Consider the following 57,671-nt stretch of genomic DNA (forward strand, 5'->3'; position numbering starts at 1 on the left):
GATGAATTTCTCGGTGAGAACGAAGGCCTTGTCGTCGCCGAGATTGAGTTGCCGGCCATCGACGCGTCATTTCCGCATCCGGTATGGCTCGGTGCGGAAGTGAGCGCGCTAAAGCGCTACTACAACGTCAACCTGATCGCCCATCCGTACCGGCAGTGGTCGCCGGTCGAACGCGCTGCCGAGGACGCCACATGCTGATGATTGGTGTCGCCGGCTTGGAGCTGGCCGAACACGAAAAGCCCTGGCTGACGGCACGGGGTGTCGTCGGCGTGCTGCTGTTTGCGCGCAACTATGCCAGTCGCGAACAGCTGGTCGCGCTCTGCGATGCGATCCGTGAGACCGGCGGTGACGAGTTATTGATCGCGGTCGATCAGGAGGGCGGCCCGGTGCAGCGCTTCCGCGACGGTTTCAGCCGCTTGCCCGCGTTGGCGAGCATTGGAGAGGTCTACGATCGCGATCCCGTGGAGGCGGTACGACTGGCCGAGGAACATGCCTGGGTGATGGCCAGCGAGTTACGTGCGAGTGGTGTGGATTTCAGTTTTGCGCCGGTGGTCGACTTGGCGCGCGGCAACGCAGCGATCGGTTTGCGCGCGTTCCACGCCGATCCGGTCATTACCGCCGAGCTAGCACAGGCTTATGTACGTGGCATGCATCTAGGAGGCATGGCGGCCGTGCTCAAACATTTCCCCGGGCACGGCTCAGTCGCCGCCGATACGCACAAGGCGCAAGCGATCGATCCGCGCGACCTGGATACGATTCGTCGCGACGATCTGCTGCCGTTCGCCGAATGCATCGAGGCCAAAGTCGAGGCGGTGATGATGGCCCACGTCACCTATCCAGCCGTGGATGCACAGCCCGCCGGCTATTCGCGCGTGTGGATTGAGCAGATCCTGCGCGGTGAGCTGGGTTTTGCCGGCGCGGTAATCAGCGACGACATCAGCATGGCGGCTGCCGGTGCGGCTGGCAGCGTGGGTGAGCGCGTACAAGCCCATCTCGATGCCGGCTGCGACCTGGTGCTGGCCTGTTTCCCCCATGTGGTGGAGCAGGCGATTGCCGCAGTGCAGAACCAAATAACTTTACCCGCGGCCGCTGCATCGATGCCGCCACAGCTCGCGGCCTTGCGCGGTGCCATCGGCGCCAGCTGGGCTGGCCTTCTCAACAATCCGCAGCGCGATCGTTTCGTCGCGCGCATCACGGCGCTGAACGCCGATCGGGGAAATGCATGAATACGCCCACACCATCGCTCGCTGACGCCCTGGTCGGCGCTGACCTGCTGCACGACCGCAGCGAGATCGACGCTGTCATCGCCGAGATGGGGCATCGGATCGATGTCGCCTTGAATGGCGAACGTGCCGTGTTTCTCACTGTCATGCACGGAGCTCTGATCTTCGCTGGACAGCTGGCGTTAGCTATCCGCACCGATCTCGAATTCGACTACGTGCACGCGACTCGCTACCGCGGTGAAACCACCGGCAGCGAGCTGCACTGGCTGCGTGAGCCGCAGGTATCCCTGGTCGATCGCGTGGTGTTGCTGGTCGACGACATTCTTGACGAAGGCCATACGCTGAAGGCCGTGCGTGACGACTGTTACCAGCGGGGTGCCAAACGTGTGCTTATCGTCAGCCTCTGCACCAAACGGCATGATCGCCTGGCTGAAGGCATCACCGCGGACTTCCATGGCATCGAATTGCCCGACCGCTACGTATTCGGTTTCGGCATGGATTACCACGAACAAGGGCGCAACTTGCCGGCCATCTATGCATTGAAGGAGGGCTAAGCATGAGCGCAATCGATCTCGCTGTCATCGGCGGCAGTGGCTTGTACAACTTTCCGGGCCTGGAAAACACCGAGCGCCATTCGGTGGACACGCCTTATGGTCCGGCGTCGGGTGACGTGGTGATCGGCGATTTCGCCGGCAAGCGTGTCGCGTTTCTTGCGCGTCACGGCGAGAGCCACAGTCTGCCGCCGCATCGGGTGAATTACCGTGCCAACCTATGGGCATTGCATAGCCTCGGCGCGCGTCAGGTCATTGGCGTGAACGCGGTGGGTGGCATCCGTGTGGACATGGGGCCGCGCGTGATCGTGGTGCCTGACCAGATCATCGATTACACGCACGGGCGTTACACCAGCTTCTGCGATGTCGAGGGCGCTGAGGTGAAGCACATCGATTTCAGTGAGCCGTATACGGAGTCGCTGCGTCAGACTTTGCTGGCAGCGGCCGGCAAGGCCGGTATCGCGGTGATCGCCAGCGGCTGCTACGGCGCCACGCAAGGACCACGGCTGGAAACTCGTGCCGAGATCGCCCGCATGAAGCGCGACGGCTGCGATCTGGTGGGCATGACCGGCATGCCAGAGGCGTCGCTGGCACGCGAGCTGTCGCTTGAGTACGCATGCCTGGCGCTGGTGGCCAATTTTGCGGCCGGATGCGGTGACGAGGCGGAAATCAGTATCGATGAAATCTTTGCACATCTGGCTGCTGCCACGGCGGAGGTGCCGCGCATCCTCGCAGCGCTGCTGCAAACTGAGGGTGCCGTCACGACCTAGAAGCTTGTCGGACTTTAGCTGGCCGCACTGCAAATCCGACCGTGCGGTCCATATTTCCGTCGACTCTTGGCCCATAGCACCACTATGCGCCGGCGAATCGCCAAAAATCTGTCCTCGCACGGCCGAATTTTCGCCTCGACCGCCAAAGCCCGACAGGCTCCTAGGGTATTTTCCTAGTCGCTGGATATTGCGTTGATGCCGGTCATGTTGATATTTTTCGACCTGTCGGGGCGGCGAACCAGGGGAGATATGGTGGTTCAGCGCGCACCTGGCGCACCCAATCCATGATCCAGAGGTTCACGCAATGCGTTTCGGTACGGTCAAGTGGTTTAACGACGCCAAAGGTTTCGGTTTCATCGCGCCTGAGGACGGTGGGGATGACGTTTTCGTCCATTTTTCGGCCATCAATACCAAGGGCTTTCGCAGCCTGCAGGAAGGCCAACGCGTGCAGTTCGAAGTGACCCAAGGTCCGAAGGGTGCCCAGGCTTCTGCTGTCGAGGCGGCAGCCTGATCTGACGTCTGTGTTGTGACGCATAAAAGAACCCCGCACACTACGCGGGGTTTTTTTATTTTCCGTTGATGGAGCTTTGCATGACCGGTCGCAGAAACTTCCTGAAGGCGTCGCTGCTTGGCGTATCGGCTTCGGCGCTTGCGTGGGGCAGCAAGCTGGCGGCGAACCAGGCCGCTGCAGCACAGCCGTTTTCCGGCGCACGCGTGGTGTCGACCTGGGATTTCGGTGTGACGGCGAATCAGGCGGCATGGACGGTGCTTGGTAAGGGCGGTCATGCACTGGATGCGGTCGAAACTGGCGTGCAGGTGCCAGAGTCCGATTTGAAGAACCACAGCGTCGGCAAGGCCGGCTATCCGGATCGCGATGGCCACGTCACCCTCGATGCGAGCATCATGGATGCCGATGGTAACTGTGGCGCAGTCGCTGCGATCGAACATATCGAACATCCCATTTGCGTGGCGCGGATGGTGATGGAGCGCACGCCGCATGTGCTGCTGGTGGGTGAGGGCGCGCTGCAGTTTGCGCTGGAGCAGGGTTTCAAAAAGCAGGAGCTGCTGACACCGGAATCCGAAAAGGCTTGGCACGAATGGCTGAAGACGGCGCGTTACAAACCATCGATCAACAGCGAGGTGCAGGACTACGGCCGCACCGGTAATAACAGCAAAACGGGCATGCCCGGCGGCGCCGGTAACCACGACACCATCGGCATGCTCGCCATCGACGCGCAGGGCCGGCTGGCCGGTGCCTGCACCACCAGTGGCATGGCATGGAAACTGCGCGGCCGCGTCGGCGACAGTCCGATCATCGGCGCCGGCCTGTACGTGGATGGTGAGGTCGGCGCAGCGACCTCCACCGGCGTCGGCGAGGAAGTGATTCGCAATGCTGGCAGTTTCCTCGTCGTTGAACTGATGCGTCAGGGACGCTCGCCGCAGGACGCCTGCCGCGAGGCAGTGATGCGCATCATCCGCCGTCGGCCGACCATGACGAAGGATCTGCAGGTCGGCTTTCTGGCCATGAACAAGCATGGCCAGGTCGGCGCCTGGGCAATCCAGCACGGCTTCTCCTACGCCGTGTGCGATGCCAAGAAGCAGGACGGCCTGATTCCGTCGCAAAGCGTCTACACGACGAGCAATTCATGATACTGGAGATCGCTGCGAACTCCGTCGCCTCCGCGCTGGCAGCGCAGGAGGGTGGAGCAGGGCGCATTGAGCTTTGCACGGCGCTGGAGCTGGGCGGCCTTACGCCATCGTCGGCGCAGATTACATTGGCACGCGAACAGCTCACGATCCCGCTATATGTGCTGATCCGCCCGCGTGCTGGCGATTTTCTCTACAGCGATCTTGAATGCGAAACCATGTTGCGCGACATCGAAGCCTGCGTCAGGGCGGGTTGCGATGGTGTTGTACTCGGTGTGCTCGATGCCGGCGGTCAAGTCGACATGCCGCGCTGTCGTTCGCTGATTTCAGCAGCAGGCGACTCGGGCGTGACCTTCCATCGGGCGTTCGACCTCACGCGCGATCCGCTATCGGCATTGGAGGACGTGATCGCACTCGGCTGCGAGCGTGTACTGACTTCGGGCGCACAGGCCAGTGCGATCGAGGGAGCGACGTTGATTCGTCAACTGGTCGAGTTATCGGCTGCTCGCATTGCCGTGATGCCAGGCGCTGGGGTGAGTGCCCGGAATATCGGCGAGCTGCTGGCGGTCACCGGTGCCCGCGAATTTCATGCGTCGGCTAAATGCCAGCACCCCTCCGCCATGCAATGGCAACCGCCGTTGCTGACCGATATGCAGGATGGTGAGTGGCGCAGCGATGTCGAGCAGATACGCACCATCGTTGCGGCGCTGGGCAGCGCGTTTGAAGCGCGCAGCAGGGCGTCCGCAGTTTGAAGACGCCGTTTCGCCGTGAAATAATTAGCCGCTGATTTCATGCGTGCCGATATTCTGGTGAACATATCCGGCATCATTGGAGCATCTGTAAAAGGATAGGCGCAATGAAAGGAATTCGTTTACTTGCGATCACCGTGGCATGGGCGCTCGCGTTAATGGTTGCATCGACACCCTTTAAATGAATCTCCGTCAACCCATCGCGCGTTCAGTTTGCTAATGCATCGTCAGAGGCAGATACCACGTCAATCAAAGTAGCTGCGAGACGAACACAGCAGTTACGCCATGAATAAGTGGCAATCCGAACCATAAGAGCTTGATAGCCATTCCTACATCCCCACATGCCCATGTGGGCGCACCTTCGGGTTGTAAAGAGACATCGCTATCGGTGGTCTCGACCCCAGATTGGTTGTTCAGCTCGTTCAATTCGTTCGACCCGCGTGCCTGCTGTGATCTCTCCATGACGTTTGTGGGCATCAAAATTGAAATGACTCACGCAATGTCGAGTCGGATCAGCTGCCATCGCCATCGGCACTGGTGCCGATTGTGGTCAGCGAGATCGTTACCAGTGCTGCTGTTTCACACCGCCGGTCAGAGCAAGAGGACATGCGAGCCATAGGCGCCATGGCATCGGCCTCCTTAGCAAGTTTTAACTCGGTTGCCCGCGAAGGCCTTTCATCCGGTCCTGCTTTCGGAATATTTCTCCGGCAAGCCGGACTTGCTTATCTATGAGTTAGCGTGCTTGGTATGCCTAAAAGGTTAACGACGTGAGTGCATTAAGTCTTGTGCACCAACTACCGTTTAGCGCCGTGCGACATAAAAAAGCCCCGCATTGCGGGGCTTTTTTGTTCTTGCTACAGCAACATCACCCGCCGCTTTTCTTCAACCATGCATCGATGGCCGGTAGGCGCTTTTCGCGAATCATCATGCGATAACGGATGCCGGCGACGACGGTGTCGGCGACGCGGCGCGAGCCGATAGCGATGTGTGCTTTTGCATACGCCTCGATCTTGCCGATCATCGCTGGATCGATCGATGCGCCGCCCAGGCCCGGGTAGTAGCGGCTGCTGGAGGTGGAGTCGACCAGTTTGTCGACCTGGGTGCGATGGGCCACAGCGAAGTCAAAGGCCAGGTCCGGGTGGTGGCGTGAGACGCCGGAGATCATGCCTGCGCTGGTGGTGGCGCCAGGTTCGGGCGTGAGGGCGAGATCCAGGGCGCGCTTGGCCAGGGTTTCGTCCTCACTGGTCGATAGCAGACTGTAGAGTTCGTCCTTGATCAGCGGCGTGGTCTCGGCCTTGGCCTGGGTGTGCAGCTTGTCCCAGGTGGTGGCATCGGCGTGACTGGCCACGACGTAGAGGATGGACTTGCGCAGCTCCGCCGGCATGGTGTCCGGATGGGCGTAGTAGTCACGTGCCTTGGCAATCACGTCCGGGTCGCCCAGCTGCGACAGCGTGCTGATGAGTTCGGTGCGCAGGATCTTGGTCGGACCGCTTTCGCCAGCCTTCAAGGTCCAGCCGACGCGGGCAAACTCCGGTGACAAGCGTGCAATGGCGAACTTGCGCAACACAGCCTGACGCGCGTCATCGCCCTTGTAGTAGTTATCCAGTCCCGACAACACGCCGGCGACTTCTTCCCACATTTCCGGGCTGGCATCAGCGGGTACGCGCTGGGCGAGATCAAGTACGTCGGAGGCTGGCTGCAGACCCGCCATGCCCAGCGCCCAGGTGTCACTCATCAAGCCCAGCTCGTCGATCTCAGGCAACTTGGTGAAGGACTGGCTCAGCGCACTGAACGCTGTCGGTGAATAGAGCGTTCGGTAATAACCGCTTTGGCCGGCATTGACCACCACTGGACCACAGCCGGGGACCTTGAGGTTGCCGTGACCGTCCACTACCAGAGTTGTCACCGATGTGCGGCCAATGGACTGGGCGATCACCGGGACGTGCCAGCGCAGGGGCTTCTTGTCGGGGCGGTCGCGGGTGAATTCGCCCTGGCTCAGGGATAGCGTGGTGTCGCCGCCCTGGCAGCTCTCGGCATCGATGGCGATCAGCGGAATGCCCGGCTGCAGGGTGAAGTCGTGCGCAATGGCGGTGATTGGCTTGTCGCCGGTGGCATCGATGGCCCTCCACAAATCATCGGACACCGTGTTTCCATAGGCGTGGGCCTTGATATAGCGCTGCACACCGGCGCGCCAGGCGTCTTCGCCCACGTAGCCTTCGAGCATGGTGATGACTGCTTCACCCTTGGAGTAGGTGATGGTGTCGAAGGCCTGACTAGCCTGCTCGACGGTCGCGATGTGCTGCACGATGGGATGCGTAGTGGCGATTGCGTCGCGCAACATCGCGCTTTCCCGCACGTCGACGGCATCCAGCTTGGTGTTCCATTCGGGATGTAGCTTTTCGGTGGTGCGGCTGGCCATCCACGAGGCAAAGCCCTCGTTGAGCCACAGGTCGTCCCACCAGCGCATGGTCACCAGATCGCCAAACCACTGGTGTGCCATCTCGTGCGCCGCGGTACCAAACACTTCCTGTTTGTCCGATTGCGTGGCGATGGCCGGATCCAGCAGCAGGCTGTACTCGAAGGTGAAGATGGCGCCCCAGTTTTCCATCGCGCTGAAGAACTGGCTTTGGCCCGGTGCGGCGATGTTATCCAGCTTGGGTAGTGGAAACGGCACGCCGAAATACTGGTTGTATTCGTGCAGCACGTCCTTCGCCGACTTGAGCGCGAAGTCGGCCTGGCCGACGGCGCCTTTCTGCGCGATCACGCCGATCTCGGTGCCGTCGGAGGAAGTGGTTGCGCGATCAAACTGGCCAAGACCGAAGAACAGTAGGTAGGTGGACATCTTCGGTGACGGCTGGAAAGTGACGCGGCTCATGCCGTTGGCCAGCTTGGTGGTCGATGCGGCGGGCATATTGCTCACCGCCATCTCGTCGGACGGCACGGTGACATCGAGGTTGAAGGTGGCCTTGTAGGCTGGCTCATCCCACGACGGAATGAAGCGGCGCGCATCGGAGTTCTCGAACTGCGTGTACAGCGCGCGCTGCTTGCCGGCCTTGGTGTCATAGTCCAGCGCGAACAGGCCGTTGGCCTGGGTGCCGATTTTGCCGGTGTAAGTCATCGCCAGCTTGTAGCTGCCCGCGGCCACCGGCTTGGCGAAGGTAAAAGTCGCCGTCTGCGTCTGGGCGTCCACCGTTACCTTCGGTGTGGCCACCGGCTTGTCGTCGACCGAGCTCAGAGTCGCCTTGGAGAACGCCATGTCGATGGCATTGAGGGTGATGCTGGGCGTCGGCTTCTGCACATTGACGGTGATGGTGACCTGGCCATCGAAGTTCATCGAAGCCGCATGCGGCACGATGGACACGTCGTAATGGCTTGGCACCACGCCGCGCGGCAGCTGGGTTGGCGCCAGAGCGTTGGCCGTCGTCGTTGGAGCCGCCATGCCGCCAAGGCTGGTGCCAGCCAATGCCAGCGCAATACCCGATACCAGTAACCGTCGCATATAAGGTCTTTCCATGACTATCTCCCGTGTAAACCAATCATGTTGGAGGGGATATGACCCGCCTGACACTGCCGGAAGTCACGGCTAGAAATGGGTCGGGTTCATTTATTTCAAGGTAGAAGGGTCGGTGATAAATAAACCGACCCCTTTTTTGATCATGGCTTAGTCATGACTTCAAGACCGGGCTTTTCGAGGTCCTTCAGGCCACAAACTGCAGTCGCGCCAGCTCAGCGTACAGCCCGCCTTCGGCGAGCAGATTTTCGTGGGTGCCTTGCGCCACGATGCGGCCACCATCCATCACCACGATACGGTCGGCGCGTTTGACGGTAGCAAGGCGATGGGCGATGACCAGCGTGGTGCGGCCTTTTTCCAGCCGTTCCAGCGCCTGCTGGATAGCCGCCTCGGATTGCGCATCGAGTGCCGAGGTTGCTTCGTCCAGCAACAGCAGCGGTGCGTCGCGCAGGATGGCGCGGGCGATCGCAATGCGCTGGCGCTGTCCGCCGGACAGGCGCACACCGCGTTCACCCAAGGCGGCATCGTAGCCATCGCCGATCGCACTGATGAACTCATGCGCTTCGGCTGCACGCGCCGCTTCGCGCACCTCGGTATCACTGGCCGTCTGGCGGCCGAAGCGGATGTTGTCCGCGGCACTGCCGCCGAAAATCACCGTTTCCTGCGGCACTAATGCGATAGCGCCGCGCAGTTCAGGCAGTGCCAGTTGTCGCAGGTCTATGCCGTCCAGCGTGATACGGCCGGACTGCGGATCGTAGAAACGCAGCAGTAGCGCCAGCACGGTGCTTTTGCCGGCGCCGGACGGGCCAACCAGAGCTACCGTTTCACCGGGCTGGATGGTCAGATCAAAGTCGTGCAGTGCAGGGGCATCGGGGCGCGTGGGGTAGTTAAATGCCACATGCTCGAACCGCAGCGCAGCGCGAATCGGGCGGGGCAGGTTGATCGGTTGTGCCGGGCTGGCGACGTCTGCCTTTTCATTGAACAGCTCACCAATGCGTCCCATGGCGCCGGCGGCGCGCAGCACGTCGCCCCAGACCTCGCTGAGGCCTGCGACCGCCCCAGCGGCTAAAATCGCGTAGACCACAAATTGGCCGAGCACACCGGGATCGAGAGTTTTAGCCATCACTTCGCGCGCGCCCACCCACAGCACCAAAGTGATCGCGCCAAATATCAACACAATCACCGCGGCGGTGAGTAATGAACGCATGCCGATGCGCTCGCGTGCAGTGCTCAACGCACGCCGAATCGCGCTGCTGTAGCGCTCGCTCTCGATGTCTTCACGTGAATACGCTTTTACCGCTGGTGCGGCGTTGAGCGTCTCATTGGCAATGGCGGCGGCATCAGCGAGACGGTCCTGGCTGGCACGTGAGAGCTTTTGCACGCGCCGGCCGAAGATAAGAATCGGTAGCATTACTGCGGGAATAACCAAGGCTGTAAGGCCGGCAAGCTTCGGGCTGGTCCATGTCATCGCGACGATGCAGCCCACCAGCATGACAGCGCTGCGCAAAGAAACCGAGATACCCGAACCGATCAGTGCTTGCACTACTTCAGTATCTGTACCCAATCGCGAGATCAGTTCGCCGACGCGGCTGCGCTCAAAAAAGCCGACGTCCAGTCGGATGACATGGGTGTAGAGTTTCTCGCGTAGCGAAGCCAGCGCCCGCTCGCCGAGCAGAGCGATGCAGAAATAACGTGCTGCAGTGGCCACGGCCAGCACGAGGGACACGCCGAACAAGCCAAGGAAAGTGGCATTGATGACGACCATGCTTGAGTTGCCGAAACCCCGATCGATCATCTGCCGCAGTGCCATCGGCAATACCAGCGTCGCACCTGAAGACAACCCCAGAAACACCAGCCAGCCGATCGCCAGTGCGCGATGCGGTTTGAGGAATGGCCAGAGCAGGCGCAATGCGCCGATTTGGCGAACGGAGCGGGGTTTGTCGTTGGCGGAATCGCTCATGAGTTCTCGCAGAGTGGATCGATGATGCGCGGCGCGGTCTCGCCAGGCAGCGAAACTTTGTACCGAACGTGGACATTGCCATTGAAGGTGGGGCGTCTGGTCGCCGATTCAATCCAGTCGCCTGGCCGCGCTTCGCTCGTGGCTGATGTCGACGATGCGCGCCTGCACCTCGGCAACTCGGTTTTCTGGCAATTGCTGTTGCAGCTGGACGCCATCGGCGTCAAAACTTTCCGCTGTCGATATCTGCTTGCCACTCCTTTCCGCGTGCTTTGAACAACGTCAATTCGGCGAAATCGTAGTGCACGCCTAATTGCTGGCTCATCGCGACAATCGGCGGTCGCAGGCATTCCGCCCCTGTGTCGCCATAGGCGCGCACCAAACTGCCCGCGCTCAGCTTGATGGCTGCATACCCGTAAATGAATTAGGCATATGTCCATGCCAGAGGGGAAGCTCAAGTAGCTGAATGGGAAAGTGAAATTTTGTGAAAATAGTCACATTCTTCAATACTTGATTTATAGTAGTGGCTGGGGGTCCGCGGTCCACGGCTATACAAGCAAATGCTGGAAAACGCTTGAGCCATTGATGGAGTTAGGAGCCCATCTGATGTCCATACAAGGGGAATTCCATCATGAATCATGTCTATCGCCTGTGCTGGAATCGATCCAGCGCACAGTGGGTTCCGGCGTGTGAGTTTGCTCGCAGCACCTCGCCCGCGCCTTCCCGTGCAAAGCTAATGGGTCCTCGTACGGCATGGTTTTCGGTACTGGCGATGTACTTGGGTATGACCGGGCTGGCGTGCGCCAGCGCAACGGGTGGGCAGATCACGGCAGGCTCGGGCCAGATCACCCAGAGCGGAAACACCACGACGATCCAGCAGAGCAGCCAGAACCTTTCGCTGAACTGGCAAAGCTTCAACATCGGATCCAATCAGACTGTTGATTTTGTGCAGCCGGGTTCGAGTTCGATTGCGGTCAATCGCATTCTTGGCAGTACGGGCAGCACGATCCTCGGGCATCTCAATGCCAATGGTCAGGTCTGGCTGATCAATCCGAATGGCATCATCTTCGGGAAGGGCGCGCAGGTGAATGTCGGCGGCTTGGTCGCTTCCACGCTGGACGTCAACGATAGCGACCTCGGCTCCAACACACGTACCTTCAGCGGTAACGGCAAGGGCAGCGTGGTCAACCAGGGCACGCTGAACGCGGCCGACGGCGGTTACATCGCGCTGCTGGGCAACCAGGTATCCAACCAGGGGGTGGTCAGTGCGCGGCTCGGTACGGTCGCGCTCGGTGCCGGCTCGGCCGAAACACTCACCTTCCAGGGCAACCAGCTACTGCACCTGCAGGTGGACCAGAGCACGCTGGACAACCTGGCCGAAAACCGCCAGATCATCCAGGCAGATGGTGGCCAGGTGATCATGACCGCCGGCGCCAAAGATGCGCTGTTGGCCAGCCTGGTCAACAACACCGGCGTGGTGCGCGCGCAGACGGTGGAAAACCACAACGGCACCATCACCCTGCTCGGCGGCATGGCTTCGGGCACCGTGAATGTCGGTGGCACGCTCGACGCCAGCGCGCCGAACGGCGGCAACGGCGGCTCGATTGAAACCTCGGCGGCCAACTTCAAGTTGGCCAGCAGTGCATTGATCACGGCCGGTGCGAAAGCCGGCAAAGCGGGCACCTGGCTGGTCGATCCCACCGACCTCGATATCAACCCCGGCGATGAGACTGCGCTCGATGCCGCACTGAACGGCGGGACTAGCGTCACGCTCACCACCTCGGCTACCGGTGCGCCAACAGGCGGCTTCGGTACGCCGGTGACCAGCGGGACCACCGCCGGCGATATCAACGTCAATACGGATATCGCCTGGACCAATGCGGCTGCCAGCCTGACGCTGTCGGCGTATCACGGCATCGCGGTCAATGACACCATCACCGGCGCTGGCGGCTTGAACCTGACCGCTGCCACGGGCCCGATCAGCATCAACGCTGCCACCCAGGCGGACACGGGCGTAACGATGAACACGGCGGCGGGTGCGATCAACGTCGGCGCCGCGGTGAACAGCGCGGCCACGGTGGCGATGCATGCGATCGGCGGCAACCTCGCCATCGCCGCGGGCGGATCGGTCACCGGCGGCACGGGCGCCACGCTCGGCACCAGCGCGAACTTCACCAACGCGGCGGGCGCCGCGGCGGTGACGACGACGGCCGGCAACTGGTTGATCTATTCGACCAATCCCACACTGGATACGGCCGGTGGCCTCACACCCAGCTTCGTCCAGTACAACGCGCCATTCGGCACGGCCGCGCTGGGCACTGGCAATGGCTTTCTGTACAGCCTCGCGCCGACCATCACGATTACCGGCCTGACCGGTAATGTCGCCAAGACCTACGACGGCACCACCGCCGCTACGCTTGCCCTCGGCAATGTCACCACCAGCGGCCTGGTCAACGGCGATGCGCTCAATGCCCTGGCATTGTCGGGCACCTACGCCTCATCGAATGCGGCCACGGGCATCAGCGTGACCAGTGCGGCCAGCCCGACGTCATTCAGTGTCACCACGACGGGCGGCCTTACCGCTTACGGCTACCAGTTCGCCGCAGGCGCCAAGAGCGCGAATATCGGCACCATCAACCCGTTGCAACTGATCGGCACCATTGTCGGCAATCCAACCAAGGTCTACGACGGCACCACCACGGCGACGTTAAATTCATCGAACTACAGCTTCAATTTCGTGGCCGGGCAGGGCGCGACGGTAAGCCAGCCCAGCTCGGTCGCCTATGCCGGTGTCGATGCGGGCCCTGAGACCATCACGGCCACGCTCCGACCGACCAACTTCACCGCCAACGCCGGCACCAATTTCGCCAACTACATCCTGCCGACCACCGCGACCGGTCCGGGCACCATCACGCAGGCGCCGCTGAATATCCTCAATCTGCTGGCAACCGACAAGGTTTACGACGGCACGACCACCGACGCGCTCAACACGACCAATGCAGCGCTGAGCGGCGTGATTCCCGTCGATAACGGCAACGTCACGTTGAATGCTGCCGGTGCTACGGGAGATTTCAGCCAGGCCAATGTCGGCAACAATCTCACCGTCATCGCCAACCTCGCCACCTTCAGCATTGGCGGTAGCGCGGCAAACAACTACATGTTGCTCGCCCCACAAGGCCTGAGCGCGGACATTACGCCGAAGGCGCTGACGGTGATCGATGCCACCGCCGCCAACAAGATCTACGACGGCACCACCACCGCGGCCCTCGACGTGAGCGGGGCAACTCTGTCGGGCTTGGTCGCCGGCGACACCACGGTAACGCTGGCCGATGGCAGCGCCGCCGGCAGCTTCAGCCAGTCCGACGTCGGCAACGCCCTGACCGTTACCACCTCCGGTTTCAACCTCGCCGGCACAGGCACAGGCAACTACACCCTTTCGCAGCTTGTGCTGACCGCCAACATCACGCCGAAGATGCTGACGATCGCCCTCGATTCCGCCAACGCACCTACCAAGATCTACGACGGTACCGATGCCGCCAACCTGACTACCGGCAACTTTGACGTTAGCGGATTTATCGCCGGCCAGAGCGTCTCCGTTGCGCAGGCGTCGGGCACGTACAACAGCCAGAATGTGCTGGATGCGACGACGGTCACGACCGCGTTGCAGGCGTCCGACTTTGCGGTTGGCTCAGGCACGAAGCTTTCCAACTACAGCTTCCCCGCGACCGTTAGCGGCGCCGGCTCGATCACCCCGGCACCGCTGGACACGGCCATCGTCAACAATCCGACCAAGACCTACGACGGCAACAACACGGCCACGCTGACGCAGAACAACCTGGGCTTGAGTGGCGCGATCGGTAGCGAACAGATCACCGTCAATAACGGGACGTATTCCGGTGCTTACGCCACGGTCAACGTCGGCACGCAAAACGTAACAGCCACGCTCACTGCCGGTAATCTGACGTTCGCCAACGGTGCCATAGCATCGAACTACATCCTGCCGCTGGTATTCAACGGCCTCGGCACCATCGTTCCGGCGCCCCTCGGCATTTCCGCAAGCATCAATGGCGCGACCAAGGTCTACGACGGCACCACCGATATCACCCTGTTGCCGGGCAATTTTGTTCTGTCCGGCTTTGTGAACGGCGACAGCGCCGTGATCAACCAGAATATCGACGGCACGTTCGCCAACAAGAATGCCGGCACGGGCATCGCGCTCACTGCCACCCTGGCGGAGGCCGACTTCAATTTTGCCCCGGGCAGCGATCCGGGCGACTACACCTATCCGGTGATCGCTTATGGCACGGGCTCGATCACGCAACGGCCGCTGACCGTCACACTCGGCAGCATCACCAAGGTCTATGACGGCACCAGTAGCGCGCAACTGAACTCGGCCAATTTCACCGTCGCTACCGGCGTGGCCGGCGAAAGCTTCACCATCACGCCGACGGCAGCGTTCAACTACAACACGCCCAACGTCAGCGCCACGACGGTGAGCGGCACGCTCACCGGCAACAACTACACCGGCACGGGTGGCGCACTGAAGTCCAACTACGTTCTGGATTACGCGCCGACCGGCTCCGGCACGATCACCCCGGCGCCGCTGTTCATCACCGGCGTCTACGGCACCGACAAGGTGTACGACACCACCAACGCCGATCCTTTGAATGTCACCAACGCTGCGCTGGCGGGGCTGGTCGATACCGATGCGGGCGACGTGACCCTGTCGACTTCCGGTAATTCGGGCCAGTTCGGGCAAGTGAATGTCGGCACAGGCCTGACCGTGACCGCGAGCGGCTTCACGATCAGCGGCACGCAGGCCGGCAACTACAACCTGATGCAGCCGACCGGCCTGTTCGCCAACATCACGGCCAAGTCCATCACGGTTACTGGCGTCACCGCCGAAAACAAGCCCTACGACGCGACCAACACCGCCACGCTGGATACCGCTGCGGCCGCGCTGAGCGGCGTGTTTGCCCAGGATACGGCGAACGTCGATCTGTCGACGATCGGTACCGGCGTGTTCAACAACGTCAACGCCGGCAATCGACTGGTCAACACCAGTGGCTTTGCCATCGGCGGCACAGCTTCGGGTAATTACACACTGGTGCAGCCGGGCCCACTGGCTGCCACGATCACTCCGCGGCAGCTGACCGCAAACATCACCGGCACGCCGACCAAGGCTTACGACGGCAGCAACTCGGCCACGTTGACTGCCGCTGATTACACGCTTGGCGGCTTCGTTGCCGGCCAGGGCGCGACCGTCCCGCAATCGGCGACCGCCAACTATGCGTCGCCCAATGCCGGCAACAATCTGGAGGTCGATTCGACCCTGGTTTCATCGGACTTCCTGGCGAACTCGGGTACCAACCTGGCCAACTACGTCCTGCCGACCAGCGGCCAGGGCTTCAATGGCGTGATTACGCCGTACGTGCTCAACCTCAGCGGCACCCGCGTGTACGACGCCCTGACCGACGCCAACGGCAATCTGTTCGGCACGCTCACCGGCCTCAACGGTGACACCTTGACCGTCGATGGGTCCGGCGTGACCGGCAGCAAGAACGTAGGCACCTATACCGCCGCGTCTGCCGCGCCCGCCAATTTCCAGCTGGGCAGTCTGGGGCTGGTCTCGGCCGGGAACGGAGCAATCGCCACCAACTACACCTTGGTGGGGGGAACCGACAAATTCGTCATCACCAAGGCCACGTTGACCGTGATCGACGGCTCCGCCGCGAACAAGATCTACGACGGCACCACCGCCGCCGTCATCAGCGGTGCCCAGCTCAGCGGCGTGCTGCTCAGCGATGTCGTGACGCTCACCAATCCGACCAAGGGCACGTTCAATAGCAAAAACGTGAACGCGACCAGCGTGACGACCGCCGCTGGCATCAGTGGCACGGATTCCGGCAATTACAACCTGGTGCAGCAGAGCGGCATCCCCGCGACGATCTCGCCGCTGGCCATCACCATCATTGCCACCGGTGCCAACAAGATCTATGACGGCACCACGGCGGATCCCGGCCTGACCGTGGGTCTGTCGCCATCGACGCCGCTGGCAACGGGTGACACGTTGACCTACACCTTCGGCTCGGTGGCCTTCGCCGATCCGAATGTCAACAACGGCATCCTCATCAACGTCGCCAACACCGCTGCCCACGGCGCTGCGGTCACCGCCGGCGACTACACCTTCAACACCAGCGCAGTGACCGCGGCGAACATCACGCCGCGCCCGATCACGCTGAACTCGACCCGTCTTTATGACGGCACAACCGATGCCGATGCCAGCCTGTTCACCGTGAACACCGGCGTCGCGGGCCAGGCACTGACGCTCACCGGCAGCGGTGTGCTGGACGGCAAGGATGTCGGCACGCAGGCTTTCAATAGTCTCGGTACGCTGGCGCTGGTCAGTGGTACCGGATCGGCCAGCAATTACACGCTGTCGCCATTTACTTCCGACAGCGTGACGATCAACCCGTTGATCATCAATCTTGATGGCACCCGCGTATACGACGGTATGACCGATGCCAACGGCGCCGATTTCGGCACGATCAATACCGGCATCGGTAGCGAGTCCCTGACCGTTGGCGGCACCGGCACCACGGGCAGCAAAAACGTCGGCACCTATACCGCGGCGGGCACCGCGCCAAATACCCTGGCGCTGGGCACGCTCGGCCTGGTCGGCGGCGCCGGCACCGATGCCAACGACTACACGCTGGTCGGCGGTACTGACGCGTATCACATCACCCCGTTGGCGATTTCGTTGGCCACGACCGCACCGAACAAGACCTACGACGGCACCGATACCGCGACCGTGACCTTCACCGATACCGGTGTGCTGCCGGGCGACACGATCAACTTCAGCGGTGGCCCGTCGACCTTCGCGACGCCTAACGCCGGCAACGGCATCACCGTGACGACCGACAACATCGTCGCCAGCGGTGCCGATGCAAGCAATTACAGCTTCAGCAATACCTCGACCACCACGGCCGACATTCTGCCGAAGTTGATCACGCTGAACTCGACGCGGCCCTACGACGGCACCACAGGCGCCGACGCCAGCCTGTTTACCACCGGCGGCACACTCGCCACCGGCGTCATGGGCCAGACCTTGACGTTGACCGGCAGCGGCGTGCTGGACAGCAAGAACGCGGGCCTGGAGGACTTCGCCAACTTGGGTTCGCTGACGTTGGGTGGCAACAACGGCAGTCTTGCCAGCAACTACACGCTGGGGACCGGTGCGGGCGATACGGTCGACGTTACGCCGCTGAATATCACCGTCAGCGCGGCAGCGGCGAACAAGGTTTACGACGGCACCAGCACCGCGGCGGTCACGCTGACCGGCAACGGTGTGATCGCGGGCGATAATCTGAGCTTCACCGACAGCTCGGCGAATTTCGTCAATCCGAACGTCGTGGGCAACGAAACCGTCAACGTGCTCGGCATCGCCGGCAGCGGTACGGACCTGGCCAACTACAACATCCTCAACACCAGCGCGACGGCCACGGCGATGATCACGCCGGTGCCGATCGTGCTGCAGTCGACACGCGTCTACGACGGCCTGCCCGACGCGGCTGCCAGTCTGTTCCTCACCGGCGGTACGCTGGCTGGCATTCCGGGGCAGACGCTTACACTGACCGGCAGCGGCGTGCTGACCACCAAGAATGTAGGCAGCCAGCAGCCGTTCCAGAGCCTCGGCACGCTGGCGCTGGGCAACGGTACGGGTACCGCCAGCAATTACACACTGAGCCCGATCAGCAACGACTGGGTCACCATCACTCCGCTGGCGATCAACATCACGGCCACCGGCAGCAACAAGACCTACGACGGCAGCAACGCCGCGACAGTCGCCCTGACCGGCAATGGCGTGCTGCCGGGCGATCAGCTCAGCTTTACCGACGGCTCGGCCACGTTTGCCTCACCCAACGCCGGCAACGGCATTGCGATCGCGGTGAGCGGCATCAGCGGCAGCGGTGCGGACCTCGGTAATTACACCTTCAACAACACCGCGACCACGGCGGCCAACATCACTCCAGCCATTCTCAATCTCAGCGGCACGCGCACTTACGATGGCGCCACCGACGCCAGCGCCAATCTGTTCGGCAACAGCGGCGTGCTGACCGGCGTCAACGGCGAAACGCTGACCTTGAGCGGCACTGGCGTGGTTTCCACCAAGAACGTCGGTACGAACCTGCCGTTCGCCCCGGGTGGCCTGGCTGGCTTCACCCTCACAGGCGACGGCAGCGCACTGGCCAGCAACTACACCTTCATCGGTGGCACCGATACGTTGACGATTACCCCGGCGCTGCTGCAGGTGATCGGCACGGTCGGCACCAACCGCGTCTACAACGGCCTCACCGGCGACACGCTCAGCGGCTCGATGCTGTCCGGTCTGTTCGGCAACGATGCGGTCGCACTGGGCAACGACACCGCCGGCACATTCGACAGCAAGAACGTCGGCAACAACAAGCCGATCACCACCGCGATGACTATCAGCGGCGCCGATGCGGGCAATTACATCCTGGTGCAGCCGACCGGCATCACCGCCAACGTCACGCCGCTGGGCATCACGGTCAACGCCATCGGCAAGAACAAGCAGTTCGACGGCAACAGCAACGCGACCGTCACGCTGAACACTACCGGCGTGCTGCCGGGCGATGCGGTGGGCTTCAACTACCTCACCGCGTTGTTCTCCGATCCCAATGTCGGCAACAACAAGTCGATTGCCGTGAACGGCATCACCGACACCGGCGCGGATGCCGGCAACTACGTGGTGCTCGATCCGGATACCACCACCACTGCCAACATCACCAATGCGACCGGCAACAGCGCCGTCAACGGCGCGATCGCACAGGCACAGTCGCTGTTGTGGCCGCACGCCATCGCCACGCCTTATGGCACGGCGACGACGGATACGGTGAGCGATTACACCGGCAATCACAAAAAGAACCAGGACCAGACACAGCCGATCGAACCCAACGTCAAGCGTTCGGACTTCCGTCCCGGCATCGCGCTCAAGGTGATCGATGGTGGCGTGCGGCTGCCGACGGATGCACCGCTGTGAGCTGGCGACACGACAGTTTGCGGGACGCAGCGTCACGCGACGCCCGTTCCGGTTTTTCTCTCCCTTCGGCTTCCGGCATTTTGCTATGACTACGCGCTCCACCTTTCCGCCCCTCTCCGCGCTCGGCCTGGCGTGCCTGTTCGCTACCGGCGCAGTGCAGGCGCAGTCCCGGCCGCCGGACAGCGGCCAGATCCTGCAGCAGCAGACGCCACGCACGGCCACGCCGACTCCGTCGTCGAACACGGGGTTAACCATCCAAAGGCCGGCCGAAAGTGCGGCGGACAGTAATGTGCCGTTCCAGGTGACGAAGATCGAAATCACCGGCAACACGCTGGTGTCGACCGATCTGCTGCACCGGCAGGTCGCCTCCAGCGAAGGCCAGACGCTGACGCTCACGCAACTCAACGTGCTGGCTGCGCGCATCACGCAGGTCTACCACCAGCTCGGCTATCCGCTGGACAGCGCGTACGTTCCGGCGCAGACGCTGAGCGGCGGCGTGGTGCGCATCGCGGTAGTGGAAGCGCGCTACGGCACGGTCAGCCTGGACAACCAGAGCACCGTGTCCGACCACCCGTTGCGTGCCACGCTGTCCCCATTGTCGCCGGGCGCGCCGGTGGAGCAGGGCTCGCTCGATCGCAGCCTGCTGCTGCTGTCGGATATTCCGGGCGTGATCGTCAGTTCGGTGCTGCGTCCCGGCACCACGGCGGGTACGTCCGATCTCGCGGTAACCGCCACCCCGGCACCGCGCTATTCCGGCACCGTCGGGCTGGACAATTTCGGCAACACCTATACCGGTCGCGCGCGCTTCACCGGCACCTTCGATATCAACAGCCTGCTGCATCAGGGCGACGTACTCGACCTCAACGCGATTACCTCCGGCGCCGACATGAGCTACGGCCGGGTTGGCTACAAGTACCTGCTCAATGGCCAGGGCACGACGATCGGTGCCTCGGTGTCGGCACTGAGCTACCGGCTCGGCAACGGCCTGCAGGATCTGCACGCGCACGGCACCGCGCAGGTGCAGAGCATCTATCTCTCGCAGCCGATCATCCGCAGCGCAACGAGCAATCTCTACGGCCAGATCGAGTTCGACCACAAGCGACTGAACGACGATGTCGATGTGACTGCGATCGACACCAATCGCCATACCGATTCGTGGACTGCCACGCTGGCCGGCGACCATATCGACGACCATGGCAATTTCAACTACATGGTCAGCGCCACCCACGGCGATCTGAGGTTCGACAACGACCTGGCGCAGTTCATCGATGCGATCAGCGCCAATACGGCGGGCAGCTACAACCGTTACAACCTGTCCGTGTCGCGGTTGCAGACGCTAAGCACCAACAATGCGCTGTATGTCGGCTTCACCGACCAGTGGGCCAGCAAGAACCTGGACTCTTCTGAACAGTTCTTCCTGGGCGGACCGAACACGGTGCGCGGCTACGATGTCGGCGAACTCACCGGCGCGCAGGGCAACCTGGTGACGATCGAGTTTCGTCATCACCTGGAGCTGTCCTGGCCCGGCGCATGGCAGGTCAGCGGCTTTGTCGACAGCGGCCATGTCGAGCCGTACAAGACCACCTTTGTCCCTGGCCCGAACAGCGCTCGCATGAACAGCGCTGGCCTCGGCCTGAACTGGAACGGTCCCAACAACTGGCTTGTCAACGCCAGCATCTCGGTTCCGGTCGGCAACACCCCGGCGCTGCTCAACGAAGAATATTCCACCCGATTCTGGTTGCAGGTGCAGAAGGGTTTTGCGTTCTGAGTGGCCCGCCATGATGTGATCGGCCTGACAGGCCTGCGCGGGTTGGCAGGTCTGTTTTTATTGAGTCATCTACGCAGCACCGATCAGGTAGACGCAGGCGTGATACAGCCGTCTGCAGCACACGCTTCTTTGCCGATAGCGGTCACGTGCAGCCGTCCAGGGCCAGCGTTTCCGGCATCGCGCTCACGGTTCGCCTAATCGCGCGCGCAGTGATGGATCGAGACTCCAGGTCGGGTGATCGCGATGGAATTGCAGCAGGCGGCGCTGCGCTTCAGTGTCGTTGTGTTGCGCGAACAGCGCATTGATCTTGGCGAGTTCCTGCGCAGGCGTATCGCTCGGCTGTTTGGCGGTGTCCGTTTGATTCACTGACGATGAGAATGCGGGTGCCGGCGCGGGTGCCGGCATCGGCGCTGATCTGCCCGCAATGATGATGGATGGTTCGGGTGACGGAGTGGCCATCACTACTGGCGCAGCATCAGACGGAATATCCGCAATGGCGGGAGCGGGCGCAGGTGCTGGCACCGGGGTAGCTGGTGGCGGACTTGGTGCGGGTGGGGCCGCTGGCCGCGCGATGGTTGTGGCGCTGAACGCGACGATGTTCGCATTCGTCGGGGCGGGCTGCGCAAGAGCAGTCTGCATTTTCTCTGGTTGCAACGTCGATGAATTTCCCGATGTATAAGCCTCGTGGCTTGGCGATACCGGTGCGCTAGAAGACATTTCTTCGAGAGGTGGCGGCATGCTGGCCACGCGCGATTGCATGGCAACGGCTTTTTCAGCGACCGCGCGGGGCGATTTGCGTATCGCGTTGGAGACGATACTTGAATCGATAGTTCTCGCGCGCGGCTTTACGGGTTCGGTGGGATGCACCACTGGCGTGCGCAAACTTTCTTGTGCCGCCACGACTGCACTGGCGACCGGCGCCATCGGAGTACCCTCGCGCGCGGCAGGCACAACTGTCGAAGCCGCGGGTACGGCAGCCCGATAGTCCGCACCGTCCGCGGCGGTCGAAGCGCTGTTCGGCATTTCGCTCATATGCCACGCCACGCCGGCCACCAGCACCAGCGTAGCCGCAGTGGCCAAACCGATCAGCCAGCGCGGCGCGGCTTTCCTTGGGCGAGCAGCGCCAATCGGTGTAACCACATCGGACGCATTTTTTGGAGCTGCATACGTCGCCGCTGAAGCTTCGGCATGAAGGCGCTGCTCACTCTGTTGTGTCTCGGATGCGATGGCTGCTGCTGCGGCAAGCCGCACTGCGGCATCAAGCGCCGGGCCCGGTTCGCTTCGCGGCAGCTGGCGATAAAGCGCCGACAGCTCCGCTTCGCCGGGTAGCGCGTCGTCCGGTTCCATCGGGTCTTGCGGTGGCAGATGCGTGGTCATTCGGAGAGTACTTCGCGTAATCGATTCATGGCATAGCGCAGGCGCGACTTGACCGTCTCGCGGCCGGTGCCGGTCACCGAGGCGATTTCCTCCAGACTCAATTCCTGTTCCATACGCAGAAGAATGACTTCACGCTGCTCGTCGGGCAACCGGTCGATCGCATGCTGCAGGTTGCGACGACGCTCGAAGTTGGACAGCGCGTGCTCGGGCTGTTCGCGTTCGGGCATCGCCACGTTGGATAGCGCAGCCTCCGCTTCGTCGCCGACGGCCATCGGTTTTTGCCGACGCAGGCTGTCCACGATCAGGTTGTGCGCGATCTGCAGCAGCCAGGTGCTGAATTTCGCCTGTGGCTGATAGCTCGCGCGTGCGTTAATCACACGGCTCCAGGTTTCCTGAAAAAGTTCGTCGGTGCGATGTGGATCGCGCAGGCTGCGAAGCAGGTAGCGGTATAGCGTGCCTCGGTGTCGCGCATACAAGGTTTCGAACGCGACGAGATCGCCGCGCGCGTAGGCAAGCATCAGCATTGCATCGGGGTCGACCGCCACATCCATGGCGGTCGAGGTTAATCCTACGGCGCGGTGCGGGGAAGCGTTTGCCGAAAACGACATCATTACGGGTTCTGGAGAGCGGCGGCGATCGGAGAATAGCGATCCCGATATCGCCGCCGTGCCTGCGAGTCAGCTACTCAGCGCGCGGCCGTGGCAGCTTCCACCTGCGTGCGCGTCGACAGTCCATCAGCCAGGTTCACCAGCTGTACGAAACCGGCGCGATAGCCGTTGGCATCGTCGCCGCGCGCGCCAGCCGCCAGCATCGCGATCTGCGCATAGCCGTAGCCGTCCAGATATTTGCCGCCGCGCAGTGCATCGGCGAATGCGGCCACGGCCGCGGCATAGCGCAAACGGCTACTCGCGGTAGTTTGTGGCTGAGCTGCGATCGGCGTTTCGATCAACCGGCTTTGCGACTGGTCGGGCAGCTTGTAGCGCAAGCGCAGAAAGGCCAGTTCGCCGCTACGCGTGGCGGAAGGCTTTTGTTCGCCATCTTGCGCGTAGCGCAGCGGATCGATACGACCAGCGTCCGAGCTTTTGGGTGTGATCTCATAGATGGCGGTGACGTTGGCGCCGGCACCAATTTCACCGGCATCGACCTTGTCGTTGTTGAAATCCTCACGCTTGAGCATGCGCTTCTCGTAACCGATCAGACGGTATTCCTGCACTTGTGTGGGGTTGAATTCGACCTGGATTTTCACGTCCTTGGCAATCGTCAACAAAGTGGATGACATCTCATCGACCAAAACACGGCGTCCTTCCTGCAGGCTGTCGATGTAGTGGTGACTGCCGTTGCCGGCATCGGCCAGCATCACGCCCATCGCGTCGTTGTAGTTGCCTTCGCCGAAGCCGAGTGTGGTGAGCGTAATGCCGGTTTTCCGTTTGTCCTCGATCTTGGTTTTCAGCGCGTCTTCGCTGACGGTGCCGACATTGAAGTCGCCATCGGTGGAAAGGATGACCCGATTCACGCCGCCCTTGATGAAACCCTGCTCGGCCTGGGCGTAGGCCATGTCGATACCGGCGCCGCCGTTGGTCGAACCGTAGGCCTGGAGGCTATCAATGGCAGCATCGATCGTGGCGTGCTGATCGCCGGGCGTGGAGGGCAGGGCAATGCCGGCAGTACCCGCATACGTGACGATGGCCACGCGATCCTGCTTGCGCAGCTCGCGCACCAGCTGCTTGAGTGATGCCTGCAGCAGCGGCAGCTTGGCTGGCTCGTTCATCGAGCCGGAGGTATCGATGAGGAAGACCAGGTTGGATGGGGGAATCTCTTCCTTCGGCACGCGGTAGCCCTGGATGCCGACCAGCAGCAGCTGTCGTTTGGCGTTCCACGGCGCTGGCGCCAGCTCGGTGGTGACGCTGAAAGGCTGCTCGCGACTGGCCGGCGGCGTATAGCCGTAGTCGAAGTAGTTGATGAATTCCTCGGCGCGCACCGCATCGGCCGGCGGCAACTGCCCCTCGTTCAACATGCGTCGCACGTTGGTGTACGAGCCGGTGTCGACATCGATGCTGAAGGTCGACACCGGCTGTTCGCTGACCAGCTGCACGGAATTGGTATCGCGGTGCGTGTAATTCTCGCGGTCGATGTCGCCCGGCATCGGCTGCAGCGGCATGTAGCCGATACGCATCGCGTTGCCGCCGGTGATCCGCATCGCCATGGCGGGGGCTGGCGCCGGCATCGACATTTCCTGGATCGGCATGGGCGGCGTAGGCGCAGGCATGGGTGCAGGCATCATCGGCAGGGTCTTTCTTTGAAGAGCGTTAACGGCCAGAGCCTCGCTATGTGAGCTTGTCGAGGCGTGTACCGCCGTGGTCGCCATGGCCGACGGCTGCGGTGTCGTGGATGACTGTCCTGATGAATCCGCCGGTGTCTTAGGCTGGGTTTGTTGTGGATGGGATGGCGGCGGCGTGGGCAGCGCCGGCTTGTCCGGTTGGGGCTTTGATACGTCGCAGCCGGCCAGCCATACCAGCAGGGCGACCAGCAGACTGCATAACAGGGTTTTCAGATTCATGGGACGGGTCCTCCTCCGGTGGTGTGCTAGATGAAACGCAGCCACGGCGAAAAAGGGGTTGAGGGTGCAAGGCGCGGTAGCATGTCGACTTTGGCGACACCATCGGAACGACATGATCAACAACGACGTACTGCGCAGCATCCGCTACATGCTCGACCTCAGCGATGGCAAGGTGGTGGAAATCACCAAACTCGCCGATGCGAATTTCCCAATCGAGAAAGAGGATGTGCAGGCATTTTTGAAAAAGGACGAGGACGCCGGCTACGTGGAGTGCAGCAACAGCGTGCTGGCGCACTTCCTCGATGGTTTGGTGGTGCAGCGCCGCGGCCGCGACGAAAGCCTGCCGCCGCGGCCGGTGGAAAAGCGCGTCACCAACAATGTGGTGCTGAAGAAACTGCGCGTGGCCTTCGAGCTGAAAGATGTGGACATGCACCAGATCCTCGCCGACGCAGGCTTTCCGATTTCCAAGCCGGAACTCAGCGCGCTGTTTCGCCAGCCTGACCACAAGAATTTCAGGCTGTGCGGGGATCAGCTGCTGCGGAATTTTTTGAAGGGGCTGACATTGCGGGTGCGTGGCAGCTAATGGTTGTACGTCGGATAGATATACAATTGGTGTTAGCGCTTTGACAAAAATGCGCCTCCCTGTTTTGCACAAGGAGGTGCGGATCGGTTGATTGAAGTAGGGATCAGTCGGTTCCGACTACTTCCCTGCATCCCCACTCTTCAGATCAATCATCGGTATCGAGCCGGAGCCGACGACTTGTGGCAGGATGCCGTTCCAGCGTTGCATGCCGTAGAAGTGGACGTAGTCGGGGTTGGTTTTCAGGGCGTTGCCGACGGTCGCAATGGCCTTGGCTTGGGCATCGGCTTGCAGCACGGTGGACTGTGCTTCGCCGGTGGCGCGTTCGACGGAGGCCTGGGCCTCGGCGGAGGCGGTAACGGTTTTCTGCTGGCCTTCGAATTTCTTTTGCGCGACGGTGTTTTCGGCCTGCACGGCAAGGTTCTTCGCACGTACCGCTTCTTCGATGGACTGATCGAACACCGGCGAGTAGTGGATGCCAGTGAGCTGCACATCGATGGTGTCGACGCCGAACAGTCGCTGCAAGGCCTCGCTGACGTCCTTGCGCATCTGCAGCGTGATCTGCGCGCGCTGATCGGAGATGGTCAGCGTGTTGTACTGAGCGAAGGCAGCCAGCGCGCGATCGCGAACAACCGGCAGAATGGTGCCGTCGATATCGAAGTTGCCGGCACGGCCGACGTGGTAAAGCAGGTTCATCACCGCCGCACTGGGGATCTGGTAGATGATGCTGAGGTCGATGGTGACTTTCTGGTTGTCGTTGGTATAGACGTCCAAAGCGTTGAGTGTGTAGACCGAGCGGCTGGTCTGGATACGATCCACATTTTCGAAGAACGGTACTTTGAAGTGCATGCCGGTGGTCAGCGGTGCAGTAGTCATCGGCGTACCGCCGAGCCAGCGCGTACCTGCCTCTTCGCTGGGCGAGATGACGAAAACGCTATTCAAAAAAACCGCGATGACGACAACAGGAACGAGAATCTTCCAGGCGGTGAATTTTCCAGTGAGACCGGTGCCGCCGTTCAGCAGTAGATTTTTCATGTGACTTTCCATTCCCCTGAGTGTCGCCGGCGTTGATCGCAGCGAGGATGTGGAGCGTACACCTCGGCCGATGGCGGTAGCTACAGGCGGTTTGCTGAAACGGGCTTGGTGCGACAAAGGCGGTAGTTAGCCGTTTTTCGGATCTAACCCAGAGGTGGATCCCGACGCCGGATCGCGCAACTTATTCGCCCTCCGAGGTCGTGCTTATTCTCGGACCGATCAGAAATTCGCTCAATCCGTTATGAATCACGGCCTGGCCATTCACTGATGCGACACAGGCCCGTCACTGATGGAAAGCCATTCTGCAGCCACTCAGGTTGCTTTGTTTTCGAGGCGCATGAAGTCCCGCACTGGTCAGGAGATGGTTTATGGGTTACAGGCCTCACGTTCTAATGGTTGAAGACGAGATGTTTATCGCGATGGTGCTGGAAGACGTCCTGTCTGACGCGGGTTATCAGGTGCATGGCGTGTCCAGCGTGGCCGAAGGACTGAAGGTTTCACAGCGCGAGGACTTCGATGCGGCAATTCTTGACGTCAACTTGGGCAAAGAGCTTGTGTTTCCGCTGGCTGAGCAGCTGCGAGAGCAAGGTGTGCCGTTTGTATTCGCCTCCGGTTACAGCAAGGATGAAATCCCGGAAGATTTTCACAACTACGACATGCTGCTGAAACCATACGACTCGAAGACCATGCTGAATGCTGTCGCGACACTGTTGCGGGCACGGTAGAGAGCCTCAAAATTAGATGCTTCGCCTCGGCCTTTGAGCCCTTCTATTGCACCGCCACCCTGGACGCAGGTGTTGTGGTCTGCAGTAAATCATCGGCTTTCATGCGGCTGACCAACTGCAACCGCTGGCCCCAAGGTGTAAAAAAGCTCACGGCGATCTTGCCTGCATCCGGCCCAGTAGTCAGACGGGTAGGCGATCCGATCAGTTGAACGTGATTGGCGCGCAGCCAAGCAGCAACGCTGGTGGCATCATCCGTATCGAGCGTCAGACCTTGTGGTAGGGCACTGGCATGCTGCGTGTGCCCAGAAGCCTGGGTGATTTCAACGGTGGTCTCGCGACCACAGGCCATCAGCGCAGCCTGTGCCGTCAGGGCCTGGCTGTCGTCGCTTATCACGCTGCAATTCATGACATCACGAAAAAAGACCACAGCCTGGTTCACGTTGGGGACTTGCACTGCAACGTAGTCGTCTCCCTCCGACGCGGCTTGGGAAACTCCGGGTAGCGCAGCAATGGCGAAAAATAAGGCGGTTAGCAGATGTAGCAGAGGTTTGTTCACGACGGGCGTCCGGTTTGATGCGACCAACGTGGTCACGACAGGTCACCCGTTCAATAGGTCATTCGTCACCGCTGTGTTTCCTGCAAAGAACGATTCAGCCAATCGGTAGGGCGTCCTGAAGACGCTGGCCAGCGGGCTGCGTTACGCTGGACACATTCGCCATTAGATACCGGTGTCATGACGCTAAGCCTGTTCGGAGTGCTTGTTCTTTTGTCAGCAGCAGCCAGCTGGGCGCGTAGGCATTTGCTGGCGCGCAGTATTGCTTTTTTTACAGTGGTGCTTTTTCTGGCGATAGCCTGTGGCCCGGTGACGGCCTGGCTGCTCGATAACCTGCAGCAGAACTACGCGACGACGCCTTTCGTGCAATGGTCATCGCGCAACGCCATCGTGCTTCTCACCGCTGGCACCACCCGGATCAGCGATGGTGATCCGCTGCAGCCGACACTATTTGCCAACGGCCGCATCATTCAAGCGGCTGTGCTTTATCGCAACTGTAAATCGACCGGCAAACAGTGCCTGGTGCTGGTCAGCGGTGGTGATCCGCAGCATCACGGCATGGCCGAATCGACGGTTTACGCCGGCGTGTTATCCAAGCTGGGCGTGTCGCCGCAGGATATCCAGGCCGAAACGCTCAGTAGAAATACTTTCGAGAACGCCCGCTACAGCCGGAGTCTGATGCTTGCCTACGATCCGCAAACGCTGGTGCTGGTGACATCGGGCATTCATTTGCGTCGTAGCCTGATCTATTTCGAGCATTTCAGCATGCAGCCGATCCCCGTCAGAGGCGATCAAGTCGAGGCGACATGGGCGTTTTGGCCACAGGCGTTCAATCTTGGACTTTTCGACGTTGCCCTGCATGAATACATCGGCATCGCGCAGTATCACGTCTACGAAGCGCTGGGATGGAACACGATGCCCGTGGCAAAGCCCACCGGCCACGCATAAGCAGCCGATGGTGGGAGTAACAATGCGCGGTCAGCGTTCGCGCATCACCATCAACCGCAGCTCGGTCATATCCTCGATCGCGTAACGCACACCTTCGCGGCCCAGGCCCGAGAGTTTTACGCCGCCGTACGGCATGTTGTCGACGCGAAAGCTGGGGATGTCATTGACCACCACGCCGCCTTGTTCCAGTTCGTTCCACGCGCGCATGGCGTGCTCCAGGCTGTCGGTGAAAATGCCGGCCTGCAGTCCGAAGTCCGAGTCGTTGACCATCGCAATGGCGTCGTCGAACTTGCTGAAACGGGCGAGCAGGGCGAATGGGCCGAAGGCTTCCATCCGGTTGGCCTTGGCATCGGCCGGCACGTTCTCCATCAGCGTGGCGTCGAGCATGTTGCCGTTGCGCTTGCCGCCGCACAGCAGCTTGCCGCCGGTCTTGCGCGCCTCTTCGATCCAGCCGTGCAGGCGTTCTGCCGCGGCCACGTCGATCATCGGGCCGAGAAAGGTTTCCTTCAATTTTGGATCGCCAGCCTTAAGCTTTTTCACGGCGGTAACCAGCTTCTTTTTCAGCGTGTCGTAGATGGCGTCATGCACGTAGATTCGCTGCACGCCGATGCAACTCTGGCCGGACTGGTAGAACGCACCGAATACCAGCCGCTCGACCACGTAGTCGAGCTTCGGGCCTTGGTCAGCATCGACGATGCAGGCCGCGTTGCCACCAAGTTCCAGCGTCACTTTTTTGTGGCCAGCGCGCGCCTTGAGATCCCAGCCGATCTGGCCGCCGGTGAAGGACAGCAGCTTGAAGCGTTCGTCTTCGACCAGCGGATCGGCATGTTTGCCGTCCAGTGTGAGGATCGAGAACGCACCTTTCGGCAGATCGGTCTCGGCCAGTACTTCACCAATGATCAGTGCGCCAATCGGCGTTTTTTCCGAGGGCTTCAGTACAAACGGGCAGCCGGCGCCGATGGCCGGCGCCACTTTGTGCGCGACCAGGTTCAGCGGAAAATTGAATGGACTGATCAGCGAAACAGGACCCAGAGGCACGCGACGGGTATAGCCGTGGTAACCGTCCAGACGGCTGGCCAGCTCAAGGTTCAGCGTTTTGCCATTGGTGCGCACAGATTCCTCAGCGGCGATCTGAAATGTCTCGATCAGTCGGGTCACTTCGCCCGCCGAATCCTTGATCGGTTTGCCGGCTTCGATGCACAGCGCTTCAGCCAGCTCGTCGCGACGTTCCGCAAAGCGCCTGGCGCAATGCTGCAAAACCGCCTGCCGCGCCCACGGTTTGAAATCGCGCATCGGCTTGGTCGCTTTCACGGCAGCGACGATCGCCTTTTCAGTCGCTTTGGCATCCGGCACGGCAACGCGGGTGGCGACCTTGCCGGTGTACTTGTCCAGCACTTCCAAGTCGGTGTTCGGCTGCTGCGGCTGGTTGGCGAGGTAGTAGGGGTAGGTTTTCTTGAGCATGGCGGGGAGTCCTGCGAGCTGTAATTCTCCAAGCATAGAAGAGCGGCATGTTCAGCGATTGTGAGATGCAGTGAATCCGCTTGAGTCGCCGCTGGTGCAAGGCGCTGGCCCGACTGGGCAGGCGTACAATGATCTCCTGCAACTTCCTCATGTCGTGGGTGCAACGTCCATGTCCGTTCTGATACCGATTGTCTTTATCGCGTTTCTGCTTATTTCCGGTCTTCGTGTATTGCAGCAGTATCAGCGCGGTCTGGTGTTCCGGCTCGGCAAGTACGAGACCACCAAAGGCCCGGGTCTGACCTGGATCATTCCGGTCATTGATCGCATGCTGATGATCGACATGCGCGTGGTCACCCAGGACATCGAGCCGCAGGAGACCATGACCAATGACAACGTGCCGGTGAAGGTGCGTGCGGTGGTCTGGTACAAGGTGATCAACCCCGAACGGGCAATCGTTGAGGTAGCCAATTTCGAGGATGCCGTGCGTCAGACCGCGCTCACCAGCCTGCGCAGCGTGATGGGCCAGCACTCGCTGGACGAATTGCTGAAGGAACAGGAGAAGCTCTCGAGCATGCTGGGCGACATCATCGACAAGGTCACCGAACCATGGGGCGTGATGGTTGATCGTGTGCAGATCAAGGATGTGGAAATTCCGCAATCCATGCAGCGTGCCATGGCGCAGGAAGCCGAAGCGCATCGCGAAAAGCGCGCCCGCATCATCAAGGCCGAAGCCGAGCACGACGCCGCGCTCAAGCTCACCGAAGCGGCCGCCAAGATGGCGCATATGCCGATGGCGATGGAACTGCGCCGTATGCAGATGCTGACCGAAGTCGGCGCCGAGCAGAACACAATGACCATCGTGATGATGCCGTCGGAGTTTGTCAGTGCAGCGAGTGCGCTCGTGCGGTTGGCGGATAAGGCTTCGGCTAGCTCGGATTGAGGGAGTCGGTGGGCAATCGATCCGTCGATCGTGTTTTTCACAAGGTGTTTACGTGGAGTTTGAGGTGGCCCCATTTGAGAGCAAAGCAACTATTCCAATGAGCTCGTTCCGTGTCTTGTGTCGAAAAATCGTTCTGGTATCAGTATGGCTCGCCGGTGCCGGAATCTCCGTTGCGATAGCTGCGCCGCCCGCCACGACCGATGGCAACTATCCACAGGCGCTGCATCAGACGGACGTGATGGTGCCAATGCGTGATGGGTTGAAACTGGCAACGGATATCTATCGTCCTGCTATCGGTGGAACCCCTGTTTCCACGCCACTGCCGGTACTGCTGCACCGCACTCCCTACGATAAAGAAGAGCCCGCCACGATCGCGATCGCCGAGCAGCTGGCCAAGCATGGTTACGTAGTAGTTCTGCAAGATATGCGCGGCCGGCATCACTCGCAGGGTGTCTTCTCCAAGTACTACGCCGTCGATGCCTATGATGGCTACGACACCATCGAGTGGGCCGGCAAGCAGGCCTTCAGTGATGGCAAGGTGGGCATGTATGGCACCTCGTACGCCGCCCATACCCAGGCCGATGCGTCCAAGCTCAACCCGCCGCATTTGCGCACGCTGGTGCTGAATATGGGCGGCATGTCGAATGCCTGGGACCACTCGGTACGCAACGATGGCGCCTTTGAACTGGGCCGGCAGTTGTCCTGGGCCTGGGAGCAGATCATCGAGGACAGCAAGGATCCGGTGACCCGCGCATGGCTGGAAAAAGAAAAACTGGATGACTGGTATACCGCATTGCCTATACGCAAGGGTCTGAGTCCGCTGGCCAGCGCACCCAATTACGAGGCCTATTATCTGGACGAGGCCACCCATGCTGACGACGATGCCTATTGGCATAGCATCGGCATGGGCTGGGAGCCGTATTACAAGCAGACGGCAGATGTGCCGATGCTGCATATCGGTGGCTGGTACGACATCTATCTGCGCGGCACGATCGAAAACTGGCAGCAGCTCTCCAAGTTCAAGAAATCGCCCGAGCGCCTGCTGATCGGACCATGGACTCACCATGGCGACATTCACAGTTATGCCGGCGACGTCGATTTCGGACCCGCCGCCGCGATTACCGATTTCGATGTCGGTTTCCACGAGCGCTGGTTCGACTATTACCTGAAGGATATGACGACGTCGGTGGCTATGCAGGCGCCGGTGCACTTTTTTGTGATGGGCACCGGCGATGGCCATAAAGATGCCCATGGCCGGCTGGAGCATGGTGGTTATTGGCGCGATGCCAGGCAATGGCCACCCGCCGACACCCAGCAACTGAAGTTCTACCTGCATGCCGATGGCAGCCTGTCGAACCAGCAGCCGCAGGGCAACGAAACAGCATCCACGACCTATACCTTTGATCCATCTCATCCAGTGCCGACGATTGGTGGCGGTGTCTCCAAGCGCTTGTCCGACGGCGCCTATGATCAGCGTGAGCGGCCGGATATGCCGGGCTCGCGTCCGCCATACCTGCCGCTGAGTTCGCGCTCGGACGTGGTGGTCTTCGAGACTGCACCACTGGATCATGACGTGACAGTCATGGGGCCGGTACAGATCCATCTGTTTGGCGCATCGACGGGCACGGATACCGACTTCACGGCCAAGCTGGTGGATGTCTATCCACCCAGCGCGGATTACCCCGCCGGTTTTGCGATGAACCTGACCGATGGCATTCGCCGGGCACGCTATCGCGATGGCCTGAAGCAGGGTGAGTTGATCGTGCCGGGCAAGGTGTACGGCTTCGATATCAACCCCTACGACACCGCCAACGTATTCAAGAAAGGACACCGGATCCGGCTGGATATTTCCAGCAGCAACTTCCCGCGTTTTGACGTGAATCCGAATACGGGTGAACCGTTGGGCCTGAATCGGCGGGTGCTGGTGGTCAACAACACGATCTTCCACAGCAACCATTATCCTTCCTGGCTGAGCCTCTGGGTGCAGTCGGGGACTCAACCTTGAATTATTCGGTCTCTCAGAGTCGCGAAAAGGTTCGTCACAACGCGAATCTCTTCAGTAAATCGCTTCCAGATTGCGATCTTGACTTGCATCGATCAATCCTCTGAAACCCTGACCCGCAACTCACCGTCGGCCAGCCTTGCGGTCAATCGTTCGTCCTGTTTTGTTGCCGTCACCGAACGCAGTACACGCCCAGTTTCGTCAAACAGGATCGCGTAACCCCGATCCAGTGTGGCCAGCGGACTCACCGCATGGAGCGCGCGACCGGTATGGCGGATGGATGTCTGCTTGCGTTCGAGCGTCAGTGCGATCGCGCGGCGCAAGCGCTGATCCTGTTCGGCCAGTCGCCGTGCAAGCAATGGCAGTCGCGTGCGCGGATGTTGGGCGAGCAGGCGATTGTGCAGGCGTTCGAGTCGCGTCTCGCGTTGCTGGCTTTGTTCGCGCAGCACACCGGTGAGGCGGCGCTGCAAGTGGATCAGACGTTCGCGGTCGCGGGCGAGTCGGGCCTGCGGTCGCTGCGCCTGCAGACGTGCGAACAGATGATCGACGCGCTGCGAGTGTGCCTGCAGCTTGCGCTGTTGCAGGGTCAGCAGGCGCTGCTGCAGTTGTTGCAGGTGCCGGATGGTTGCCACGGCATCGGGCACCAGTAGTTCGGCGGCGGCTGACGGCGTCGGTGCGCGCAGATCGGCGACGAAGTCGGCGATGCTGAAATCGATTTCGTGGCCGACAGCGGAAACGACCGGTACGGCGCTGGTGTGGATGGCGCGGGCGACAGCCTCGTCGTTGAACGCCCACAGATCCTCGAGCGAGCCGCCGCCGCGGGTCAGCAGCAGCACATCGTAGCGTCCGCTGGCCGAGGCCTTGTTGAGCATTTTGACGATCGCTGGTGGGGCTTCGCGGCCCTGCACGGGTACCGGCAGCACCTCGACATCGGCCAGTGGCCATCGTCGCGACAGCACGCTGAGCACGTCGCGCACGGCAGCGCCGGTGGCCGAGGTGATTACGCCGATGCGCTTGGCATAGCGGGGTAGTGGGCGCTTGCGTGCCTGCGCGAACAGTCCCTCGGCATCGAGCCGCGCCTTGAGCTGTTCGAACTCGCGTTGCAGTGCGCCTTCGCCGGCAGGCTCCATCGATTCGGCAACCAGCTGGAATTCGCCGCGTGGCTCGTACAGGCCGACCTTGGCGTGCAGCAGCACCTGCATGCCGTCCACCGGGCGAAAGCGCAGCGATGCGCTCTTTGGTTTGAACATCGCGCAGCGCACCTGGGCGCCGCTGTCCTTCAGGGTGAAATACAAATGCCCCGAGGCGGGCTTTGCCACATTGGACAGTTCACCCTCGATCCACACGAACGGAAACACGTCGCCCAGCAGGTCGCGAACCAGCCGGTTGAGCGTGCTGGGGGTCAGAATCGATCGGGTGGGTGTGTCGTTGGGCGCAGACATGGGAGGGCGAGCCTAGCATGGGTGATGTCACCCAGCTGTACGAAAATAGCCATCGGGTGCAGTTTTTACCGACGCGGCAAGCGGCATTGCAGCGATGCCATCGGCTCCGGATCAGTCGTCGTCAGTGGCTTGTGCATTGCGCAGCTGGCGCTTGCGCAGTCGCCAGCTGCGAATCGCGAGATTCAGCGCAAACCATGCAGCGAACAGTGCGAAAGGCCACGCGACCGACGCAGGCCAGAGAATGGCCACGATAGTCAGCGCAACCAGGGCGAGCGTGCCGATCAGCATTGGGCCGATCGAGACATCGCCGAGCACGCGACGATTGGTCAGTACCGCGCTCATGCTGTTGGCGATGCGCAGTGCGCCGACGGCAGCGCGGCTGGAGCTGCCGCCGGCATGGCGGACGCGTGGTGGTCGTGTTTCGCTGCTGCGCACTTTTTCGGTCGTGCGATGACGGCGCTTGCGCGGTACCAGCACGATCTCGGTCGCATTTTCCAGGTCGCGCTCGTATTGCGCGGTGAGCTGGCCGGCGAAGCCTTCGTCCTCTACCGCTACGTCGATTTCGTGATTGCCCAGCCAGCTGGCGATATTGAGGTTGGACGAGCCGACGCGCGCCCATTGGCCATCAGCCACCGCCGTCTTGGCGTGCAGCATCGAGCCATTCCACTCGAATACGCGGATACCGGCTTTCAGTAGCGGTCGGTAGCCCGCGCGCGACATGCCGGCGACCGCCGGAATATCGCTGCTGCCTGGCACCAGCAGGCGTACGTCCACGCCGTCGCGCGCGGCCGAGATCAGGGCCTGCACATACGGCGACACGCCGACAAAGTACGCATCGGTGAGCCAAAGCGTTTTGCTGGCCATGGCGGCAATCAATTGATCGAGCCGATACATGCTGGCGCTGGCCGGTTGCGTGGCGATTACCCGCACATCGGTCGAGCCGGCTGGTTCTGCAGGTTCCAAGGGCTCGGAAAACTCGGGCAGGGCCGCGCCCATGCCACTCCAGCTTTGCGCAAACGCTGCCTCGATCTCGGTTACCGCCGGGCCGCGTATCGCCACGCCGGTATCGCGCCACGGCGGCACGTTGCGCGAGGCATTGCCCAGCCATTTCGCGCTGATGCATACGCCGGAGAGAAAACCGTGTACGCCGTCGATCACCAGCAGTTTGCGATGGTCGCGGCTGATCCAGCCGAACGGCTCGCCCAGCTGCGGCGGGTTGAACACGCGCACATTGCCGCCGGCGGCACGTAGCGGTTGCCAGAACGCGCTGCGCGATTGTCCGAGGCAGCCGACCCAATCGGTAATCACCGCCACCAGCACGCCGGCCTGGGCGCGTTCGATCAGCGCATCACGAAATTCACGGCCGACTTCGTCATCGCAAATGATGTAGTTCTCCAGCAGTACCCGATGCTGCGCGCCGCGGATGGCCTTGAGCCAGATGGCGTAATGCACGGGTGCGTCGATCAGCAGCTCGACAGCATTACCGCTGATCAGCGGCGCGCCGGCGGCACGGCTAAGCGCCTGCTGTGCGAGCAGGCGATGAATAGGGGAGGCGATCAATGGTTTTGCAGGCATGCGATGAGTCTAGGTCATGGTTCGTCAAGGTGCCGACACCTCGCACACTCGATTCTTTCGCATCGCTATATTTGTCGACCTGATCTGGCATCATCCTGCGCATGCCGATCCAGCACCGACTGAGCAACACTGAAGCGTGCGCGAAGCAGATTGCCGATCACGTTGGCGTCGATCTGCGCATGGCTGCGCCGCTGGGTCTGGGCAAGCCGCATGGGTTGCTCAACGCGTTGTATCGGCTGACAGCGGATGACGCCAGCCGCTCGATGCGCTTGTTTACGGCACTGTCCCTGACGCGACCGCAGCCAAAGCCGGGACTTGAGGCGCGTTTTCTCAAGCCATTTCTGCAGCGGCACTTTGGCGCTGATCAAGTCGATCCGCAGTACGCACTGGATCAGGCCCGTGACGCGCTGCCGTCGAACATCGAGGTGCACGAGTTCTACATGCAGTCGGGTGCGTTGCTGCATTCCGGCGCAGCGCAGCGCAACTACATCAGCCAGAACTATACCCACGTGGCGCGAGATCTGGCGCTGCAGGACATCAACGTGTTGGTGCAGCTGGTGGCGCGGCGGGAAGGCTCTGACGGCGTGCATTACAGCCTGTCGTGCAATCCGGATCTCACGCTCGATCTACTCCGGCAGATCGAAGCTGCCGGGAAGCCACGGCCTTTGTGTGTGGCAGTGGTGCATCCGGATCTTCCGTACATGGGCGGCATGGCCGAAGTGGTTGAAGATTTTTTCGATCTTGAGCTGCGTCCCGATGCTTCGCCGCGGCTTTTCGCCTTGCCGCGTCTGCCGGTCGATACCGCCGAATACGCCCTCGGCCTGCATGCCAGCGCGTTGGTGAAAGACGGTGGCTGCCTGCAGATCGGCATCGGTGCGCTGTCCGATGCGCTGGTCAAAGGGTTGTTATTGCGGCAGCAGGAAAATGCCCAGTGGCAGCGCGCGTTGGCGGCACTGGATACGACGGGCAATACGCAGGCGATAGCCGAACGCGTCGGTGGGCTGGCGCCATTCGAACAAGGTTTGTACGGCGCCAGCGAAATGGTGCTCGATGGCTTCATGCACCTGCAGCGCGCTGGCGTACTCAAGCGTCGCAGCTGGGACAATCTGGCGCTGGAGCGTGCCTCCGCCAGCGGCAGGTTGAACCCGGCGACACCGGGTGGCCATTATCTGCGTGGCGCGTTTTTTCTCGGCACGCGTGAACTCTACGACTGGCTCGCCGCGACCGAGGCGGCCGATCCGGACGCGATCGACATGTGTCCGGTTTCCAACGTCAATCATCTGTACGGCGATCATCAGGCGCTGGCGACACTGCAGCGGCGCGGTGCACGTTTCTTCAACACCTGCATGATGGCCACGTTGCTCGGCGCGGCGGTGTCCGACACGCTCGACGATGGCGGCGTGGTCAGCGGTGTGGGCGGCCAGTACAACTTCGTGGCGATGGCGCACGAATTGCCGGACGGTCGCTCGGCACTGCTGCTGCGCGCGACCCGCAAAGTGCGCGGCGGCATCGACAGCAACATCCGCTGGAACTACGGCCAGGCTACGATTCCGCGTCATCTGCGTGATCTGTACATTACCGAATACGGCGTGGCCGACCTGCGCGGCAAGAGTGACAGCGAATGCATCGAGGCGATGCTGTCGATCAGCGACGCGCGTTTTCTGGAAGCGCTGTGTGCTGAGGCGAAATCGCACGGCAAGCTGGCCAGGGACTTTGTGATTCCCGACATCTGGCGACGTCATACACCGGAGTATTTACATGAGGCGCTGGCGCCGTTTCAGCAGAAAGGCTTGCTGCCGAAGTTTCCGTTCGGCAGCGATTTCACCGAGACCGAACAGCTGCTGCTGAGCGCGCTGACGTGGTTGCAGTCAGCGCAAGCGACATGGCGCGGCAAGTGGCAACTGTTGCGCGCGGCGGTGAATCCGGGCGCACCCGTATACGAAGAGCTGGCGGCGCTGGTGCGGATGAATCTGGAACATCCGCAGACCTTGGCCGAACGTATTGAGCGGCGTCTGCTGCTCGTCGCACTCCGCCGAAAAACGTCGAGCGGCCAGACCGGATAATCCAGGATGCGATGATTCAGGCGCGCGGCAGTTCTACCGAAAACCGGCTGCCGCGGCCGAGCGTCGATTGCACGCGAACCCGGTGGCCGAGTGATTCGGCCGTGCTGCGGACGATCCACAACCCCAGCCCCAGGCCTTCGTTGCGTGTATCGACCTGGCGGAACGCGCCGAACATTTCACCGGTTTGCAGATCGTCCATGCCCAGGCCGGTGTCGATGATTTCCACCACGACGCGATCGCCGCGACGACGGCAGCCGATCAGCACGGAACCGTGTTCGGTGTATTTGACCGCATTGCTCAGCAGGTTGCCGAGCAGGGTTGCCAGCAGGGTTGGATTGCTGAGCACACGCAGGTGGGTCGGCACGCTTCGCAAACGCAGACCCTTGGTTAGAGCGGGTCGTTGCCAGTTGCCGAGTATCGGCTCCAGCACCTCATTGAGGTCGAAGTCCGTTTGATCGGGTGCGACCATTGCTCCTTCGCTACCTGCCATCGTGGCCAGCAGGGTGAACTCGCGATCAATCCGCGCCAGCGCCTCGGTGGCGACATTCAGGGGCGCGCCCTGCTCGGGGCTCAACTCGCGCTGCACTTTGCGGATGGCATACGCTGCCGAGCGCACCGGTGTCTTCAGATCGTGTCCGGCAATCGCCATGAGTTGGCGCCGGTAGTGGTTGGATTCCTGCGCCTGCGTGAGCAGTCGGCGCAATTCGATCTGCGCCATGGTTTGGCGGGCCAGCGCCCGCAACGCTTCAGCCTGCTCGGGGCTCAGCTCGCGTGGCTGCGTGTCCAGCACACATACCGTGCCCAGCGGCAGGCCATCGGCGGTGCGCAGTGATGCGCCAGCATAGAAGCGCAGATGCGGCTCGCCGGTGACCAGTGGGTTATGCCGAAAGCGTTCGTCCTGCAGCGTGTCGGGCACGATAAATACGTCGGTCTGCTGGATCGCATGCGCGCAGATCGAGCTGCTGATCGGTGTTTCGCTGATACCAATGCCGATTTCGCTCTTGAACCATTGCCGCTCACGATCGACCAGACTGACCAGCGCCATGGGCGCGCCGCAAATCAGCGCCGCCAGCCGGGTGATGTCGTCGAAGGCGCCTTCACGCGGGGTATCCAGAATGCCGTAGCTGTGCAGGGCGCCCAGTCGCATGGCTTCGGCCGGCATTGGTGCTGGCAGGGTGCAGTTCGCCACGTGAGGCGAGGCGGAGTGGTCAAGCTCGGTCATTTGGCGATGAGGCAGGCAGAAAAGGGGAGGGCGCGTGCTGGGAAGCCGCGAAGTCGGCGCAGCTTAAGCCACTGTCTTGAGGTTGTCTTGGTGCATGCGGAGCATCGGGTATCCTTGGCGTTTGCCGCGCCACCTTGCGCTTCGCGTTTTCCGGTTACCTCTATGAGCCACGATTCCTCGAACAAACCCCGCCTCGCCGAGTCCGCCCAGCGTCGCCCCAGTGTCAGTGTGCAGATCGGCAAGATCATGGTCGGCGGCGGTGCGCCGATCGTGGTGCAGTCGATGACCAACACCGACACCGAAGACCCGGTGAGCACCGCCAAACAGATCGCCGAGCTGGCCCGCGCCGGTTCCGAGCTGGTGCGCATCACCGTGAATACACCGGCCGCCGCCGCCGCGGTGCCGCGAATCGCCGAACGGCTGGCGATGATGGGCGTGGGTGTGCCGATCATCGGCGACTTCCACTACAACGGCCACCAGCTGCTGGAGGCCGAGCCGGCCTGCGCCGAAGTGCTGGCCAAGTACCGCATCAACCCCGGCAACGTGGGCTTTGGCAAGAAGAGAGACAGTCAGTTCGGCGCGATCATCGAGAAGGCGATCCAATACAAAAAGCCGGTACGCATCGGCGCCAACTGGGGTTCGCTCGATCAGAGCATGGTCGCCACGCTGATGGACGAGAACGCCAAACGTGCCGATCCGTGGGACGCCTCGCACGTGGCGCGTGAGGCGTTGATCCGTTCGGCGCTGGATTCCGCCGCGCGTGCCGAGGAAATCGGCCTGGCCCGTGATCGCATCATTCTGTCGTGCAAGGTATCGGGTGTGCAGGAGCTGATCGCGGTCTATCGCGATCTGGCCGCGCGCTGCGACTACGCCCTGCATCTCGGCTTGACCGAGGCCGGCATGGGGTCGAAGGGCATTACGGCGTCCAGCGCCGCGCTGGCCGTGCTGCTGCAGGAAGGTATCGGCGACACCATTCGCATTTCGCTCACGCCCGAGCCCGGCGGCGCGCGCACCGGCGAGGTGATCGTGGCGCAGGAGCTGTTGCAGACGATGGGCCTGCGCTCGTTCACGCCGCTGGTCACCGCATGCCCCGGCTGCGGCCGTACCACCAGCGAGTTTTTCCAGGAGCTGGCGAAAAAAGTGCAGGAACACGTGCGCGAGCAGATGCCGGTGTGGCGCATCAAGTACGACGGCGTGGAGAACCTCACGCTGGCGGTGATGGGTTGCATCGTCAATGGACCGGGTGAATCCAAGCACGCCAATATCGGCATTTCGCTGCCGGGCAACGGCGAGTCTCCGGCGGCGCCGGTGTTCATCGACGGCGAAAAGGCGATGACCCTGCGTGGTGACAATATCGCCAGCGAATTCGTCGGCATCCTCGATGGTTACGTGACCAGTCATTACGTTTCGCGCACGGATTGATCACGCCGCTTTCAGGGGTGGATGGTGCATGGTTGCTCCTTAGGTTTTGAAACCGATGGAGCAACACCGCATGACTGACAAGCAATCCCTGTTGAAGCTCAACGATGGTATCTACGCGCCGCAGCTCGGTTTCGGTGTCTTTCAGATCGACAACGCGCAGGCCACTGACGCAGTCGCCACTGCGCTGAAGGCTGGTTACCGTTCGATCGACACGGCGGCGTTCTACAAGAATGAAAAAGGCGTAGGCGAAGCGATCCGCGATTCGGGCCTGTCGCGCAGCGACATTTTTCTGACGACCAAGCTGTGGAACGGCGATCAGGGCTTCGATGCCACATTGAAGGCTTTCGATGCCAGCATGGACAAGCTCAGGCAGGATTACGTCGACCTTTATCTGATCCATTGGCCGTGTCCCGCGAAAGACCTGTATGTTGATACGTTCAAAGCCTTCATCCGTTTGCGCGATGAGGGGCGCATCAAGTCGATCGGTGTATCGAATTTCCAGCCGAAGCATCTCGAGAAACTGATCAAGGAAACCGACGTCGTACCGGTAGTCAACCAGATCGAGCTGCATCCGGATTTTGCGCAGGTCGATGTGGCTGGCTTCAACAAGTCCAAGGGCATCGTCACCGAAGCCTGGAGTCCGCTCGGGCAGGGTGGCGATCTGCTGAAAAACAAGATCATCAAGGAAGTCGCCGACGCCCATGGCAAGACCGCTGCGCAGGTCATTATCCGTTGGCATCTGCAACTGGGTCATATGGTGATTCCGAAATCGCAGACGCCGTCGCGCATCAAGGAAAACTTCGACGTGTTCGACTTCGAGCTGAGCAACGATCAGCTGAAAAAGATCAACGGTCTCGATGGTGGCAACCGTATGGGTCCGAATCCCGACGAGCTCAACTGAGCTTGGTTTGAAGTGGCGGAACGGCTCATTCGGGCCGCGCCGTCAGGGCAGAAAAGTGGTCGTCGCGTCTTGCCAGTTTCCAGAAGGAACATGCATGGCCGTGAGCGCGGCTACCTGCGCGAGAAAATCGTCTCGCGCTATTTCGACAGCGCCCATGCTGATCAGATGCGGATTGGTCACCTGCGCATCAAGCAATGGATAGCCACGCTCCGCCAGTAGCGCGCATAGCGCGATCAGCGCAGCTTTCGATCCACCGCTGACGGCACTGAACATGGACTCGCCACAAAACAGTTTGCCGGTTGCCACGCCGTAGATACCGCCGACGAGATTCGTTCCATTCCAGATTTCCACGCTATGCGCATCGCCGCGATGATGCAGTGTTTCATACGCTTGCATCATCGCGGGACTAATCCAGGTGCCGCGTTCCTTTGCACGCTCACCAGCACAACCGCGAATAACGCGATCGAACGCGCGATCTACCGTCACCGTCCAGCCACAGCTCGCCAGCGATCGGCGCGTGCTCCGGCTGACATGTGGAGCGTCGGTGCGAAATACGCAGCGTGGATCAGGTGACCACCACAGGATCGGCTCACCTTCGTTGAACCAGGGAAAGATGCCATGGCGATAGGCGTCGAGCAGGCGATCGGGTGAGAGATCGCCACCGAAGGCGAGCAGTCCGTTCGGCTGGCTCAGCGCACGCTGCGGATTTGGAAAGGCTTCGAGTATCCCTGCATGCAGCTGCGGCAAGACGATCATGGTTCGATGCGGGTGGATGCGTATGGCGAGTGCTCCACCACCAACGATTGGTGTGCCGTCAAATCAAAATTCGCATTGACCAGGCAGCGGTGCAAATGCGAACTGGCTTGCAGAAAGCGACGCATCATCTTGCGCTTTCCCCTCGCGCAGACTCGAAGACCTGCAGCTTGTGGGCGATGCAGAACTCGACGCCAAGGTCGTAATGGCAAAGTGGAAAATCCGCTGGTTGGTGATGTGAGCTCATTTCTACAGAGAGAACCTTGAAAGCCATCCAGTAGTCAAGATCGTCGGGTCAGACAAATGCGTGTCTTTTCCGCATGTTCTTGCGCCAACAACCTATGAGCATCACTGAAAAAACCTCCAGTAGCCAAGTCTTTTTGGGCGGAGATAGATTCCAGGGTTGAAGCTGAAAACCTCGTCTCCAAAGTTTCATTTGATGGTGCTGTACATGTTTTGGGAAGTCGACTCTTGGATGGTCCAGAGCCGAAAACAATGGGAGAGATGTATGCATTTGAAGATGAAACCGGCCGCACGTTGCATGGTCCAGGTCGCAGTTCTCGCAAGCCTTGCTGGCGCAGCGTGGCTTCCATCCGCTATCGCCGCGCCAGCAGCGGGCGATGAGCAAATGGTCAGTCAGGCAGAAACGCAGGCGCGCGCGAGCTGGCGCGAAGACATCTCGCACACCACGCCGCCGGCGGAAGGCTGCTTTCATGCCACGTATCCCAGCATCCTTTGGAAGCAGGTCGGATGCAATGTGGTGACCCCACGCAGCCATCCACTCCCACGAAAGGTGTCACGCCTTAACTCGCTATCGGGTGCAACGCAAACGACGGGCAACGGTGATGATTATGTCGCCGAAGTTTCAGGCCTGATCACCGGAACGGTCGGAACCTTTCCCTCGGTGACTGGCGTGACATCGGAACAAAGCGTCGGCGTTGCCGCGTTTGGTGGTGGCGGTATCCTCGGCGCAAACGAATATACGCTTCAGATCAATTCCAACGCGAATGCGACCACATCCGTTTGCAAGAGCCACTCCGGCTGCACGGTGTGGCAGCAATTCATTTATTCGCCGGACTACAGCACCCAGGGTGAGGCCGCGGTCTTCATGCAGTATTGGCTGATCGGCTACGGCGGCAGTTCGTGTCCGAGCGGATTTGGAAGCGATGGCGGTGGCGATTGCTATAAAAACAGCGCGGCCGTGACGGCACCCGATGTGCCGATTACCCAGCTTGCGAATCTGAAGCTCTCGGGCACCGTGGCGTCCGGTGGCAACGATACGACGGTCTTCACCGATGGCACCGAGGCCTACACCATCAGCGCCAAGGATAGCGTTCTTAAAATTGCCACCGTGTGGGATGAGTCGGAGTTCAATGTCGTCGGCAACGCCGGCGGATCGGACGCTGAATTCAACTCGGGCTCATCGGTCACGGTGAATGTCGCGGTGACTTCCGGCAGCACGGCGGCGCCGACTTGTGTTGCGGATGCCGGCACGACCGGAGAAACCAATAATCTGACTGCAGGCAGTTGTACTGCCTCCGGCGGATCGTCGCCGTCGATTCAGTTTACCGAGTCGAACTGAAGTCCAGCCTAGCTATCCACCGATAGCCGGCTAGGTTTGGAGGCCGAGGGGAGAGATTCCCTCGGCCTTTTTATGGGTGAGGATTATGTGTGTCGGCTTTTGGAATTCAGAGAATGTTTTGTCTGGATCAACACGAGTAGCCCGTTGGGTTTTGCCCCGTTTTGCCCTGGCAAACAATCAGGGTCTGGGGCGAGTCGGGGCATATGGCGAGTGCTCCATCAACTCTTCGTAATAAGCCTCACGCGAATGCGCTTCATGCACCAGGGCGTTGCGCACCGCGAGATCAAAACTTTCGTTGACCAGGTAGTGGCGTGAATGCGTGCGGGTTGGCAGAAAGCCGCGGGCCATCTTGTGCTCGCCTTGCGCGCCGGGCTCGAACGTCTGCAGCTGATTGGCGATGCAGAACTCGATGCCGAGGTAGTAGCACAGTTCGAAATGCAGCCCTGGCACCTCGACTACGCTGCCCCAGTAGCGGCCATAGAGCGTGCTGTTGCCAACCATGAACAGTGCCATCGCCACGATGCGTCCGTCCATGCGCGCCGTGGCCACCTGCACACGATCCCCCAGCGAGCGGCCGAGGTGCCGGAAAAACGGTAGCGTCATCGCCGCATGGTTGCCTTTCATGTCGAAGGTGGTTTCATAGAGCGCGTGCAGTGCGCGCCAGTCGCTGTCGCTGATCGTGCTGCCTGCTTCCATGGCGATCTGCAGGCCGGAGTCGCTGGCTTGGCGGCGCTCCTGGCGGATGTTTTTCCGCTTCTTTCCCGTCAGCCCGGTGAGAAACGCTTCGAAGTGCCGGTAGCCGCGGTTGTGCCAGTGAAACTGCCAGTCGAAGCGCTGCAGCCAGCGCTCATCGAACGCGGGGAGGTCGGCCTCGAGCAGAAAATTGACGTGTGCCGACGACAGCCCGAGCCGCTCGGTTTCGGCCACAAGCCCGGCGACCAATTTTCTCTTGTCGGTATCGTTGGTGGCGAGCAGGCGCGGGCCGGGTACTGGCGAGTAGGGCGCGGCGCCGAGCAGTTTCGGGTAGTAATCACCGCCCGCGCGTTCGAAGGCATTGGCCCAGGAAAAGTCGAACACGAATTCGCCGTGCGAGTTGCCTTTCAGATACGCCGGCGCTGCGGCGACCAGTTTGCCGTCGTGGTAAATAGCCAGATGATGCGCCTGCCAGCCGTAGTCGTGGCGCAGGCATCCGTGCTCTTCCATGCCGCGCAGAAAGGCGTAGCAGACGAACGGATTGCCATCGGCGATCAACGCATCCCACTGCGCAGCATCGACGCTGGCCAGATTGTCGAGAACATGGATTTCGGTCATGACGCTGTTACGGTAACGCAGGCTGCCAACGCCGGCGCAGCCTGCATTTGATCAGCCTCGTACCGTGGTGTTCAGCCGACAGTCGCAGGCACGGCGATTTCGGGTGCTGCTACCGAGTGCGTTTCCTGCTCAAGCCATCGCTCGGCGTCGAGCGCGGCCATGCAACCGAAACCGGCCGACGTGATCGCCTGGCGATAAACGTGATCGGCCACGTCGCCGGCGGCAAACACGCCGGGTACTGAAGTCATCGTCGCCATGCCCTTGAGGCCGGTTTGGATCTGGATGTAGCCGTCGTGCATCTCCAACTGCCCGTCGAAGATGCCAGTGTTTGGCGTATGGCCGATCGCCACGAAGAACCCGGTCGCCTCGATCTCGCGGGTGACGCCGGTCTCGACATCCTTCACGCGCACCCCGGTGACGCCGGAGTCATCGCCCAGCACCTCGTCGATACCTGCGTTCCACACCAGCTCGATCTTGCCGGCAGCGGCTTTCTCGAACAGCTTGTCCTGCATGATCTTTTCGGCACGCAGCTTGTCACGGCGGTGCACCAGGTAAACCTTTTTCGCGATGTTGGACAGGTATAGCGCTTCCTCGACGGCGGTGTTGCCGCCACCGATCACCACCACGTCCTGCTCGCGGAAAAAGAAGCCGTCGCAGGTGGCGCAGGCGGAGACGCCGCGGCCCTTGAACTTCTCTTCCGAGGCGATGCCCAGATATTTGGCGGTAGCGCCGGTGGAGATGATCAGCGCATCGGCGGTATACGTGCCGGAGTCGCCCTTGAGCACGAACGGGCGCTGCTTCAAGTCCACTGAATGAATGTGGTCGAAGATCATCTCGGTATGGAAACGCTCGGCGTGTTCGGCCATGCGCTTCATCAGGTCCGGACCCTGCAGACCCTCGACATCGCCCGGCCAGTTGTCCACGTCGGTCGTGGTCATCAGCTGGCCGCCCTGCTGCAGGCCGGTGATCATGGTCGGCTTCAGGTTGGCGCGCGCGGCGTACACCGCCGAGGTGTAGCCAGCGGGGCCGGAACCGAGGATCAACAGGCGGCTGTGTTTGGTGACGGTGCTCATGGGTATAATCCTTGGGTTTGCTGGACGCTTTGATCGCAGCTTGATAGTCGTTCGCGTCGTCTTTGTGTCAGTCGAAAGGACTGTTCGGGACGGCAGCTTTCCATCCGCAAGGATGGGGAACGCAGCCCTGCGATTCAAGCGTTACGGCTATTGACGTTTACCAACCCCAATACAACCCAGCAACCAACCCTATCTGGCGCCTCCCCACAGCGCCTGCAATGACAACAACAGGACTGCCTCCCCATGCGTATCGGTATCCCCTCCGAAACCAAGACCCTCGAAGGTCGTGTTGCCTTGGTACCCGCCGCCGCCGCCGATCTGGTGCGCCGTGGGCACGAAGTGTTCATCCAGGCCGGTGCCGGCCTGAAAAGCGGCTTTTCCGATGAGGCCTACAGCAGCGCCGGCATCAAGATCGCGGACGATGCCGCGGCGTTGTATGAAGCCGGCGAGCTGATCGTCAAGGTGAAGGAGCCGGTCGCTGGCGATCTGGCGCTGCTGAAAAAGCATCATTTGCTGTTCTGCTACCTGCATCTGGCCGCCGAGCCGGCGCTGACCAAGAGCCTGCTGGATATCGGTCTGACCGGCGTGGCGTTCGAATCGGTGGAAGAAAACGGCGTGTTGCCGCTGCTGCTGCCGATGTCGGTGATCGCCGGTCGTATCGCCACGCAGATCGGCACTACGCTGCTGCATCGTCCGCAGGGCGGCAAGGGCAAGCTGCTGGGCGGCATGGCCTCCACGCCGCGCGGCAAGGTGGTTGTGCTGGGCGCCGGTGCTGCCGGTGGCAATGCGGCTGCGCTGGCCGCCGCCGCCGGTGCCAACGTGGTGGTGTTCGACAAGCGTCAGGATCGCCTGGCCGAAATGATGGCGATGGGTCCGAACGTGACGGCGCTTTACGCCTATGAGTCGTCGGTGGCCGAGGAAGTGCGCAATGCCGACATCGTGGTCGGCGCCGTGCTGATCCCCAGTGCCAAGGCGCCGCGAGTTGTCACCGAAGCCATGGTCAAGACGATGGAGCCGGGCAGCGTGCTGGTCGATATCTCCATCGATCAGGGCGGCTGCTTCGAAACCTCGAAGCCGACCACCTGGAAGGAGCCGACCTATGACGTGCACGGCGTGACGCATTTCTGCGTCACCAATATGCCGGGCGCGGTGCCGCAGACCTCGTCGGTAGCCATTTCGGCGGCCATCCTGCCGTACGTGCAGCGTCTGGCCGGCGGCAACGAGTGGCGCGATTTCGAGCCGCTGCGCGTCGGCATCAATATTGACGGCGGCAAGCTGGTGCATCCGGCATTGCAGGGTATGCTCTGATCAAGACGGAAAAAAGGAAGCCCTCCAAGGTGGCGCGCATTGCAACCGCAAAACAGCAACCGAAGGAAGGCCTGAGCGAGGAGCTGAAGCGCCGGCTGCGTGAAGCCGGCGCCCTGCTGTTGATGCCGCTGGCCCTGTACCTGTTGGTGTGCCTGTTCAGCTACAACGATCAGGATCCCAGTTGGGGCCATGTCGGCAGTGTCGACCATGCGCGCAACTTTGGCGGTGCGGTCGGCGCGAATATCGCCAACGTGCTGCGCTGGATCTTCGGGCTCGCCGCCTACTGTTTTCCCTTGCTGCTCTTGTTGCTTGGCGTGCAGGTGCTGCGCCAGCGCGGCGTGCGCACGGTGCACGCCTGGGAGCCGTCGCTGCGTCTGATCGGGCTGGTGTTTTTCTTCATCACCGGCCCGGCGTTGCTGTATCTCAATTTCCAGGATGATCCTGTGCTGCCGCAAGGTGTCGGCGGCATCATCGGCCTGTGGGTTGGCGACGGGCTGCTGCGCGCCTTCGGTGACAAGGGCGCACCGCTGCTGCTGCTGGCGCTATTCCTCGTGGCCGTGACTCTGGCGACCGGACTGTCATGGTTCAAGGTGATGGACTGGACCGGACAGGCCGTGCTGCGCCTGGGTAACTGGTTCAAGGGCAAGCTGCGTGAAGCGCCGCAGGCGATGGCCGCACGTCAGGCCCGCACCGAACGCGAAGTGGTCAAGAAGGCTGACGCGGTGAAGCAGGCCAATCGCGAGCCGGTGCGCATCGAATCGCCGCCAGCACCGGTCGTTAAGAGTGAGCGCGCCAAGCTGGAAACGCAGATTCCGCTGTTTACCGGCGCCGCTACGCCGGGCGAGCTGCCGCCGCTGTCGCTGCTGGACGAAGCGCCACCGCAGGGGCCGGGTTATTCCGAAGAAACGCTCGAAGTCCTCTCTCGCCAGGTCGAGTTCAAGCTCAAGGACTTCAAGATCGAAGCCAAGGTCGTCGGCGCCTATCCAGGCCCGGTGATTACCCGTTTCGAGATGGAGCCGGCGGCTGGCGTGCGCGGTTCGCAGGTGTCCAGCCTGGACAAGGACATCGCTCGCGGCCTGTCGGTAGTCAGCGTGCGTGTGGTCGACGTGATCCCGGGCAAGAACGTGATCGGCCTGGAAATTCCCAATACCAAGAAGCAGATCGTCTACCTGTCCGAGATTCTGCGCTCGGACAAATACGACCAGCTGAAGTCGCCGTTGGCGCTGGCGTTGGGCAAGGACATCGGCGGCAAGCCCATCGTGGTGGATCTTGCCAAGATGCCGCATCTGCTGGTGGCCGGTACCACCGGCTCGGGTAAATCCGTGGCGGTGAACGCGATGGTGTTGAGCCTGCTGTACAAGGCCAGCGCCAAAGATGTGCGCATGATCATGATCGACCCGAAGATGCTGGAACTCTCGGTGTACGAGGGCATTCCGCATCTGCTGGCGCCCGTGGTCACCGACATGAAGGAGGCCGCCAACGCCTTGCGCTGGTGCGTCGCCGAAATGGAGCGCCGCTACAAGCTGATGGCCGCCGTGGGCGTGCGCAACCTCGGTGGTTTCAACAAGAAGGTGAAGGACGCCGAGAACGCCGGTCAGCCGTTGCTCGACCCACTGTTCCGGCCAAATCCCGAAATGCCCAACTTGGCGGCCGAGCAGTTGGAGCCGCTGCCGTACATCGTGATCATCATCGACGAGTTCGCCGACATGATGATGATTGTCGGCAAGAAGGTCGAAGAGCTGATCGCGCGCCTGGCGCAGAAGGCGCGCGCTGCCGGCGTGCATTTGATCCTGGCCACGCAGCGTCCGTCGGTTGACGTAATCACCGGCTTGATCAAGGCGAATATCCCCACGCGCATCGCCTTTCAGGTATCCAGCAAGATCGATTCACGCACGATTCTCGACCAGTCCGGCGCCGAAGCACTGCTCGGTCATGGCGACATGTTGTACTTGCCGCCAGGCACCGCTACGCCCGAGCGCGTGCACGGCGCGTTCGTCGACGACCACGAGGTGCATCAGGTCGTTGCATGGCTCAAATCGCAGGGCGCGCCGCAATACATCGAAGGCGTGCTGGAAGAAGTGCAGGCCACCAGCGACGGCAAGTTCATCAATGACTCCGGCCTGCCGCAGGAAGGCGAGGAAGGTGGCGGCGATGCCGAAACCGTGCTTTACGACAAGGCCGTCGCCATCGTCACGCAGACGCGCCGCGCATCGATCTCCGGCGTGCAACGCCATCTGCGCATCGGCTACAACCGCGCAGCACGCCTGGTCGAACAGATGGAAGCCGATGGCGTGGTCAGCGCGCCACAACACAATGGCAACCGCGAAGTGCTGGCACCACCACCGCCAAAGAACTGATCCGATGCGGCGCTCCATTTCAATGAGTCACCGCGACTTGCTGCACGCCAAGCTTGGTTCACTGGCTTTTTCTGCTGTGTTCTACGCGCTCGCGTGGTTGCTGCTGCGACATGGTGCTGTGTTCTCGTCGCGTCTGGCCGTCTTTCCCCACTGGCCGGTGTTGTTCGATTTCCTGCTGACCGCGCCGGCTTTCAGCTGGTGGTTGCATCGACATGATCGGAAAAAAGCCTGGCGTAGTGCCCTCAGCGTCGCTGCGCTGGGTCTATGGGTCGCCAGATATTTAATGCCGGGCCTCTCTTCTGAATTGACACGCGAGCTCTTCGGCCTGTGTAAGCTCATGTTCCTGTGCGCCGGGGCTGCAGAGCTGTTTTTGATTGTGCAGATGTTTCGTTGTACCGGTAGGGCTGCGCGAGGAGTAAATCCCGAATATGCCCTGCAGCACTGGATCGGGTTGCGCTTCGGCTCGCTTGCCATCGGTCGAGTCATTGGTTTCGAAGCACGGATGTGGCTTTATGCGTTGATGCCGCGTCAGAGCGCCTGGCGTTATCGAGGCGATCAACATTTCAGCTATCACCTGAAAGATGGTTATGCCGCGACCCTGCAGGGATATCTCGTCCTACTTGTGATTGGCTTGCCGGCGCAGCATTTGCTGCTGCAGCTTTTCAGCCAGCCGTTGGCCTGGGTCACGGATGCGCTGACGCTATACGGCCTGCTTTTTCTCTGGGCACACTATCGGGCTTGCCAGCATTGCCCGGTGTCGCTGGATGGGCAAAATTTGTATCTCCGCCAAGGACTCAACGTGCGTGAGCAGGTTATTCCGCTGCAGTCGATTGTCGGAGTTGAGCATTTCCGTGAATCGGTCAGTCGCCGGGTGCCAGGATCGTTGATTCTTTCGGGCGGTGGGTACCCCAATGTCCGGATTTACCTTCGACAGCACATGCCGATCGAGGGTAGGTATGGACTGACCCAGTCGGTCGATACGATTTATCTGGGACTGGATCAGGTTCCATCGTTTTTAAGCGCACTTGATGCGCTTCGCACTGATCGACGGTTTCCTTTCCCGCGCGACTGACGCCACGCCGGCCACTGCTCAACCACGCAGCAACTTTACAGCAGCGTTATCGTGCGGCCGTCGCTCGCACTGATCTTGGCAATTTCAATGATGCGAATCACGTCGAGCGCCTCGCGCGGGTCGACTGGCACCGGGCCCATGTCTGCAATTGCCGCAGCCATGCTGCGGTAGAAACTCGGGTAGGCACCCGCGGCGACGTCGATGATTTCCGCCACATCGGCACGGGTCAGCGTGGCTGTCGATGTGTAGGTGCTGCTGCCCCAGTGGCTTCCGCTCGGTGTCTTGCCCGCTTTGAGGGCGGCTTCCTGACTGTCAAGTCCCGTTACCACGAGACTGCCGAGCGAGCCATGCACGGTGAAGCGTGGGCCGGGTGCCGAAGCCAGCGTCGAGGCATGCAGCACGACCCGACGTTGGCCATAGCGCAGCACGACATGAAAATAGTCGTCGACTTCAGCTTGTTCGCGCTGGATCGCGATGTCGGCGGTCACCGCCTCGGGCAGACCGAACAGCTGCAGGGCCTGATCGATTGTGTGGGCGCCCAGGTCGAAAAAGACGCCCGAGCCCGGTTTGGCATGCTCTCGCCAGCCTTCCTTGATGGCCGGGCGATGTCGATCGAAATGCGATTCGAAATAATTGACCGAACCCAGCATGCCTCGACGAATCAGATCGGCGACCGTGAGAAAGTCGCCATCCCAGCGTCGGTTATGGAACACGCTCAGCTTCAGCTCGCGCTCCTGTGCGGCAGCGATCAGAGCCTGCGCCTCATCGACCGTCACGGCGAAGGGTTTGTCGACCACCACATGTTTGCCCGCCTGTAGCGCGGCGAGCGCCAGCGGAAAGTGTGTTTCATTCGGGGTGGCGATGACGACGAGATCGATGTCTGCGTTTTCGATCAGCGCCTGAGGCGACGCGTCGATGATCGCATAGGGAAACGCGCGGGCGATATCGTCGCGCCGGCTACTCGCGATGCGCGTCAGCTGCAGGCGCGGCTCGACTGCGATCAGGGGCGCATGAAAAGTGGTGCCGGCGGCACCGTAGCCAATCAAGCCGGTACGGATAGGTGTCATCGGTATGGCCCGTTGGCGACAATGTTTTCGCTGTCACCCATGCAGCGCATTCCACTGTGTAATGGCGCGATCCTCGCGTTCGAAGCCGAGCTTGCTGACCGACGCCGTGCCCAGCACCAGGTGCGCGCCCAGGCGTGCATCGTCGGCCATCCAGCAGCCCGCCAGTACGCGCAGGATGTGCGCATGGGCAAATAGAGCGATGCGACCGTCTACCGTCAGCAGGCGATCGATCAAGGACTCGGCGCGTTGCTGGATCGCGGCGACATCCTCGCCTTCGGGAATGGGGGAATTCCATACCGACCAGTTCGGTGTTTCCTCTCGGATATCCTGTGTCTTGCGGCCTTCGTAGATACCGTAATTCCATTCCAGCAGGCGCGGCTCCAGCTCCATCTGCCCGCCGAGACCTGCCAATCGGCAGGTGTCCTGTGCGCGGGTCAGTGGGCTGCATAGCACCAGGTCGAAAGGCTGTTGCGCCAGCACCGGCTTCAGCGCCGCGGCCTGGCGGCGGCCGTTCTCGGTCAACGGGATGTCGGTGCGGCCGGTGTGTTGTCCGGACAGGCTCCACTCGGTTTCGCCATGGCGGATCAGCCAGATTTCGGGGTGTGTCGTGTTTTTTGAATTCATGGAGCGAGCTTGCCGAAGAAGTGGGAAAGTTACTGTGAATGGTCGGTTTTGCATGGTAATGACGTGCCGTGGTCAAACGGATACCCGGCAAGTCGCCGCCTGTCTGATTGGATCGTCAACAGGCGTCGCCAGTATCGGCACCGAGGTCCGGGCCTTAGACTAGCCGCCATTAAGTCACCGCTGAGCAAACTCGTGCTGACACTCCCATCCATCGTTGCAGGAAACTTCATGAAGCGCCTGATGCTCATTCTATCGACCACCTTTCTCGCCTTGGGACTGGTCTTCGTCGCCCAGGCTGAGCCGGCCGGCGCGGCGCGTGCGCGGCTCGATGCGTTTGCGCAGAACCTGCATTCGTTGACCGGTCAGTTCAATCAGTCGCTGACGGACATCAACGGCAAGTCCAGCAAGACCAGTGCCGGCACGCTGGCGCTGGAGGCACCGCGCCAGTTCCGCTGGGACACGCTGACGCCGTACAAGCAGACCATCGTCGCCGACGGCAGCCGCGTGTGGATCTATGACCCCGAGCTCGAGCAGGTCACGGTACGCGTGCAGAGCAGCGAAGAGGCACACAGCCCGTTGACCGTGCTCACCGACGTCAAGCAGATCGACAAGAACTTCAAGGTAAGCGAGCAGGGCGAGCATGATGGCCTGGTGTGGCTTCGACTCACCTCTACCAGCAAGGATCCGCAGTTCGACTATGCCGACCTCGGCTTCGATGCCAACGGCCTCGCACGCATGACCTTTCGCGATCAGTTGGGCTCGACCACCGACATCCGCTTTTCCGGCTGGCAGCGCAACGCGCCGGTGCCGCCGTCAACGTTCAATTTCGTGCCGCCGCAAGGTACCGATGTGATTGGTGATGCCCCGGTGATCAGCACGCAGCCGCTGAAAGATTGATCCGAAACACAGACCCTGTCGTCATGTATCGACCACCCGCATGATTCGGCAGCTGCCGCGCTGGGCCTGGCTCGGTGGTGGTTTGTTGGCGTGTATTGCGGGGACGATAAATACGGTTGGTTATCTCGGCTTTCGCCACGAGGCGATTTCCCATCTGACCGGAACCACCACGTTGCTGGGTATCGCTGCCGCGGGTGGTGATCTTGGCGAAGGCCTGCACTGGCTGCTGGTACTGCTGGCTTTTCTGCTTGGTGCCATGCTCAGTGGTTTTATCGTGCAGCATCACACGCTGCAACTCGGTCGTCGTTACGGCGTGGCACTGCTGGTGGAGGCAGGGCTGCTGTTGCTGGCGGTGCCGCTGCTGCATGCGCAGATGGATCTGGGTCTTTATGCCGCCTCCGTAGCCTGCGGCCTGCAAAATGCGATGGTCAGTACGTACTCGGGCACGGTGCTGCGCACCACGCATCTGTCGGGATCGTTCACCGATCTGGGTATTGCGCTGGGCCAACTGTTGCGTGGGCTGGAGGCCGACATGTTGCGCGTACGGCTGTGCGTGATGCTGATCGGCAGCTTTCTTGTCGGCAGCGTCATGGGCGGCTTGGCGTATCGCTGGCTGCAGGAAGATACCTTGCTGATCCCTGCTGCCCTGACAGGTATCACCGGGCTCTGCTACCACGTGTATGCAAGTCGGTCTGGCCGTTCGCTTTAGCGATCCTGTTGGCGATAACGAGCGGCAGCTTTGCAGCCATCGGCTTCCATGACAGACTCGCTGCGCATCGGTTTGCACGCATAACCTAAAGCTCGGGTGCGATGGGACGGTGCGTTATCCAGGGAGAGGTCATGTATATCGTCTGGGCAGTCGCAGGGCTGTCGTTGTTTGGTTTGATCGCTAGTGGCGGCCAGATTTTTTTGGGGCTGGCGCTCGGTGCAATGCTGGGTCTGATGTGGGCGCGGTTGTCCAGCGTCAGTCGTGATCTGAAGAAAACTCGTGAGCAGCTCGACGAGTTGATCGCGCATCGCGTCTCGGCCCCGGTCGTCGCCCCAAGGCCGGTGATCGCGCCATCGAATGCGCCGCCCATTCCCGCGGCGCCGCCAACCGTTGCTGTCGCTCCCGTTGATGAGGCCGTTCGTTCTACGCCGTCGCCAGTGCGCGCTGTGTCCGAACGGGCATCGCCACTAGCGAGAATTTCCACGGCCGCACCGCCGTTCGAGCCGCCCAAGCCCGGCTTCGTCGAGCTGGCGATGGCACGCTTCAAAGGCTGGTTTACCGAAGGCAACGTGCCGGTGAAGATCGGTATGCTGGTGCTGTTTGCCGGCGTGGCCGCGCTGTTGAAATATGCGTCCGATACCGGTTTGCTGAATTTGCCGATCGGATTGCGCGTGGCTTTGGTAGCGCTGGCGGCGATCGCCGCGCTGGCCTTTGGTTGGCGTCAGCGCGACATGCGGCGGGTATTTGCGCTATCGCTGCAGGGCGGCGCGATCGGCGTGCTGCTGATCACCGTGTTTGCTGCATTTCGCTTGTATGGTCTGCTGCCGCCAATGGCAGCGTTCGGTTTGTTGATCGTGCTGGTGGCGGGCGTAGGCATGTTGGCGATTCTGCAGGATGCGTTGGCGCTTGCCGTGTTGGGTCTGATCGCCGGTTTCGCCGCACCGATTCTGGTGTCGACCGGTAGCGGCAGTCAGGTCGCGCTGTTCTCCTACTACGCGCTGCTGAATCTGGCGATTCTCGGCATCGCGTGGAAACGCTCGTGGCGGGTGCTCAATCTGCTGGGCTTCGTGGCAACGTTCGGCATCGGTACGGCGTGGGGCGTATTGAAATATCAGCCGGCGCTGTTCGCGGGTACCGAACCCTTTCTGATCCTCAATTTCTTTTTCTATCTGGTTATTCCTCTGCTTTATCTGCTGCGCGCACCAGCGGATCGTGGCAGAGTCATTGATGGCTGCCTGTTGTTCGGCAATCCACTGATCAGCCTGTTGCTGCAGGCAGCGTTGTTGCGTTGGCACGGTCAGCCGCTGGCCATCTCGGCGCTAGCAGCAGCGGTGATCTATCTGGCCGTGGCCTGGCGCATCCGCGATCGCGTCGGGCTGGGTTTACTGCGCGATGCGTGGGCGGTAATGGCGGTGGCGTTCGCCACGCTGGCGGTGCCGCTGGCTTTGAGCGCCAGCCTTACCAGCAGCGTGTTTGCGCTGGAAGGCGCGGGGCTGATCTGGCTGGGTCTGCGTCAGCAGCGCTGGCTGTCGCGCTGGAGCGGTATCGCGCTGCAGCTGTTCGCCGCCATTGCACTGGTTATCAGCGTTGCGGATGGTTTTTCGATTGGATTCGGCCCGTGGCTCGATCGCGGCTTCGTCGGCTTGCTTTTGCTGGCTGCCGGAGCGTTTGCCAGCAGCGGCTTTTATGTGCGCCTTGGCAGCAGCAATACGTCGCAGAAACTGGCGTCTGTACTGTTGTACGCATGGGGCCTGTGCTGCTGGCTGGGCGCCAGTGGCGTCGAGATTCATCGTTACCTGACGATCAATACCGGGGTGGCCGCTTCAACTTTGCTGTTTGCGCTAACCGGCTGGGTCGTTGCCGAGTTGGCGCGGCGGATCGAGCAGCACGTGTTGGGCCGAGCACTGGCGTTTACCGTGTCGCTGATGTTCCTGCTCATGCTGCCGCTGCAGTTCTTCTGGTCGTCATGGAACCTGCTGGCGGTGCTTGTCAGTGCGGTGCTGGGATGGCGCACGCTGCGGTGCCTGCGTGATCGGCCGCGAGCCGTGCTGCTGGCCCAGTGGCTATGGTGCTGGCGCTGGATGCTGCTGGTTGTTTTTGCCCTGCGAGTATTGCTTGTGTCGAAGCTGCAGCTGTCGGATAGCTGGGCGATGCTGCTGACAGCCGCGCCGATGTGCATCGTTCTCTGGCTGAGCCTGACGCGGCCATTGTGGATTGCGCGACCGCTGCCCCAGTACTGGCCACAGTTGCGCGCGCCGCTGCAGTATTCGGTGCTGATCGTGCTCGGCATCATCTGGGCAGGTGCGCTGTTTATGGATGGCGATGTGTCACCGCTGCGTTATCTGCCGATACTCAATCCGATCGAGCTGCTGTTGTTGATGGTTCTTTTTTGCGTGGCGCGATGGATGGGCGATGCCGCCACGCCGCCAGTACTGCGACAGCGCCGACCGATCGTGCTCGGCCTGCTCTTCATGGCCTTCGCCACTAGCGTCACGCTGCGTGCGGTGCATCAGCTGGCGGGTGTGCCGTGGGATGACGCACTCGGCGATTCGAGCCTCGCGCAGATGTCGCTCACGGTGGTGTGGAGCGCACTCGGCCTGCTGGCCTGGGTATGGGGTTCGCGTCGCGGCCAGCGGGTCGTGTGGCTGGCTGGTGCCGTGACCATGGCGGTCGTGCTGGCCAAGTTGCTGCTGATCGATCGCAGCCATCTGGGCAATCTTTTCGGCATCGGCTCGTTCATTGCGTATGGGTTGCTGTGTACGGTGATCGGTTATCTCGCGCCTGCGCCGCCGAAGCGCGCCGATCCCACACCATTGGAGACTGCTGATGCGTCGTGATATTCGAAACCGACGGCGCGTTTTGCTCGCTGCCGTGCTGT

General features: G+C 61.3%; 42 protein-coding genes (2 of these 42 only partly in view). 26 read left to right on the forward strand and 16 right to left on the reverse strand.

What is annotated here, in order from left to right:
- The 7 genes from HDE80_RS07110 to HDE80_RS07140 form a co-directional block, all read left to right on the forward strand.
- Nucleotides 1-198: the 3' end of a CYTH domain-containing protein gene (locus HDE80_RS07110; protein WP_184669274.1), read on the forward strand. It extends 324 nt beyond the left edge of the window; the window shows 198 of its 522 coding nt (coding positions 325-522); the start codon falls outside the window, past its left edge; it ends in the stop codon at nt 196-198.
- On the forward strand, nt 192-1,226 hold the full coding sequence (nagZ, locus tag HDE80_RS07115) for a beta-N-acetylhexosaminidase (protein WP_184669276.1): 1,035 nt from the start codon (nt 192-194) through the stop codon (nt 1,224-1,226). The genes HDE80_RS07110 and nagZ overlap by 7 nt, the downstream gene beginning before the upstream one ends.
- On the forward strand, nt 1,223-1,777 hold the full coding sequence (locus HDE80_RS07120) for a hypoxanthine-guanine phosphoribosyltransferase (RefSeq protein WP_184669278.1): 555 nt from the start codon (nt 1,223-1,225) through the stop codon (nt 1,775-1,777). Before nagZ ends, HDE80_RS07120 begins: the two co-directional genes overlap by 4 nt.
- Nucleotides 1,778-1,779: 2 nt before the next feature.
- Complete coding sequence (locus HDE80_RS07125; protein ID WP_184669280.1) at nt 1,780-2,544, forward strand: S-methyl-5'-thioinosine phosphorylase; 765 nt, start codon at nt 1,780-1,782, stop codon at nt 2,542-2,544.
- Between the two features lie 304 nt (nt 2,545-2,848).
- Nucleotides 2,849-3,055, forward strand: coding sequence for a cold-shock protein (locus HDE80_RS07130; protein WP_179476822.1), 207 nt, complete (start codon nt 2,849-2,851; stop codon nt 3,053-3,055).
- 80 nt (nt 3,056-3,135) lie between these two features.
- Nucleotides 3,136-4,194 (forward strand): N(4)-(beta-N-acetylglucosaminyl)-L-asparaginase, encoded by a 1,059-nt coding sequence (locus tag HDE80_RS07135; RefSeq protein WP_184669282.1) that lies wholly within the window; start codon nt 3,136-3,138, stop codon nt 4,192-4,194.
- Complete coding sequence (locus tag HDE80_RS07140) at nt 4,191-4,943, forward strand: copper homeostasis protein CutC (RefSeq protein ID WP_184669285.1); 753 nt, start codon at nt 4,191-4,193, stop codon at nt 4,941-4,943. Before HDE80_RS07135 ends, HDE80_RS07140 begins: the two co-directional genes overlap by 4 nt.
- Before the next feature lie 862 nt (nt 4,944-5,805).
- On the opposite strand, the gene HDE80_RS07145 is transcribed toward HDE80_RS07140, so the two are convergent.
- Both HDE80_RS07145 and HDE80_RS07150 read right to left on the reverse strand, forming a co-directional pair.
- Complete coding sequence (locus tag HDE80_RS07145) at nt 5,806-8,439, reverse strand: M1 family metallopeptidase (RefSeq protein WP_184669914.1); 2,634 nt, start codon at nt 8,437-8,439, stop codon at nt 5,806-5,808.
- Nucleotides 8,440-8,638: 199 nt separating this feature from the next.
- Complete coding sequence (locus HDE80_RS07150; protein ID WP_184669293.1) at nt 8,639-10,411, reverse strand: ABC transporter transmembrane domain-containing protein; 1,773 nt, start codon at nt 10,409-10,411, stop codon at nt 8,639-8,641.
- Nucleotides 10,412-10,435: 24 nt separating this feature from the next.
- Here HDE80_RS07150 and HDE80_RS07155 point away from each other — a divergent pair, with 24 nt between their 5' ends.
- The 3 genes from HDE80_RS07155 (at nt 10,436) to HDE80_RS07165 (ending at nt 21,237) form a co-directional block, all read left to right on the forward strand.
- The gene (locus HDE80_RS07155) at nt 10,436-10,684 is read left to right on the forward strand and encodes a hypothetical protein (protein ID WP_184669296.1); all 249 of its coding nucleotides are present in this window, start codon (nt 10,436-10,438) and stop codon (nt 10,682-10,684) included.
- A 355-nt stretch (nt 10,685-11,039) separates the two neighbouring features.
- Nucleotides 11,040-19,469 (forward strand): YDG domain-containing protein, encoded by an 8,430-nt coding sequence (locus HDE80_RS07160; RefSeq protein WP_221437465.1) that lies wholly within the window; start codon nt 11,040-11,042, stop codon nt 19,467-19,469.
- An 85-nt stretch (nt 19,470-19,554) separates the two neighbouring features.
- Complete coding sequence (locus tag HDE80_RS07165) at nt 19,555-21,237, forward strand: ShlB/FhaC/HecB family hemolysin secretion/activation protein (protein ID WP_184669301.1); 1,683 nt, start codon at nt 19,555-19,557, stop codon at nt 21,235-21,237.
- A 183-nt stretch (nt 21,238-21,420) separates the two neighbouring features.
- On the opposite strand, the gene HDE80_RS07170 is transcribed toward HDE80_RS07165, so the two are convergent.
- From HDE80_RS07170 to HDE80_RS07180, 3 genes are all read right to left on the reverse strand, one after another.
- Nucleotides 21,421-22,614 carry a hypothetical protein gene (locus HDE80_RS07170; protein WP_184669303.1) on the reverse strand — a complete coding sequence of 398 codons (1,194 nt, stop codon included), beginning with the start codon at nt 22,612-22,614 and terminating at the stop codon, nt 21,421-21,423.
- Entirely contained in the window at nt 22,611-23,165 is a 555-nt protein-coding gene (locus HDE80_RS07175; RefSeq protein ID WP_184669305.1) for an RNA polymerase sigma factor, read from the reverse strand. The genes HDE80_RS07170 and HDE80_RS07175 overlap by 4 nt, the downstream gene beginning before the upstream one ends.
- A gap of 134 nt (nt 23,166-23,299) precedes the next feature.
- A complete protein-coding gene (locus HDE80_RS07180; protein WP_184669307.1) occupies nt 23,300-25,171 on the reverse strand; it encodes a VWA domain-containing protein in 1,872 nt (623 codons plus the stop codon).
- Nucleotides 25,172-25,283: 112 nt separating this feature from the next.
- Here HDE80_RS07180 and HDE80_RS07185 point away from each other — a divergent pair, with 112 nt between their 5' ends.
- Entirely contained in the window at nt 25,284-25,754 is a 471-nt protein-coding gene (locus tag HDE80_RS07185; protein WP_184669309.1) for a DUF1456 family protein, read from the forward strand.
- 117 nt (nt 25,755-25,871) lie between these two features.
- On the opposite strand, the gene HDE80_RS07190 is transcribed toward HDE80_RS07185, so the two are convergent.
- Nucleotides 25,872-26,786: a prohibitin family protein gene (locus HDE80_RS07190; RefSeq protein ID WP_184602389.1), complete on the reverse strand. Its 915-nt coding sequence runs from the start codon at nt 26,784-26,786 to the stop codon at nt 25,872-25,874.
- Between the two features lie 368 nt (nt 26,787-27,154).
- Between HDE80_RS07190 and HDE80_RS07195 the strand changes: the two genes are divergently transcribed.
- A complete protein-coding gene (locus HDE80_RS07195; protein WP_184602388.1) occupies nt 27,155-27,511 on the forward strand; it encodes a response regulator in 357 nt (118 codons plus the stop codon).
- A gap of 43 nt (nt 27,512-27,554) precedes the next feature.
- On the opposite strand, the gene HDE80_RS07200 is transcribed toward HDE80_RS07195, so the two are convergent.
- Nucleotides 27,555-28,103: a VOC family protein gene (locus tag HDE80_RS07200; protein WP_184669311.1), complete on the reverse strand. Its 549-nt coding sequence runs from the start codon at nt 28,101-28,103 to the stop codon at nt 27,555-27,557.
- A gap of 174 nt (nt 28,104-28,277) precedes the next feature.
- Here HDE80_RS07200 and HDE80_RS07205 point away from each other — a divergent pair, with 174 nt between their 5' ends.
- The gene (locus tag HDE80_RS07205) at nt 28,278-29,012 is read left to right on the forward strand and encodes a YdcF family protein (RefSeq protein ID WP_255483622.1); all 735 of its coding nucleotides are present in this window, start codon (nt 28,278-28,280) and stop codon (nt 29,010-29,012) included.
- Between the two features lie 30 nt (nt 29,013-29,042).
- Here HDE80_RS07205 and HDE80_RS07210 read toward each other — a convergent pair whose 3' ends face one another.
- Complete coding sequence (locus HDE80_RS07210; RefSeq protein ID WP_184669316.1) at nt 29,043-30,473, reverse strand: aldehyde dehydrogenase family protein; 1,431 nt, start codon at nt 30,471-30,473, stop codon at nt 29,043-29,045.
- 169 nt (nt 30,474-30,642) lie between these two features.
- On the opposite strand from HDE80_RS07210, the gene HDE80_RS07215 reads away from it, so the two are divergent.
- Together HDE80_RS07215 and HDE80_RS07220 are read left to right on the forward strand one after the other, a co-directional pair.
- A complete protein-coding gene (locus tag HDE80_RS07215) occupies nt 30,643-31,413 on the forward strand; it encodes a slipin family protein (protein ID WP_184669318.1) in 771 nt (256 codons plus the stop codon).
- Nucleotides 31,414-31,510: 97 nt separating this feature from the next.
- Nucleotides 31,511-33,418 carry a CocE/NonD family hydrolase gene (locus HDE80_RS07220; RefSeq protein ID WP_184669321.1) on the forward strand — a complete coding sequence of 636 codons (1,908 nt, stop codon included), beginning with the start codon at nt 31,511-31,513 and terminating at the stop codon, nt 33,416-33,418.
- Nucleotides 33,419-33,510: 92 nt separating this feature from the next.
- Here HDE80_RS07220 and xseA read toward each other — a convergent pair whose 3' ends face one another.
- Complete coding sequence (gene xseA, locus HDE80_RS07225; protein ID WP_184669324.1) at nt 33,511-34,857, reverse strand: exodeoxyribonuclease VII large subunit; 1,347 nt, start codon at nt 34,855-34,857, stop codon at nt 33,511-33,513.
- Nucleotides 34,858-34,968: 111 nt separating this feature from the next.
- Nucleotides 34,969-36,432: a phospholipase D-like domain-containing protein gene (locus tag HDE80_RS07230; RefSeq protein WP_184669325.1), complete on the reverse strand. Its 1,464-nt coding sequence runs from the start codon at nt 36,430-36,432 to the stop codon at nt 34,969-34,971.
- Nucleotides 36,433-36,533: 101 nt separating this feature from the next.
- Between HDE80_RS07230 and HDE80_RS07235 the strand changes: the two genes are divergently transcribed.
- The gene (locus HDE80_RS07235) at nt 36,534-38,495 is read left to right on the forward strand and encodes an acetyl-CoA hydrolase/transferase C-terminal domain-containing protein (RefSeq protein WP_184669327.1); all 1,962 of its coding nucleotides are present in this window, start codon (nt 36,534-36,536) and stop codon (nt 38,493-38,495) included.
- Nucleotides 38,496-38,511: 16 nt separating this feature from the next.
- On the opposite strand, the gene HDE80_RS07240 is transcribed toward HDE80_RS07235, so the two are convergent.
- Nucleotides 38,512-39,717 carry a GAF domain-containing sensor histidine kinase gene (locus HDE80_RS07240; RefSeq protein ID WP_255483623.1) on the reverse strand — a complete coding sequence of 402 codons (1,206 nt, stop codon included), beginning with the start codon at nt 39,715-39,717 and terminating at the stop codon, nt 38,512-38,514.
- Nucleotides 39,718-39,879: 162 nt separating this feature from the next.
- Here HDE80_RS07240 and ispG point away from each other — a divergent pair, with 162 nt between their 5' ends.
- Both ispG and HDE80_RS07250 read left to right on the forward strand, forming a co-directional pair.
- The gene (ispG, locus tag HDE80_RS07245; protein WP_184669329.1) at nt 39,880-41,139 is read left to right on the forward strand and encodes a flavodoxin-dependent (E)-4-hydroxy-3-methylbut-2-enyl-diphosphate synthase; all 1,260 of its coding nucleotides are present in this window, start codon (nt 39,880-39,882) and stop codon (nt 41,137-41,139) included.
- Nucleotides 41,140-41,209: 70 nt separating this feature from the next.
- Nucleotides 41,210-42,040 carry an aldo/keto reductase gene (locus HDE80_RS07250; RefSeq protein WP_184669330.1) on the forward strand — a complete coding sequence of 277 codons (831 nt, stop codon included), beginning with the start codon at nt 41,210-41,212 and terminating at the stop codon, nt 42,038-42,040.
- A 42-nt stretch (nt 42,041-42,082) separates the two neighbouring features.
- Here HDE80_RS07250 and aat read toward each other — a convergent pair whose 3' ends face one another.
- Nucleotides 42,083-42,796 (reverse strand): leucyl/phenylalanyl-tRNA--protein transferase, encoded by a 714-nt coding sequence (gene aat / locus HDE80_RS07255; protein WP_184669331.1) that lies wholly within the window; start codon nt 42,794-42,796, stop codon nt 42,083-42,085.
- A gap of 505 nt (nt 42,797-43,301) precedes the next feature.
- Here aat and HDE80_RS07260 point away from each other — a divergent pair.
- Complete coding sequence (locus HDE80_RS07260) at nt 43,302-44,375, forward strand: hypothetical protein (protein WP_345776421.1); 1,074 nt, start codon at nt 43,302-43,304, stop codon at nt 44,373-44,375.
- A 177-nt stretch (nt 44,376-44,552) separates the two neighbouring features.
- Here the strand turns inward: HDE80_RS07260 and HDE80_RS07265 are convergent, their stop codons facing one another.
- Nucleotides 44,553-45,686, reverse strand: a complete 1,134-nt coding sequence (locus tag HDE80_RS07265) for a GNAT family N-acetyltransferase (RefSeq protein WP_184669332.1) — start codon at nt 45,684-45,686, stop codon at nt 44,553-44,555.
- A gap of 71 nt (nt 45,687-45,757) precedes the next feature.
- Nucleotides 45,758-46,759: a thioredoxin-disulfide reductase gene (gene trxB / locus HDE80_RS07270; protein ID WP_184669333.1), complete on the reverse strand. Its 1,002-nt coding sequence runs from the start codon at nt 46,757-46,759 to the stop codon at nt 45,758-45,760.
- A gap of 243 nt (nt 46,760-47,002) precedes the next feature.
- Between trxB and ald the strand changes: the two genes are divergently transcribed.
- From ald to HDE80_RS07285, 3 genes are all read left to right on the forward strand, one after another.
- The gene (gene ald, locus HDE80_RS07275; protein ID WP_184669334.1) at nt 47,003-48,067 is read left to right on the forward strand and encodes an alanine dehydrogenase; all 1,065 of its coding nucleotides are present in this window, start codon (nt 47,003-47,005) and stop codon (nt 48,065-48,067) included.
- A 71-nt stretch (nt 48,068-48,138) separates the two neighbouring features.
- A complete protein-coding gene (locus tag HDE80_RS07280; protein ID WP_221437486.1) occupies nt 48,139-50,424 on the forward strand; it encodes a DNA translocase FtsK in 2,286 nt (761 codons plus the stop codon).
- Nucleotides 50,425-50,428: 4 nt separating this feature from the next.
- On the forward strand, nt 50,429-51,496 hold the full coding sequence (locus HDE80_RS07285; RefSeq protein WP_184669344.1) for a hypothetical protein: 1,068 nt from the start codon (nt 50,429-50,431) through the stop codon (nt 51,494-51,496).
- A 35-nt stretch (nt 51,497-51,531) separates the two neighbouring features.
- Here HDE80_RS07285 and HDE80_RS07290 read toward each other — a convergent pair whose 3' ends face one another.
- Both HDE80_RS07290 and HDE80_RS07295 read right to left on the reverse strand, forming a co-directional pair.
- Complete coding sequence (locus tag HDE80_RS07290; RefSeq protein WP_184669346.1) at nt 51,532-52,563, reverse strand: oxidoreductase; 1,032 nt, start codon at nt 52,561-52,563, stop codon at nt 51,532-51,534.
- A 33-nt stretch (nt 52,564-52,596) separates the two neighbouring features.
- Entirely contained in the window at nt 52,597-53,187 is a 591-nt protein-coding gene (locus HDE80_RS07295) for a histidine phosphatase family protein (protein ID WP_184669348.1), read from the reverse strand.
- A gap of 228 nt (nt 53,188-53,415) precedes the next feature.
- Here HDE80_RS07295 and lolA point away from each other — a divergent pair, with 228 nt between their 5' ends.
- The 4 genes from lolA to HDE80_RS07315 all read left to right on the forward strand — a co-directional run.
- Complete coding sequence (lolA, locus tag HDE80_RS07300) at nt 53,416-54,084, forward strand: outer membrane lipoprotein chaperone LolA (RefSeq protein WP_184669350.1); 669 nt, start codon at nt 53,416-53,418, stop codon at nt 54,082-54,084.
- 40 nt (nt 54,085-54,124) lie between these two features.
- Nucleotides 54,125-54,793 carry a YoaK family protein gene (locus HDE80_RS07305; RefSeq protein ID WP_184669352.1) on the forward strand — a complete coding sequence of 223 codons (669 nt, stop codon included), beginning with the start codon at nt 54,125-54,127 and terminating at the stop codon, nt 54,791-54,793.
- Between the two features lie 131 nt (nt 54,794-54,924).
- A complete protein-coding gene (locus HDE80_RS07310) occupies nt 54,925-57,630 on the forward strand; it encodes a DUF2339 domain-containing protein (RefSeq protein WP_184669354.1) in 2,706 nt (901 codons plus the stop codon).
- Nucleotides 57,620-57,671, forward strand: the start of a protein-coding gene (locus HDE80_RS07315) for a DUF3999 family protein (protein ID WP_184669356.1). Its footprint extends 1,343 nt past the window's final position; 52 of the gene's 1,395 nt are visible here — the first part of the coding sequence; the start codon lies at nt 57,620-57,622; its stop codon lies beyond the right edge, outside the window. Before HDE80_RS07310 ends, HDE80_RS07315 begins: the two co-directional genes overlap by 11 nt.

This window comes from Rhodanobacter sp. A1T4, assembly GCF_014207185.1.
Taxonomy (GTDB): Bacteria; Pseudomonadota; Gammaproteobacteria; order Xanthomonadales; family Rhodanobacteraceae; genus Rhodanobacter.

Coding starts and splice junctions, on each gene's coding strand:
- nagZ (WP_184669276.1), top strand. CDS start 192: ATGCTGATGATTGGTGTCGCCGGCTTGGAGCTGGCCGAACACGAAAAG.
- HDE80_RS07120 (WP_184669278.1), top strand. CDS start 1,223: ATGAATACGCCCACACCATCGCTCGCTGACGCCCTGGTCGGCGCTGAC.
- HDE80_RS07125 (WP_184669280.1), top strand. CDS start 1,780: ATGAGCGCAATCGATCTCGCTGTCATCGGCGGCAGTGGCTTGTACAAC.
- HDE80_RS07130 (WP_179476822.1), top strand. CDS start 2,849: ATGCGTTTCGGTACGGTCAAGTGGTTTAACGACGCCAAAGGTTTCGGT.
- HDE80_RS07135 (WP_184669282.1), top strand. CDS start 3,136: ATGACCGGTCGCAGAAACTTCCTGAAGGCGTCGCTGCTTGGCGTATCG.
- HDE80_RS07140 (WP_184669285.1), top strand. CDS start 4,191: ATGATACTGGAGATCGCTGCGAACTCCGTCGCCTCCGCGCTGGCAGCG.
- HDE80_RS07145 (WP_184669914.1), bottom strand. CDS start 8,439: ATGCGACGGTTACTGGTATCGGGTATTGCGCTGGCATTGGCTGGCACC.
- HDE80_RS07150 (WP_184669293.1), bottom strand. CDS start 10,411: ATGAGCGATTCCGCCAACGACAAACCCCGCTCCGTTCGCCAAATCGGC.
- HDE80_RS07155 (WP_184669296.1), top strand. CDS start 10,436: ATGCGCGGCGCGGTCTCGCCAGGCAGCGAAACTTTGTACCGAACGTGG.
- HDE80_RS07160 (WP_221437465.1), top strand. CDS start 11,040: ATGAATCATGTCTATCGCCTGTGCTGGAATCGATCCAGCGCACAGTGG.
- HDE80_RS07165 (WP_184669301.1), top strand. CDS start 19,555: ATGACTACGCGCTCCACCTTTCCGCCCCTCTCCGCGCTCGGCCTGGCG.
- HDE80_RS07170 (WP_184669303.1), bottom strand. CDS start 22,614: ATGACCACGCATCTGCCACCGCAAGACCCGATGGAACCGGACGACGCG.
- HDE80_RS07175 (WP_184669305.1), bottom strand. CDS start 23,165: ATGGATGTGGCGGTCGACCCCGATGCAATGCTGATGCTTGCCTACGCG.
- HDE80_RS07180 (WP_184669307.1), bottom strand. CDS start 25,171: ATGAATCTGAAAACCCTGTTATGCAGTCTGCTGGTCGCCCTGCTGGTA.
- HDE80_RS07185 (WP_184669309.1), top strand. CDS start 25,284: ATGATCAACAACGACGTACTGCGCAGCATCCGCTACATGCTCGACCTC.
- HDE80_RS07190 (WP_184602389.1), bottom strand. CDS start 26,786: ATGAAAAATCTACTGCTGAACGGCGGCACCGGTCTCACTGGAAAATTC.
- HDE80_RS07195 (WP_184602388.1), top strand. CDS start 27,155: ATGGGTTACAGGCCTCACGTTCTAATGGTTGAAGACGAGATGTTTATC.
- HDE80_RS07210 (WP_184669316.1), bottom strand. CDS start 30,473: ATGCTCAAGAAAACCTACCCCTACTACCTCGCCAACCAGCCGCAGCAG.
- HDE80_RS07215 (WP_184669318.1), top strand. CDS start 30,643: ATGTCCGTTCTGATACCGATTGTCTTTATCGCGTTTCTGCTTATTTCC.
- HDE80_RS07220 (WP_184669321.1), top strand. CDS start 31,511: ATGAGCTCGTTCCGTGTCTTGTGTCGAAAAATCGTTCTGGTATCAGTA.
- xseA (WP_184669324.1), bottom strand. CDS start 34,857: ATGTCTGCGCCCAACGACACACCCACCCGATCGATTCTGACCCCCAGC.
- HDE80_RS07230 (WP_184669325.1), bottom strand. CDS start 36,432: ATGCCTGCAAAACCATTGATCGCCTCCCCTATTCATCGCCTGCTCGCA.
- HDE80_RS07235 (WP_184669327.1), top strand. CDS start 36,534: ATGCCGATCCAGCACCGACTGAGCAACACTGAAGCGTGCGCGAAGCAG.
- HDE80_RS07240 (WP_255483623.1), bottom strand. CDS start 39,717: ATGACCGAGCTTGACCACTCCGCCTCGCCTCACGTGGCGAACTGCACC.
- ispG (WP_184669329.1), top strand. CDS start 39,880: ATGAGCCACGATTCCTCGAACAAACCCCGCCTCGCCGAGTCCGCCCAG.
- HDE80_RS07250 (WP_184669330.1), top strand. CDS start 41,210: ATGACTGACAAGCAATCCCTGTTGAAGCTCAACGATGGTATCTACGCG.
- aat (WP_184669331.1), bottom strand. CDS start 42,796: ATGATCGTCTTGCCGCAGCTGCATGCAGGGATACTCGAAGCCTTTCCA.
- HDE80_RS07260 (WP_345776421.1), top strand. CDS start 43,302: ATGCATTTGAAGATGAAACCGGCCGCACGTTGCATGGTCCAGGTCGCA.
- HDE80_RS07265 (WP_184669332.1), bottom strand. CDS start 45,686: ATGACCGAAATCCATGTTCTCGACAATCTGGCCAGCGTCGATGCTGCG.
- trxB (WP_184669333.1), bottom strand. CDS start 46,759: ATGAGCACCGTCACCAAACACAGCCGCCTGTTGATCCTCGGTTCCGGC.
- ald (WP_184669334.1), top strand. CDS start 47,003: ATGCGTATCGGTATCCCCTCCGAAACCAAGACCCTCGAAGGTCGTGTT.
- HDE80_RS07285 (WP_184669344.1), top strand. CDS start 50,429: ATGCGGCGCTCCATTTCAATGAGTCACCGCGACTTGCTGCACGCCAAG.
- HDE80_RS07290 (WP_184669346.1), bottom strand. CDS start 52,563: ATGACACCTATCCGTACCGGCTTGATTGGCTACGGTGCCGCCGGCACC.
- HDE80_RS07295 (WP_184669348.1), bottom strand. CDS start 53,187: ATGAATTCAAAAAACACGACACACCCCGAAATCTGGCTGATCCGCCAT.
- lolA (WP_184669350.1), top strand. CDS start 53,416: ATGAAGCGCCTGATGCTCATTCTATCGACCACCTTTCTCGCCTTGGGA.
- HDE80_RS07305 (WP_184669352.1), top strand. CDS start 54,125: ATGATTCGGCAGCTGCCGCGCTGGGCCTGGCTCGGTGGTGGTTTGTTG.
- HDE80_RS07310 (WP_184669354.1), top strand. CDS start 54,925: ATGTATATCGTCTGGGCAGTCGCAGGGCTGTCGTTGTTTGGTTTGATC.